This is a genomic window from Limimaricola sp. G21655-S1 (genome assembly GCF_027213785.1).
In the GTDB taxonomy this organism is placed as follows: Bacteria; Pseudomonadota; Alphaproteobacteria; order Rhodobacterales; family Rhodobacteraceae; genus Limimaricola.
Genome location: NZ_JAPWGO010000001.1, coordinates 364,605 through 420,585, shown reverse-complemented (window position 1 = coordinate 420,585; position 55,981 = coordinate 364,605). Strand labels below are relative to the sequence as shown.

The window sequence follows — 55,981 nt, the reverse complement described above, 5'->3', positions numbered from 1 at the left end:
CGCGACCATCCCCAGCACCGGGCTCGCGGCCAGAAGCCCCGCCACCCAGTTCCAGGCCGCGACCGAGAGCATGAAGCCCAGAAGCGTGGCCAGCGCCGCGAAGAACCAGCGCGCGAGCGCCGAGCGCGGCCGCGCCGCGATCACCGCCGCGCGTTGCAGCGCCGCGCCCTGCGGCAGCCCCGGTTCGGGTACGGGGGGCGCGGTGGCGGGCGTCACCTCGGGCGCCGCCTCCTCTTCGAGATCGATCATCACCGGGCCGCGGCGTTTCTGGTCGCTCATGCCTGCCTCCTCACAGCCGGTCGCCCAAGAGGAACTCCGCCGCGCGGTCGAGCCGGATATGCGGCGGGCCCTCGCCGGGCTTCAGCACCATCCGCGCCGGCCCGAAATTCATCACCGAGTAGTCCCCGTCGAGCCAGCGCTCCGCCCCGGCGCGCGCGGGCGCCAGAAGCAGGGACGGGTCGTCCGGCAGCGCGCCCGCATGCAGGGCCGCCTGCCGCCCGGTTTCCAGAAGCTTGCCGCGCACCACGTCGATCATCTCGCCGCCATGGCTGATCCGGTCCTCGACCGTGGTCCTCAGCGCGGCGATCGCCATCGCCTGGGTCCTGGCCCCGGCGAAATCGGCGCGGTCGCGCGCGTCGCGCAACAGCGCCTCGGTGATCGCGGCGAGCTTGGCATGCTCGGAATGATGCAGGTGATCGGCCTTGGTCGCGGCGAACAGGATGCGGTCGATGCGCCGGCCCTGAAAAATGCGGCTCAGGAACGCGTTCCGGCCCGGGCGGAAGGCGCGCAGGATGTCGGCCATCGCGGCGCGCAGATCCTCGACCGCCTGCGGTCCGGCATGGATCGCGGACAGCACGTCGACCAGCACCACCTGCCTGTCGATCCGGGCGAAGTGATCGCGGAAGAACGGCTTCACCACCTCGCGCTTGTAGGCCTCGTATCGCCGCTCCATCTCGCGCTTCAGGCTGCCCTTGCCGCCCGGCGCGCCGGGTAGCGGCGCGAAGGTCAGCACCGGCGAACCTTCGAGATCGCCGGGCAGCAGGAACCGCCCCGGCGTGCAGTCCGAATAGCCCGCCTCGCGCGCGGCGTTGAGATATTCGGTGAAGGCCCGAGCCAGCGTCTTGGCGCGCGGCTCCTCGAACGGCGCCTCGGCCTCCGCTGCGGCCACCGCCGCGAGCAGCGCCGCCGCCTGCGGCATCGCCGCCGCCCGCCGCTCGGCCCGGCCCAGCGCCTCGCGCGCCCATTGCGCGTAGTCCTTTTCGAGAAGCCCGAGATCGAGCAGCCATTCGCCCGGGTAATCGACGATGTCGAGATGCACGGTTCGTGGTCCCTGCACCCCCGCCAGCAGCCCGCCCTGCTGGACCCGCAGGCTGAGCCGCAGCTCGCTCACCCGTCGCGTGCCCTCGGGCCAGCTGGGCTCGGGCCCCATGAGCTGCGCCATGTGCCCCTCATAGTCGAACCGCGCCACCGTGTCGTCGGGCTGCGGGCGCAGCACCGCGCCCTGGATGCGCGGTCCGGCGGCGAATTGCGGCATCCGGCCACGATCCATCAGGTTCGCGACCAGCGAGGTTATGAACACCGTCTTGCCGGCCCGCGACAGCCCGGTCACGCCGAGCCGGATCACCGGATCGGTGAATGGCGAGACCAGCCGGTCCGCCACCCCCTCGACGCCGCGCGTGAATCCTTGCGTGATCGCCCCGATGACCAATGTGCCGCTCCCTGCCCGCCATTCGCCGCGAAGATAGGCATGCCCACCCGGAATGCACAGGGGCGCACCCCGCACCACCCACGGATTTGCGTATTTGGAGAAAGATGAAAGGGACCTGCGCGCGCTTGCCAAGCGGTGGCACCGGGGCTACCCGCAGCGCCATGCCACGCTATGCACTCAAGGTCGAATATCACGGCGCGCCCTTTTCCGGCTGGCAGCGCCAGTCGGACCACCCCTCGGTGCAGGGTGCGATCGAGGCCGCGCTCGGAAAGCTGGAGCGGCGCCCGCACACCATCGCCGCCGCCGGGCGCACCGATGCCGGGGTGCATGGGCTGGGCCAGGTTGCGCATTGCGATCTCGAGAAGGACTGGGACCCGTTCCGCCTCTCGGAGGCGCTGAACTATCATCTCAAGCCCGATCCGGTGGCGATCACCGCCTGTGCCGTGGTGCCGGAGGATTTCCATGCGCGGTTCTCGGCCACGTGGCGGCAATACCTGTTTCGTCTCGTGACGCGCCGCGCGCCGCTGACACATGACAAGGGTCTCGCCTGGCAGGTGCCGCACCCGCTGGACGCGGAAGCCATGCAGGCGGGCGCGGACCGGCTCGTCGGGCGGCACGATTTCACCACCTTCCGCTCTTCGATCTGCCAGGCCAACTCGGCGCTACGCACGCTGGACCGGCTCGATATCGAGGCGATCGAGGGCCCCTCGGGCCCCGAGATCCGGTTTCACGTGAAAGCCCGCTCCTTCCTGCACAACCAGGTACGCAGCTTCGTCGGCACGCTGGAGCGGGTCGGCGCCGGCGCGTGGAGCCCGGATGACGTGACGGCAGCGCTCGAGGCGCGCGACCGCGCCGCCTGCGGCCCGGTCTGTCCGCCGCACGGGCTCTACCTCGCCGCCGTGGGATACGAGCCGGATCCCTTCGATCACAATTGATCATGGGCCCGGAACGGGCTGTTGCCTCCCGGTCTCGATAGGATAGCAATAGGGCCAAGGCCCGGCCCAGACCGCGCCACGAATAAAGAGCGGTTCGCCGGGAGGACATCGAAGTTGCGCCATATCGCCGTGTTGACCGGCCTGTCGGTTCTCGCCCTGTCGACATCCGCCGCGCTGGGCCAGGATGTCCGTTTCGAGATCGACGTCGCCGATGACGAACTCGAAAGCGTGCTGGAGAATTCCTCGCTGCTGGTGGCGCTCAAGGATGACGAGAACCCGACCCCGCAGGATTACGTCGCCGCCGCCCGGGCCGATTACCGGCGGCTGCTGACCGGGCTTTATTCCCAAGGTTATTTCGGCGGCACGATCTCGATTCTCGTCAATGGCGAGGAAGCGGCGGCCCTCGCGCCGCTCGACGCGCCGGCGCGGATCGACGACATCGCGATCCGGGTGAGCCAGGGGCCGCGCTTCACCTTCGGTCGTACCGAGATCGCGCCGCTGGCCCCCGACACCCAACTGCCCGAAAGCTTTGCCACCGGCGAGACCGCGCGCGCCGAATCGGTGCGGGCCGCCGCGCGCGCCGGGGTCGAGGCATGGGAGGCGGTGGGCTTCGCCAAGGCCGAGGTCGCGGATCAGGAGATCGTCGCCGACCACGCGACCGAGCGGCTCGACGCCGCCGTGCGCCTTGCCCCGGGACCGCGGCTGCGTTTCGGTGCGCTCACCGTGACCGGCAACGAGGATGTTCGCGAGGAGCGGATCCGCGCCATCGCCGACCTGCCGACGGGCCGCACCTACGATCCCGAGGATCTCGATTTCGCCGCGACCCGGCTGCGCCGCACCGGCGCCTTCGATTCGGTGGCCTTCATCGAGAGCGAGGAGATCGGCCCGGACAATACCCTGCCCTTCGAGCTGACCGTGACCGAAGCGCTGCCGCGACGGATCGGCTTCGGCGCCGAGATCTCCACCGTCGAGGGCTTGGGCCTTTCTGCCTTCTGGCTGCATCGCAACCTTCTGGGCGGGGCCGAGCGGCTGCGCATCGAGGGCGAGATCTCGGGCATCGAGGGCGAGGTGCCCGGCGTCACCGGTTCGGGCGGCGCCGATTACCGGCTTGGCGCCAGTTTCAACCGCCCTGCCACGTTCCGCGCCGATGTCGATCTCTTTGCCGAGGCCGAGCTCAAGCGCGAGGACGAGATCGACTACCTGCTCGACCAGTTCAGCGCCGAGATCGGCCTGTCGCGCTACGTCAACGAGACGCTGAGCTACTCCGGCGCCATCGGCATCCTGACCGCGCGCGAGGAAACCGATGCGCGGGTTCGCGACTATACGCTGCTGACCCTGCCGCTCGACGCGACGCTCGATCGGCGCGACGCCGCGCTCGATGCCCAGAACGGCTATTTCGTCGATGTCGAGGTCACCCCCTTTCTCGGCGTGACCGGCAGCGATGACGGGCTCCGGCTCTATGTCGACACGCGCGCCTATCGCAGCTTCGGCGAGACCGAGCGGCTGACGCTGGCCGCGCGCGGCCAGCTCGGCTCGGTGCTGCTCTCGAGCCTCGAGGACAGCCCCGCCGATTTCCTGTTCTACTCCGGCGGCGGCGGCACCGTGCGCGGCCATGACTACCAGTCGCTCGGCGTCACCTACACGCGTGATTTCGGCGACGGCCCGGTCGAGGTCAGCTCGGGGGGCAAGAGCTTTGCCGGCGCCCAGCTCGAGGCGCGGTTCGACGTGACCGAGAAGATCGGCGCTGTGGGATTCTACGACATCGGCTATGTCGAGGCCGATGCCCTGCCGGATGGCGAGGGCGACTTCCAGGCCGGTGCCGGGGCGGGGATTCGCTATGCCACGCCGATCGGGCCGGTACGGCTCGACCTCGCGACGCCGGTCACCGGCGACGACGCCTATGAGAGCGTCCATGTCTATATCGGAATAGGACAGTCGTTTTGAAACAGCTCTCCCGCGCCGCCGCCATCACCATCGCCACCGTCGCGCCGACCATGCTCCCCGCGCAGGAGGAGCAGGCCGAGCGCGATCGCGGCTTTCTCACCGGGCTGATCGAGGACAACCTCTCGGGCGCCGGTCGCGAAGTGATCATCACCGGCTTTCAGGGCGCGCTGAGCTCCGCCGCCTCGATCGAGGTGATGACCATCGCCGACGAGGAAGGCGTCTGGCTCAGGGCCGAGAACCTCGTGCTCGACTGGAATCGCTCGGCGCTGCTGCGCGGCAGGCTCGAGGTCGAGGAGCTTTCGGCCGAGTTGATCGAACTGACCCGGCCGCCGGTGGCCGGTGCCGAAGAAGCGCCCGCGGCCGAGGCCACGCCCTTCTCCCTGCCCGAACTGCCGGTCTCGATCCGGCTCGACGAGCTCTCGATCGACCGGCTGGTGCTGGGCGAGGCGTTTCTCGACGAGGAAGTCGCGCTCACCGTGCAGGGCTCGGCGCAGCTCGCGGGCGGCGAAGGCGAGGCGCAGCTCACCGCCGAGCGGCTGGGCGAGAAGACCGGCCGCTTCGAACTCTCGGGCAGCTATTCCAACGACAGCCGCCTCCTAGACCTGACGCTGGCGCTGGAAGAGGCCGAGAACGGCATCGCCGCGCGGGCGCTCGACCTGCCCGGCCGCCCCTCTGTGGCGCTCAGGGTCGAGGGCGCGGGGCCGATCGACGATTTCGACGCGGCGATCTCGCTGGCCACCGACGGGCAGCCACGGATCAGCGGCGATTTCGCGCTCGACCGGGGCGAAGCGCCCGAGGGTGGCACCGCGCCGCTGGCCTTTTCGCTCGACGTGGATGGCGACGTGACGCCGCTGATCGCGCCCGACTATGCCGAGTTCTTCGGCCCCGATGTCGGGCTCGCCGTCACCGGATCGCGCGGCGCCGACGGCGCGCTGGCGCTGTCGCGGCTTTCGATCGAGGCGCAGGCGCTCACGCTCGACGGCTCGGCCCGGATCGGCGCCGATGGCTGGCCCGAGAGCTTCGATCTCAACGGCAGCATCGGCGGCGAGGATGGCGGCCCGGTCGTCCTGCCCGTGGCCGGTGGCGAAACCCGGATCGGCGGCGCCGATCTGGCGCTGCAATTCGACGCCAGCATCGGCGATCAATGGGTGATCGACCTGACCGCCCGCGATTTCGCGCGTCCCGGGCTGACGATCCCGCAATTCACCGTGCAGGGCGGCGGCGTGATCGTGCGCGAAAGCGACGTCGCGCCGAGCCTGTTCACCGCCGATATCGACTACACCGCGCGCGGGCTGCAATTCGACGACGAGGACCTCGCGGAGGCGCTGGGTGAGCAGATCGCGGGCGAAATCGTGCTCGAACGCGACGGCGAAGGCCCGGTCACCATCGACCGCGTCACGCTGGACGGGCCGGGCATCGCGCTCGACGCCACCGGCACCGTCGCCGGTTCCGAAAACGGCTTCGAAACCAGCTCGACCGTGGAGCTTGCCGCCGATCGGCTGGAGCGGTTCTCGGGCCTCACCGGCCTCGATCTCGCAGGGGCCGCCGATCTCGACATCGACAGCACGATCCGCCCGCTCGACGGGATCTTCGACGTGACCCTGTCGGGGACCACGCAGGATCTGGCGCTCGGGATCGAACCGCTCGACCCCTATATCGGCGGCGCGGGCGAGATCGCGCTCCGGGCCGCGCGGGACGAGACCGGCACCCGGGTCGAGAATCTGGCGATCACCACGCCCGGGCTGACCGCCACCGCCGAGGCCGACATCACCTCCGGGGCCTCCGAGGCCCGCTTCGACATCTCGGTCGAGGATGCGGGCCTCGCGCTCGACGGGGTCGAGGGCCCCGCGACCCTCACCGGCACCGCCTCGCGCGATGCGGCCGGCGTGACCCGCGCCGACGTGGTGGCAGAGCTGCCCAATGGCCGTGCCGTGATCGACGCCACCCAAGCCCCAGAGGAGGAAGGCGGGCAGGTCACGCTCGACATGACCGCCGATCTGCGTGACATCGCGCCCTTCTCCTCGATCGCGGGCCGCGATCTCTCCGGTGCGGCGGTCTTCTCGGCCGAGGGCACGCTCGCGCCCGACGCCTCGACCTTCGACCTCGTGATCGACGCCGAGACCACCGATCTCGTCACCGGCGTCGCCCAGGCCGACCCGCTGCTGTGGGGACAGGCGACTCTGTCGGGTCGCGCCCTGCGCTCGGGCCCCGAGAGCTTCCGCGTCGAGAATCTCGACATGACCTCGCAGAGCCTCCGGGCCACGGGGCGCGCCGAGCTGGACGGCGGCACCGCGACCTTCGACATCGACGCGGCCGCATCCGATCTCGGCCCGGTGGGCGAGGCGGTCGCGATGCCGCTCTCGGGCGCGATCGACATCTCGGCGGCGGGCTCGATGCAGACCGATCTCTCCGAGGCCGACATCACGCTCGACGCCAGCGCCACCGATCTCGTCACCGGCATCGCGCAGGCCGACCCGCTGCTGCGAGGCCGGGTCGAGATCGCCGGCCATGCGGTCCGCAGCGGCGAGATGGCCTTCACGGTCGAGGATCTCGTGCTTTCGGCCCCCTGGGTTCGCGCCAGTGGCGACGCGGCCCTCGACGGGACCACCGCGACATTCGACATCGAGGCCGAGGCCTCTGACCTTTCGCCGCTTGGCGAAGCGCTCGACCGGCCGATCTCCGGCGCCGCGCGGCTCTATGCGGCCGGCACGGCCGAGACCGACGGCTCCGCCGCCGACCTCACGCTCGACGCCGTGACCACCGATCTCGTCACCGGCATCGCCCAGGCCGACCTGCTGCTGCGGGGCCGGGTCGCGCTTTCGGGCCAGGCCACCCGCACCGGGCCGGACAGCTTCTCGGTCGAGGATCTGAAGCTCGACGGCCCCGCCGTTGCCGCGACGGGCCGCGCCGAGGTGGTCGAGGGACTGGCCGAGTTCGACCTCGACCTCGACGCGCGCGACCTCTCTGCCGTGGGCGAGGCCGTGGACCGCCCGCTCGCGGGCGAGGCGCAGCTCAGCGCGCAGGGCTCCGCCGCGCTCGACGCCTCGACCTTCGACGTGACCCTCGATGGTCGCGCCACCAATCTCTCGACCGGCACGGCAGAGGCGGACGAGCTGTTCGGCGGCGAGCTGACGCTCTCGGGCCACGCGGTGCGTACCGGCCCCGAGGACCTGCTGGTCGAGAACCTGCGCGTCGCCTCCGAGGGCCTCAACGTCACGGGCTCTGCCACGATCGAGGACGGCGCGGGCGATTTCGACATCGACATCGACATCGACGACCTCGCGCCCATCGGCACGCTGGCGGGCCGCCCCCTCTCGGGCGCGGTCGATTTGAGGGCCAACGGCACCGCGAGCGCCGACCTGTCACGCTTCGACGTGACGCTCGACGGCACGACCTCGAACGTGACCACCGGCATCGGCCAGCTCGACCCGCTGCTCGCGGGCGAGACGGTGCTCGACGCGCAGGTGATCCGCTCCGGCCCGCAGGACTTCGCCCTGCCCCGCTTCACGCTTGTGAACCCGCAGATCCGCGCCATGGGCGAGGCCACCGTGACCGATGGGCTGCCCACCGGCGATGTCGATATCGAGCTGACCGAGATCGCGCCCTTCGCGCCGGGGCTGTCGGGTCCCGCCACCCTCTCGGCCAATGCTTCGGGCGACGCCGCGGGCGGCATCGATTTCGACGTGACCGGCCGCGCCCAAGGCACCGACATTGCCGCCACGGGCCGCGTCGCCCCGGAGGCGCAGGGCCGCCGGATCACCTTCAGCGCCGCGACCGAGATCGCGTCACTCGCGCCCTTCTCACAGCTCGCGGGACGCCCCCTGGGCGGCAGCGTCGATCTCGACGCCGCGGGCAGCGTGATGCCGGATCTCTCCGCCTTCGACGTCACCATCGACGGTCAGGCCGCCAATCTCGACATCGGCGTCGAGGCGGCCTCTCGCCTGCTCGACGGCACCGGTTCGATCGATGCCCGGCTGAGCCGCGACGCCCCGGGCGAGATCGCGGTGCAGGATCTCGACATCCGCTTCCCGGCCTTTTCGGTGCAGGCCGATGCCACCGGATCGGGCAGCAATCAGAGCGCCAGCTTCGAGGCGCGGCTGAACGATATCGGCCTGTTCACCCCCGATTTCTCGGGGCCCGTCACGGCCTCGGGCACCGCCGCGCGCAACGCGGCAGGCGATCTCGATCTGGACGTCTCGGCCACCGGGCCGGGCGGCACCTCGGCGGATGTCTCGGGGCGCTACCTCTCCAACGGCACACTCGATCTCGACGTGACCGGCGAGGCGCAGCTCGGCCTCGTCAACGATCTGATCGAGCCGCGCCGTCTCGACGGCACCGCCCGCTTCGATCTCTCGGTCGAGGGGCCCCCTGCCCTTTCATCGGTGACCGGCACCATCTCCACCGCCGGTGCCGAGCTCGCGGTGCCGACCGTCGGCCTCACGGTGCAGGACATCGACACCACCATCCGCCTCTCGGGCGATCGGGCGGAGCTGTCGCTCGCCGCGGCGCTGGAAAAGGGCGGCCGAATCGGCGTCTCCGGTCCCGTGGCGCTGACCGGCGGCTTCGACGCCGATCTGGTCATCACGCTCGACGATCTGGAGCTGCGCGACCCCGAGCTCTACCAGACCACTGCCGACGGGCGGTTGAGCGTCACCGGCCCCTTGGCCGGCGGGGCGCTGATCTCCGGGCTGGTCGCCTTGGGCCAGACCGAGATCCAGGTGCCGTCTTCCGGCATCGGCGCTCTGGGCGACCTGCCGGAGGTGCGTCACGTCAACGCGCCGCAGGAGGTGCAGCGCACGCTGGCGCGGGCCGGGCTGAGCATCGCCGGGGTCGACATCGGCGAAAGCGCGGCCGAGGCCGATGGACCCTCCGGCCCGGGCTACGGGCTCGACGTGACCATCAGCGCGCCGTCGCGCATCTTCATCCGCGGCCGTGGCCTCGACGCCGAGCTGGGTGGCGAGCTGGAGATCAGCGGCACCACCAACCAGGTGATCCCCGTGGGCGAGTTCGAACTGATCCGCGGCCGGCTCGACATCCTGCAGCAGCGCTTCGAGCTCGACGAGGGCGGTGCCTATCTGCAAGGCGATTTCAGCCCCTTCATCCGGCTGGTGGCCACCACCCAGGCCGCGACCGGCACGCAGGTGCGGATCATCATCGAAGGCCCGGCGAGCGAGCCCGAGGTGCGGTTCGAATCGACGCCGGACCTGCCGCAGGACGAGGTGCTGGCCCAGCTCATCTTCGGGCGCGACATCACCTCGCTCTCGCCGCTGCAGGCGGTGCAGCTCGCGGCGGCGGTGGGTACGCTGGCGGGCACCGGCGGCGGCGGGCTGATCGATGATTTCCGGGCCGATACCGGCCTCGACGATCTCGACATCACAACCGACGACGAGGGCAACGCCGCCGTACGCGCCGGCAAGTACCTCTCTGAGAACGTCTATACCGACGTCACCGTCGGCACCGACCAGACCTCGATCAACCTCAACCTCGACGTGACCGACGACATCACGGCGCAGGGCCGCGTCAGCAGCGATGGAGAGACCTCGCTCGGGATCTTCTTCGAGCGCGACTACTGAGGCGGATTCCCGCCGCGCGTGCGCGGCGGGGCTCACGCCCGGAGCGGCGCCTGCCTATATGATCGGCAGATACCGAGAAGGATTCGCCCGTGCCCTTCGACCCGCTTCGTGCCGCCATCCGCTTCGGCACCGGCCTGTCGCCGGTGCAGCCGCCCCCCGAAAGCGTCGCGGCGATGCTGCGACCGCTGAGCGGGCGTGACGAGATCGCCCGAGAGTTTCCGATCCCCCCCTTCGGCGAGGCGCGACCGACCCTGGTCGAATGGTACGAGGCCGGCCGTGCCAAGCGCGCGGCCCGCGGTAGCGCGCAGGAGAAGGCCGCGCGTGATGCGCAGAACAAGCTGAGCGCCGCGGCGCGCGCGCTTGGCTGGCGCAATTTCGCGACCAGTCTTGCCCGCGGCGTCGCGGCGCCGGAAGGCGGGCTGCACGAGCGTCTGGTGCGGTTTTGGGCCGATCACTTCACCACACGGGCACCAGTGCAGGCCTGGCGTCACCTGATCACCCCCTATGTCGAGGAGGCGATCCGGCCGCGCGTCGCCGCCCCCTTCGAGGAGCTGTTGATCGCCGTCGTCACCCATCCGGCGATGCTCGCCTACCTGGATCAGGCGCGATCGACCGGGCCGAACAGCCGCGCCGGGCGCCGCGGCGGCGGGCTGAACGAGAATCTCGCGCGCGAGCTTCTGGAACTGCACACGGTGGGTGTGGACGGTCCCTATGACCAGACCGACGTGCGCGAGCTGGCCGAGCTGCTCACCGGGCTGAGCTGGAGCCCCGCGCGCGGCCTGGAATACCGTCCGGACCGGGCCGAGCCGGGCGCCGAGACCGTGCTTGGCATGACCTTTTCCGACCGCGCCAGCTTCGACACGATCCGCGAGGCGCTCAGGATGCTGGCGCGTCACCCCGCCACCGCCCGTCACATGGCGCGCAAGATCGCGGTGCATTTCGTGGCTGATGATCCCGACGAGGCGCTTGTGGCCACGCTCGAAACGGTCTGGCGCGACAGTCGTGGCGACCTTCTCGCGGTCACCGCGACGCTTCTGGAACACCCCGCCGCCTGGTCGCCGGAGCCGCGCAAGATCAAGCAGCCTTACGGTTTCGTGCAGAGCGCGCTGCGGGCGCTCGGCGTGGCCCCGCAGGCCATCGCGGGGCTTGGCACGCCCGATCTCAGGCGGCAGCTGTACCAGCCCTTGATGCGGATGGGGCAGCCTTGGGAACGGCCACCCGGCCCCGATGGCTGGCCCGAGGCCGCCGAGGCCTGGATCACCCCGCATGGCATGGCCGCGCGGATCGACTGGGCGATGAACACGCCATCGGTGCTGCTCGACGACCTGCCCGACCCGCGCGCCTTCGTGCGGGTCGCCGTGGGTACCGACGCGCCGGAGGCGCTGGTCTTCGCGGCCCGGGCCGCCGAAAGCCGCGCCGAGGCGATCGGGGTGGTGCTGTCCAGCCCCGCCTTCCAGAGGAGATGACGGCATGACCGGGATCGACAGACGCTCCGTGCTGGGCGGCGGCCTCGCGCTGGGATGCTCCGCCGCGGCGAGCCCGCTGCTGACGCCGATGGCCTTCGCCAGCGCGCCGTGGGAGAACCGGCTCGTCGTGATCGTGCTGCGCGGGGCGATGGACGGGCTCGACGTGGTGCGCCCCGTGGGCGATCCCGCCCTCGCGGCGCTGCGCCCGACGCTGGCGGTCCAAGCCGATCCCGGCGCCATCGATGCGGGGTTCTACGCACTGCATCCGGCGCTCGACCGGCTGGCCCCGATGTGGAAACGCGGCGAGTTCGGCGCCGTCCATGCCGTCTCGACACCCTATCGCGACAAGCGCAGCCATTTCGACGGGCAGGACCTGCTCGAAGCCGGGACGCCGGGACAGGCGGGGGCCGATGGCTGGCTCAACCGGATGCTGCAGACCATTCCGGGCCTTTCCGCCGAAACCGCCTATGCGATCGGCCGCGAGGAGATGCTGATCCTGTCGGGCCGCGCCGCGACGACCCGCTGGTCGCCCGAGGCGCGGCTGGAGCTGACCCCGCAGGGGCGCCGGCTGCTGGAACTTGTGACCCATGACGATCCGCTGTTCCGCGACGCCGTGGCCGAGGCGATGGACATCGTAGACAGCCTCGCCGCCGAAGAGACCGGTCAGGCCGCTGAGATGGGTGACAACGGCGACGAGGCGCTGCGCGGCGACCATGTGCGGCTGGCCGAGTTCGCGGCCTCGCGGCTTCGGGGCGACAGCCGGATCGCCAGCTTCTCGCTCACCGGGTGGGACACCCATGAACGGCAGTCGGTCGGGCTAAGCCGGGCGCTGGGGCGGCTCGCCGACACGCTGTTGACGCTGGAGGCGGGGCTGGGCCCCGCATGGGAAAAGACCGCGGTGCTCTGCGTGACCGAGTTCGGCCGCACCGCGCGCGAGAACGGCACGAAGGGCACCGATCACGGCACCGGCGGCGCGATGCTCTATGCCGGCGGCGCGCTGCGCGGCGGGCGGGTGCTGGGCGACTGGCCCGGCCTGTCCGAGGCCGCGCTCTACGACCGGCGCGACCTGATGCCCACGCGCGATCTGCGCGCCCATGCGGGCTGGGTGATGCGCGGCCTGTTCGGCCTCGACCGATCGGTGATCGAGGGATCGGTGTTCCCGGGGCTCGAACTCGGCGCCGATCCCGGACTGTTCGCCTGAGCGGCGGCACGGCTCAAAGCGCCGCCGGCGCCGCGAGCCGATCCTCGACCAGCGCCGCCAGCCGGTCGAAGGCGGGGCCCGCCGCGCCCCCATGCCGCGCGACGGACAGCGCCTCGGCCGCCGCGCAGAGCTTCGCATCGCCGGCGGCCTTCGCCACCCCGGCGAGGAACTGCGCCAGATAGGCCATGACCCGCTCGTCCGCGCGACCGTGCCGCATCAGCTGGGCCGCCAGCGCCAGATCGTCGCGGAACGCCACCGGATCGGGACGGATCTCCTCGCCGACCGGAAGGCACCCAAGCCCCCCGGGGCGGCGATCGGGCGGCACATGCGCGAGCAGCGCCTGCTGGAACTCCCCCAGTCGGCCGATCGGTTTGGCGAGAAAGCCGTCCGCCCCGGCCGCGCGCGCCGGCGCTTCGCCATCCGGATCGCCGGAGGTGGCCAGCAGCATGTCGATCCGCGGGGTGGCCTGCGCCAGTTCGAGGATCAATTCGACCCCCGAGCCGTCCGGCAGGCCGAGATCGACGATCACCGCGTCGGGGCGGTAGCCCCGCAGGTGGCGGCGGGCATTGTGCAGGCTGTCGGCGCGGCGGATCCGGGCACCGGAGCGCAGGCACAAAAGGCGCATCGCCTCGCAGGCGAAGCGGCTGTCCTCGACCAGCAGCACGGTCAGCCCGAGCAGCGGCCTGTCCGCGGTGGGCGCGCGCGCGCCGGGAAAGGGGATGTTGACCGGCATGCTGGGCTCCCTTTGGGGTCGGGCCCGAAGGGCCCTTGCTTCGGGCAGTCTCGCCGGACAGGGTGAATCCCGTCTTAAGCCGCGACGATCCGCGCGGTTGCGCCACCGGGTCCGAGCCGCCATATCGCCCCCATGTCAGCAGGAGCTTTCCGATGATCGGTCGCCTCAACCATGTCGCCATCGCCGTGCCCGACCTCGCCGCCGCGCGCGACCGCTATGCCCGGTCGCTTGGTGCGCAGGTCAGCGCCCCGCAGGCGCTGCCGGAGCATGGCGTCCGCGTAGTCTTCGTGGAACTGCCCAACAGCAAGATCGAGCTGATGGAGCCGCTGGGCGAGGCCTCGCCCATCACGGGGTTTCTCGAAAAGAGCCCCTCGGGCGGCATGCACCATGTCTGCTACGAGGTGGAGGACATTTACGCGGCCCGCGACCGGCTCGTGGCCGAAGGCGCGCGAGTGCTGGGCGACGGCAATCCCAAGACCGGTGCCCATGGCAAGCCGGTGCTGTTCCTGCACCCCAAGGATTTCGACGGCTGCCTGATCGAGATCGAACAGGTCTGACCGAGAGGCGGGGCCCACGGCCCGCATGACCCGAGATGAAATACAACAGGGGGGCTGCCCCCGTGGAGATGCCATGACCATCACCGCCGCCTTCGTGCTCTTCGCCGTGACATGGTTCATGGTGTTCTTCATCGTGCTGCCGCTGCGGCTCGTCACCCAGGGCGATGCGGGCGAGACGGTGCCCGGCACCCATGCCTCGGCCCCGGCCAATTTCCGGCTGGGCCGCAAGGCAAAGATCACCACGCTCTGGGCGGTGCCGATCTGGGCCGCGCTCTCGGCCTTCATCCTGTGGGGCGGCGTCACGGTGCGCGACATCGACGTGTTCGGCCGCATGGCCCCGGCCAACGGCCCGCTGGTCAGCGAGTAGCGGGCCGCCGCCGCGCCAGCCGGTGATAGAGATGCGTGAAGGTGGCCGCGCCCAGCACCGGCACCAGCAGGTTCACCACCGGCACCGTCAGCGGCACCGCCATCAGACAGCCCGCGCCCCAGATCCGCAGCGGATGGCGTCGGCGCATGGCATGCGCCCCCGCCCGGCCCTCGCGCCGCATCGCCGCGACCTGGAAATACTCGCGCCCCAGCAGCCAGCCATTGACCCCGTAGAACAGGAATGGCGCGGCGGGCGGAAAGGCGAGGCTCACCGCGAACGCCGCGACGTTCACGAGCACCAGCACCGCGAGGAAGGCAAAGGTGTCGCGGATCTGGTCCGCCAGCGGGATCGTGCGGGCGGGCGGCAGGCCGGGATAGTGCCGGGCCTCGACCGCACCGGCCACTTCTTCGAGGAAGAAGCCGCTCATCATCGAGGCCACGGGTAGCATCAGGAACACCGAAAGGCCGAGCATCAGCAACAGCGAGCCCCAGCCCAGCGCGTCGTCGATCCACGCCACCTCGCCGATCAGAGGCAGCGTCACGCTGTCGGGCGCGAACAGCCCGACCAGCGCCAGAAGCCCGGCATAGAGCGCGACTAGAAGCCCCGCCGACAGGCCGATGCCGAGCCAGAGCACCCGGCGGAAGCGCGGGTCGAACATCTGCGCCAAGGCGCGCATGAAATCCGTCAGGATCATGCCGAGCGCCACTCCGTCAGCGCCATCACGTCGGGGCGCGGCCGCTCCGGCACCGCCACGGTCTCGGTGCCGATATGGATCAGACCCGCGACGCTCTCGCCCTCTTCCAGCCCCAGCCCCTCGCGGCAGAATTCCGGGTCATGGCTGGGCCAGCCGGTGAGCCAGTTCGCCCCCCAGCCCGCCGCCAGCGCCGCGTTCAGGAGCGACAGGCAGACGCAGGCGGCCGATTGGACCTGTTCGATCCGGGGCACCTTGTGGCTTTCCTTCGGGGCGGAGATCACCGCGACCGCGAGATCGGCGTCGCGAAACTGCGCCACCGCCTTGTCGCGCTTGCCCTCATCGATGCCCAGCGCCTCGGCGCGGGCGGGCACGCGCGCCGCCAGCCCTGCCAGCGCCGGCTTTTCCAGCACGACGAGCCGCCATGGTTCGAGCTTGCCGTGATCCGGAACCCGCAGCGCGGCGGTGAGCAACGGCAGCAGCTCCTCGCGCGAGGGCACGGGCGCGGTCAGCGTCTTGGCGGGGCGGGAGCGGCGCGTCAGCAGGAAATCGAGCGCCTGCGGGTTGGGATCGGGCATGTCGTCTCCGGAAGGCTTGGTCGCGCCCTTCCTGACGCAGATCGCCGCCGGAGAAAAGGTGCCGCCCGGGATGCCAAGCGAAGCCGCGACCCGCTCAGGCGGGACTGCGTGCCCCGGTCAGATCGCCAGCGGCAGGATCATCGCCGCCGTGGCGATCGAGAGGCCGAGCGGATAGCGGCCCGTGGCGCGCAGGCTGACCCATGCGGATTCCGGCCCGCCCGCGACGCGGCGCGCCCCGGTCAGCAGCAGCACTCCGGCCAGCATCGTGGCGGAGAGAAGCACCGCGAAGCTGGGCAACGCCTCGGGCGGGATCAGGGGGACCAGCACCGCCAGCATCTTTACGTCGCCGCCGCCCATGGTGCCGATGGCAAAGAGCCCGAGCCCCGCGACGAAGACCGCGCCCCCGGCGATCAGCCGCATCCCGAGATCCGGCATCAGCCCGAGGATCGCGCAGCAGATCCCGAGCAGCGCCACTGCACCTACCAGCATGTTGGGGATCCGCATGTGTCGCAGGTCGGTCCAGATCATCGCGGCCATCAGCGGCGCGGCAAGTATCAGCGGCAGGTCCTGCATCGGCTCGTCTCCGGCTCGGTCCGCGCCCGATGCGCGGCTCCGAAAGCCACCCTGCCCGGCCGGAGAGGGGATTCGTGGGCCAAAGCGGGGCGCGTTCGTGGCAACGCGCCCCGCCGGTCTCGCCTCAGCCTTCGATCTCGGCGGAGCGGGCCCAGAGGTTGATCTGCTCCTCGTCGGCATATTCGTCGATCTTCGCCAGCTCGTCGGCGGTGAAGTCGAGATTGCCGACTGCGCCGGCGCAGTCGATCACCTGGCTCGGCTTAGAGGCGCCGATCAACGCCGTGGTGATACCGCCCTCGCGCAGCACCCATGCGATCGCCATCTGCGCCAGCGTCTGGCCACGCGCCTCGGCGATCTCGTTGAGCTTGCGGATGTTGCCGATCGCCTTCTCGGTGAGCATCGACGGGAACAGCGACTTGTCCTGCGCGGCGCGGCTGTCCTCGGGGATGCCGCCGAGATACTTCTTGGTCAGCATGCCCTGCGCCAGCGGCGTGAAGGCGATCGAGCCGATGCCGAGTTCCTTGAGCGTGTCCTTGAGCCCGTCATGCTCGACCCAGCGATTGAGCATGTTGTAGCTCGGCTGGTGGATCACGCAGGGCGTGCCGAGATCCTTCAGGATCGCCGCCGCTTCGCGGGTGCGCTCGGAGTTGTAGCTCGAGATCCCGATATAGAGCGCGCGGCCCGACCGCACGATGTGATCGAGCGCGCCCATGGTCTCTTCGAGCGGCGTCTCCGGATCGAAGCGGTGCGAATAGAAGATGTCGACGTAATCGAGCCCCATCCGCTTGAGCGACTGGTCGCAGGACGCGATCAGGTACTTGCGGCTGCCCCACTCGCCATAGGGGCCGTCCCACATGTGGTAACCGGCTTTCGACGAAATGATCATCTCGTCGCGATAACCGGCGAAATCGGTCTTCAGGATCTCTCCGAAGGCGCTCTCGGCGGCGCCCGGCTCGGGGCCGTAATTGTTGGCGAGGTCGAAATGCGTGATGCCGTTGTCGAAGGCCGTGCGGCAGATCTCGCGCTTGGTCTGGTGCGGAGTGTCGTCGCCGAAATTGTGCCACAGCCCGAGGCTGACGGCGGGCAGCTTCAGGCCGGACCGGCCGCAGCGGCGATAGACCATCCGCTCGTAGCGGTCGGGGCTCGGGGTATAGCTCATCTCGTGGATCTCCTCTTGGCCGGGGCCCTGTCCGGGTCCGGGCGTCGCGGCGGACCCTAGGCCGGGGGTCCGAGCGCTGTCAAACCGGGCTCAGGCCGGGCGCGCCGCGCGCTTCTCCTCCTTGTCCTGCCGGTCGGCCTCGCGGTCCTCGGCCTTGACCGCCGGGTCGCCCGACAGGAAGGAGCCGAAGGCCTTGAGCGAGGGCACGTGGTCGCAGACCGCCTTGACCACCACGAGGAACGGCACCGCCAGAACCGCCCCGGGCACGCCCCATAGCCAGATCCAGAAGGCCACGGTGACGAAGACCGAAACGATGTTGAGCTCCAACCTGCGGCCCACCAGCATCGGCGTGACGAAGTTGCCCTCGATGGTGGTCAGCGCGAAGTAGGACAGCGGCGCCAGCAGCGCGTAGGGGACGCTGTCGAACGACACCAGCGCGAAGGCCCCCACCGCGGCGGTACCGATGATCGCGCCGATGAAGGGCATGAAGTTCAGGAGGAAGGCCAGCGTGCCCCAGACATGCGGCATCGGCAGGCCGATGATCCAGAGCGCGATGCCGATGGCGAGGCCCAGCCCCGCGTTGATCATGGTGATCGCGCCGAGATAGCGCGAGATCTGCTTTTCCACGTCGCGCACGATGGTCAGCGCGCGCTTCTTGTCGTGCAGCTTGGGCGAGGCCTCGACGATGCGACGATGGTAGAAGTCGCCCGAGGCCAGAAGGAACAGCGTGAGGATCATCGCCGCCACCAGCGAGGAGGTGATCGAGGCGACGGAGCCCACGGCGGCCGGGATCGGCCCGGACTGGTCGACCACCACCTCGACCTTCTCGCCCTCGCCCGTGGCGCCGGCGGCGTCGGTCATCTCGGTGACCTGCTCGCCGACCTCTTGGATCGAGGCGAGCCGGTCCATCAGCCCGGCGAGCTTGCGCTGCACCTCCGAACCGATCTGCGGCGCCCGCGCCGCCATGTCGCCGATCGGGCCCGAGAGGAAATAGCCCGCGACGGCGAACCCGAGCCCGATCGCCAGCATCACCAGAACCGCGCTGAAGCCCGGCGCGATGCCGATCCGCTGCATGCCCCGCACCACCGGCCGAAGCGTCAGCGTCAGCAGGATCGCCAGCACGATCGGCAAAAGCACGTCGCGGGCGAAATAGGTCGCGGTGAACAGGGCCAGAAGGAAGGAGCCGAGCATCAGCCGCCGGATGATCCGCAGTTCCCTGAGCCGTCGCTCGGCGAGGTCGATATGCGGATCGACGGGGTCCGCCTCCGCGGTGTCCCCGGCCTTCGACCTCTGCTCCGCCATCTTTCCCACCTCCGGCCGCACGATGCCGCCCAACGTGACCGAAGGGCGCCGGTTCCGCGCGGGCCCGATTGCTACGCCGGGCGCGCGGGCGTATGAGGGGGGCCGATCGCAGACAGGAGTTCCCCGATGGCCAGCTACCAGTACGTCTATCACATGGACGGCGTCTCCAAGACCTATCCCGGCGGCAAGAAGACCTTCGAGAACATCCGGCTGAACTTCCTGCCCGGCGTGAAGATCGGCGTGGTCGGCGTCAACGGCGCGGGTAAGTCCACCCTGCTCAAGATCATGGCCGGGATCGACAAAGATTTTCAGGGCGAAGCCTGGGCCGCCGAGGGTGCCAAGGTCGGCTACCTTCCGCAGGAGCCGCAGCTCGACGAGACCAAGAACGTTCGTGAGAACGTGATGGAGGGCGTCGCCGCCAAGAAGGCCGTGCTCGACCGTTACAACGAACTCGCCATGAACTACTCGGACGAGACCGCCGAGGAGATGGCCAAGCTCCAAGACGACATCGACGCGCAGAACCTGTGGGATCTCGACGCGCAGATCGACGTCGCCATGGAGGCGCTGCGCTGCCCGCCGGACGACGCCGATGTCAGCACCCTCTCGGGCGGCGAGAAGCGCCGCGTGGCGCTGTGCAAGCTGCTGCTCGAAGCGCCCGACATGCTGCTCCTCGACGAACCGACTAACCACCTCGACGCCGAGACCATCGCCTGGCTGCAGAACCACCTGATCGAGTACAAGGGCACGATCCTCGTCGTCACCCACGACCGCTACTTCCTCGACGACATCACCGGCTGGATCCTCGAACTCGATCGCGGCCGGGGCATCCCCTACGAGGGCAACTACTCCTCCTGGCTGGAGCAGAAGGCCAAGCGGCTCGAGCAGGAGGCGCGCGAGGACAAGTCCAAGCAGAACACGCTGCAGCGCGAGCTGGAATGGATGCGGCAGGGCCAGAAGGCGCGCCAGGCCAAGTCCAAGGCCCGGATCGCGGCCTATGAGGAACTGGCGAGCCAGTCCGAGCGCGAGCGTGTCGGCAAGGCGCAGATCGTCATTCCCAACGGCCCGCGTCTCGGCGGCAAGGTGATCGAGGTCGAGGGGCTGAAGAAGGCGATGGGCGACAAGCTCCTGATCGAGGATCTCGACTTCTCGCTGCCGCCGGGCGGCATCGTCGGCGTGATCGGCCCGAACGGCGCCGGCAAATCGACCCTGTTCAAGATGCTCACCGGCCAGGAGCAGCCTGACGAGGGCAAGATCGAGTTCGGCGACACGGTGAAGCTGTCCTACGTGGATCAGAGCCGCGACGATCTGAGGCCCGACGAGACGGTCTGGGAGGCGATCTCCGGCGGCGCCGAGGTGATCGAGCTGGGCGATGCCTCGATGAACTCCCGCGCCTATTGCGGTGCCTTCAACTTCAAGGGCGGCGACCAGCAGAAGAAGGTGAGCCTGCTCTCGGGTGGCGAGCGCAACCGAGTCCACATGGCACGGCTGCTGAAGGATGGCGGCAACGTGCTGCTGCTCGACGAGCCGACCAACGACCTCGACGTGGAGACGCTGCGCGCGCTCGAAGACGCGCTGGTGGATTTCGCGGGCTGCGCCGTGGTCATCTCGCATGACCGCTTCTTCCTCGACCGGATCTGCACCCATATCCTCGCCTTCGAAGGCGAGGCGCATGTCGAGTGGTTCCAGGGCAACTTCGAGGATTACGAGGAGGACAAGAAGCGCCGCCTCGGGGCCGACGCCCTCGAGCCGAAGCGGGTGAAGTTCAAGAAGTTCACCCGCTGAGGCGATGCGGCGGGCCACGACCGCCGCGATCTTCGGAATTTCGAAAGGGCGGGGTCTGACCCCGCCCTTTTTCGTTCGTGCCGGAAATGATTCTCCAGCAATACGCCGTTTGGATTAGGCGCTTTCCCTGGATCGGGAGTGCGCATCGCCGGTCCGCGCTCCGCTCCGACCGATAGGCGGGTTTTGGCCATCCCATAAAGAAAACCGGATCAATCGGTTGGATCGCAAACGCCTTAGGCAGTCGTCGCAGGCAATGGAGCCAACGTGACGGTTTGAAGACAGTTTCTTCCCCGAGTGTTATCTTGATCTCAATTCACCGATTGGTGAAGATTTCCACATGCCTTCTCGGGGCATTTCCGACAGCAGCAGGGCTTCGCCCCGAACCAGACACACTCTCGCCGGATTCGCCTGAAAAGGTCGGGTCATATCGCAGGAGACGTTTTAATGGGCACGATCTTTATTCTCGCCGGAAGCCTCTTGGGTTTCGTCATCGCGATCCTCTCGGTGGGCTTTGGTCAGGTTTCCCTTCTTGCCGGGCTGGCGATCTGGATCATGTCCGGCCCGTTCTCGGCGCTCCTCTATCTCGGGCTGGTCCTGCCTGCCGGTCGCGCCCTGCACCGCAGCGCCCCCGGACGCCACCTCGCCTGAGCCTTCCGCGGCCGAAGCCGTTCCGCTTCGGCGCCTTGGAGCGGGGACAGGCCCTGCAGGGGCTATGGCGGCTGTTCCCGTCCTAACCGATCTCCCAGAGATCCTCGTCGGGGCATGACCCGAAGGCGATCCACGCGACCCGGACGCGCGCGATCCGGCTGTCCGCCCAGGTGCCCACCCGCAGCACGAAACCCGTCCGGTCGATATCCTCTGCCGTGACATCGATGCGGGCCCCGGCCGCGTTCGAGATATCCAGCATCGAGAACCCCACCTGCACCACCGGTGGCGTGGCGAAAGGCGTCCCGAAGGCGACGGCGCGGCGGATCTCGCGCGGTCCCTCCCCTGTCCACATCGGCCCGTCATTCTCGAAATCCGAAAAGGGGATCAGCTCCCCTTGGTCGATCGCGATCGTACCCTTGATGAAATGCGTCATGGCAGGCCCCGGCAGAATGTGAAAAGGCCCCGCCGAAGCGGGGCCCTATGGCGGAACGGTGGTTCCGATCAGAAGTTCGGCTGCTTCGGGTCGAGCCCGATATGCGTGCCGACGGCGACCATGTCGGCGAGAAGCTTCGCCGTGTCGTCCACCGGGCCGGGCTCGTTCTCGAACCTCGCCCGCGCGTCGCGATGCGCCGCGGCGAACTCCTCGACCATGCCTTCATAGACCTCCTGCGTGACCTCGCCGCGCGGCAGAGCGCGTTCGGCCAGCACGGAGACGCCATCGAAGCCGATCTCGGCGAAGCCGCCCGAGACCACGTAGTCGTCGGTCCCGCCCTGATGCACGACCTGCAGCAGGCCGGGACGCAGGGTGGTGATGGTGGGCGTGTGGCCCGCCATCGCCGTCAGGTCACCATCGGTGCCCGGAATGCGCACCTCGGTCGCCTGAACGGAAGCGAGCTTCCGTTCGGGGCTGACCAGGTCGAATTGCAGCGTGTCGGCCATGAAGCCCTCCTATCAGGCCGCCGCGGCGGCCATTTTCTCGGCCTTGGCCTTCACCTCGTCGATGCCGCCGACCATGTAGAAGGCCGATTCCGGCAGGTGGTCGTACTCGCCCGCGACGACCGCCTTGAACGAGGCGATGGTCTCCTCGAGCGGCACCTGAACGCCGTCGGAGCCGGTGAACACCTTCGCCACGTCGAAGGGCTGCGACAGGAAGCGCTGGATCTTGCGGGCGCGGGCCACGGTCAGCTTGTCCTCTTCCGACAGCTCGTCCATGCCGAGGATGGCGATGATGTCCTGGAGCGACTTGTAGCGCTGCAGGATGCCCTGCACGTCGCGCGCCACCTGGTAGTGCTCCTCGCCGACGACGGCGGGGTCCATCAGGCGCGAGGTCGAGTCGAGCGGGTCCACGGCCGGGTAGATGCCGAGCTCCGAGATCGCGCGGTTGAGAACCGTGGTCGCGTCGAGGTGCGCGAACGAGGTCGCCGGCGCCGGGTCGGTCAGGTCGTCGGCGGGCACGTAGATTGCCTGCACGGAGGTGATCGAGCCGTTCTTGGTCGAGGTGATCCGCTCCTGCAGCGCGCCCATGTCGGTCGCCAGCGTCGGCTGGTAGCCCACGGCCGAGGGGATGCGGCCCAGAAGCGCCGACACCTCGGAGCCCGCCTGGGTGAAGCGGAAGATGTTGTCGACGAAGAACAGCACGTCGGTGCCGGACTGGTCGCGGAACTGCTCGGCCAGCGTCAGGCCGGTCAGCGCGACGCGGGCACGGGCACCCGGCGGCTCGTTCATCTGGCCGTAGACCAGCGCCACCTGCGATTCACCCAGAGCGTCCGGCTTGATGACGTTGGATTCGATCATCTCGTGGTAGAGGTCGTTGCCCTCGCGGGTCCGCTCGCCCACGCCGGCGAACACGGAGTAGCCCGAGTGCACCTTCGCGATGTTGTTGATCAGCTCCATGATGAGCACGGTCTTGCCCACCCCGGCGCCGCCGAACAGGCCGATCTTGCCGCCCTTGGCGTAGGGGGCGAGCAGGTCGATCACCTTGATGCCGGTGACGAGGATCTCCGAGGAGGTCGACTGCTCGGCGAAGCTCGGCGCGTCGGCGTGGATCGGACGGGTCTCGGTCGCCTCGACCGGGCCCTTCTCGTCGATCGGCTCGCCGATGACGTTGAGGATGCGCCCCAGCGTCGCGTTGCCCACGGGCACCGAGATCGGCTTGCCGGTGTCGGTGACGGCCGCGCCGCGGACGAGGCCTTCGGTGGCGTCCATCGCGATGGTGCGGACCGTGTTCTCGCCGAGGTGCTGGGCCACTTCGAGAACCAGCTTCTTGCCGTTGTTTTCGGTGGTCAGGGCGTTGAGGATCTCCGGCAGGTGATCCCCGAACTGCACGTCCACGACGGCGCCGATGACCTGGGTCACTTTGCCTTGTGCTGCTGCCATGTGTTGTACTCCGGTTCTCTTTAGAGCGCCTCAGCGCCCGAAATGATTTCGATCAGCTCGTTGGTGATGACCGCCTGACGCGAGCGGTTGTACTCGATCGTCAGCTTGTCGATCATCTCGCCCGCGTTGCGGGTCGCGTTGTCCATCGCGCTCATCCGGGCGCCCTGTTCGGAGGCCGCGTTCTCGAGCAGCGCCGCGAAGATCTGCGTCGCCACGCCGCGCGGCAGCAGATCCGCGAGGATCTCCTCCTCGCCGGGCTCGTAATCGTAAAGCGCCGTGTCGGCCTCTTCCCCACCCTCGAAATGGGCCGGGATGATCTGCTGCTCGGTCGGGATCTGGGTGATCACGTTCTGGAACCGCGCATAGTAGATCGTCGCCACGTCGAACTCGTCCGCGTCGAAGCGGCCGAGCACGTCGCGGGCGATGTCCTGCGCGTTGGCATAGCCCACGCGCTTGACGTCGGTGAGGTCGACATGGCCGACGAAGTGCTGGCCATAGTCGCGGCGCAGCATCTCGCGGCCCTTCTTGCCGACGGTGAGGATCTTCACCGTCTTGCCCTGCGCCAGCAGCTCGCTGGCCCGGATCCGCGCCTTGCGCACGATCGAGCCGTTGAAGCCGCCGCAGAGCCCGCGCTCGGCGGTCATGACGACGAGCAGATGCACGTCCTCCTTGCCGGTGCCAGCAAGCAGGCGCGGCGCGCCGTCGGAGCCGCCCACGGAGGAGGCGAGCCCCGCCATCACGGCGTTGAACCGCTCGGCATAGGGGCGCGCCGCTTCGGCGGCGTCCTGGGCGCGACGGAGCTTCGCCGCCGCGACCATCTGCATCGCCTTGGTGATCTTGCGGGTCGATTTGACCGACGCGATCCGGTTCTTGAGGTCCTTCAGACTAGGCATCGGCCAGCCTCCCTAGTTCCGTGGCTGGTTTCAGGCGAAGTCCTTGGCGAAGGCGTCGAGCGCCTTGCGGATGCGGGCTTCCGCATCGCCCTTGATCTTCGGGTCCTCGTTGGTGATCCAGTCCAGCAGCTCCCGCTCGTTGCTACGCAGGTGCTTGAGCAGGCCCTGCTCGAAGCGGCCGACATCCTTGACCGCGATCTTGTCGAGGTAGCCCTGGGTGCCGGCGAAGATCACGCAGACGATCTCGGCGTTGGTCAGCGGCGAGTATTGCGGCTGCTTCATCAGCTCGGTCAGACGGGCGCCACGGTTCAGCAGCTGCTGGGTCGAGGCGTCGAGGTCGGAGCCGAACTGCGCGAAGGCGGCCATCTCGCGGTACTGCGCGAGCTCGAGCTTCACCGGGCCGGCGACCGACTTCATCGCGTTGGTCTGGGCCGAGGAGCCCACGCGCGACACCGAGAGGCCGGTGTTCACCGCCGGGCGGATGCCCTGGTAGAACAGTTCGGTCTCGAGGAAGATCTGGCCGTCGGTGATCGAGATCACGTTGGTCGGGATGAAGGCCGAGACGTCGCCGCCCTGGGTCTCGATGATCGGCAGCGCGGTCAGCGAACCGGCGCCGTGCTCTTCGTTGAGCTTGGCCGAACGCTCCAGCAGGCGCGAGTGGAGGTAGAACACGTCGCCCGGGTAGGCTTCGCGGCCCGGCGGGCGACGCAGCAGCAGCGACATCTGGCGATAAGACACGGCCTGCTTCGACAGGTCATCATAGATGATCAGCGCGTGCTTGCCGTTGTCGCGGAAATACTCGGCCATGGCGGTCGCGGCGTAGGGCGCTAGGAACTGCATCGGAGCCGGGTCGGAGGCGGTGGCGGCGACGACGATCGAGTACTCGATCGCACCGGTTTCCTCGAGCTTCTTCACCAGCTGCGCCACGGTCGAGCGCTTCTGGCCCACCGCGACGTAGATGCAGTAGAGCTTCTTGCTCTCGTCGGAGCCGGCAGCCTCGTTGTAGGTCTTCTGGTTCAGAACCGTGTCGAGCGCCACGGCGGTCTTGCCGGTCTGGCGGTCGCCGATGATCAGCTCGCGCTGGCCACGGCCGATCGGGATCATCGCGTCGACCGATTTCAGGCCGGTCGCCATCGGCTCGTGCACCGATTTGCGCGGGATGATGCCCGGCGCCTTGACGTCGGCGACGCGGCGCTCGGTCGAGTCGATCGGGCCCTTGCCGTCGAGCGGGTTGCCGAGGCCGTCCACGACGCGGCCCAGCAGGCCCATGCCGGCGGGAACGTCCACGATCGAGTTGGTGCGCTTGACGACGTCGCCTTCGCGGATGTCGCGGTCCGAGCCGAAGATCACGCAGCCGACATTGTCGCTCTCGAGGTTGAGCGCCATGCCCTGGATGCCGCCCGGGAACTCGACCATCTCGCCGGCCTGGACGTTGTCGAGGCCGTGGACGCGGGCGATGCCGTCACCGACGGAGAGCACGCGACCGACCTCGGCGACCTCGGCCTCCTGGCCGAAATTCTTGATCTGGTCCTTCAGGATCGCGGAGATTTCCGCAGCTTGGATCGCCATTATCCGACCTCTTTCATGGTGTTCTGGAGTGCCTGGAGCTTCGAGCGGATCGAGGTGTCGATCATCTTCGAGCCCAGCTTGACGACGAGACCGCCGATGAGGCTTTCATCCACGGTCTGATTGATCTTCACCTCGCGGCCCGCGCTCTCCTTGAGCGCGGCGGCCAGCGCGGTCTTCTGCTTATCGGACAGCGCCTTGGCGGTGGTGACGTCGGCGGTCACCTCGCCGCGCGCCTCCGCGAGCTTCTCGTCGAGCGCGCGCAGCATCTGCGGCAGCACGAAGAGCCGGCGCTTGGAGGCCATCAGCCCCAGCACGTTGGTGGTGGTCTGGGTCAGCCCCATCTTCGCGGCGATCGCGGCGATGGCCCGGCCCTGGTCGTCGCGCGAATAGATCGGCGAGGAGATCAGGTCGCGGAACTCCGCGCTTTCGGACAGCGCGGCCCGCAGCGCGTCGACATCCGACGTCAGGGCGGTGAGGTCGTCGCCCTCCCGCGCCAGGTCGAACACGGCCGTGGCATAGCGTTGCGCGATGCCGGTTGAGATCGATGCTGGTTCGGACACGTCCACCCTTCCGCAGTCTTGGGCCCGGCGATCCCGCGCCGAAAAAAATGGCGACGGTCGGGCAGCTTGCATGGCCCCCGCGCGGGCGAAGGCCGTCAAAATCAGGGGCGATGTAGCAGAGCGCCCGGGGTGTCGCAACCGCCTTGAAGCCCCCTCGGACGCCGCCGTGCCCCATGGTCACAGGAGGTCCGGGGGTGCGACCATTTGCCCGTCCGGCGAATGCCCCCCGGTCGGTCCGGTTGTCGGGCTAGTTGCGACGCGACGGCTCGGGCACCGGGGCGCCGATCCCTTCGAGCACCCGCAGCGGCCGCTTGACCGCCGAGGTCAGCCCCGGCCGCGTCGGCGCCGCGACCTGCTTGGAGGCCTCGACCATCAGCACGCCGCCGGTGTTGAACACCGGCATGTAGCGCCCCGCCTTTTCGAGGAGGGCCGCCGAGCGGCGCCAGCCGCGGCGCAGGCTCGGCGGCCGGTAGAGCGCCGAGATCGCCTTCTCGGTCTCGAAGCGGTGCGCCTTGAGCTGCGCCTCGAGCTGACCCAGCGAATAGGGCCGGCCATAGCCGAAGGGGGTGGCGTCGGAGCGCGACCAGAGCCCGGCGCGGTTCGGCACGATGAACACCGCCCTGCCCCCCGGCCCGAGGGTGCGCCAGCATTCCTCCAGCAGCGCGCTGGCATGCTCGGAGGTCTCGAGCCCGTGCATCAGCACCAGCCGATCCACCTGTCCGGTGCGCAGCGGCCAGAGCGTCTCCTCGCACAGCACCGAGACGTTGGGCTGGCCCGCCGGCCACGGCATCACGCCCTGCGGCCCCGGCATCAGCCCGATCACCCGCCGCGCATCCGGCAGGTAGGGGCGCAGCAGGGGCACCGCGAAGCCGTAGCCCACCACGGTCTGGCCCTGCACGTGGGAGGCGGGCCACCACTCGACAAGCTGGTCGCGGATCACCTTCTGCGCCGCGCGGCCAAGCGCGCTGCGATAGTAGAAGTTGCGCAGGTCGAGAACGTCCAGATGCATTGCGGGCCGGCGGTCCTTGGTCCAGAATTTGCGAGCCGGTGGCGGAGGCCGGTCTAGGTCCGGGACCACCATAGCAAGCAAATCACGGGTGCCGCCATGCCTCTCGAACTTCTCACCGTTCCGTGCCTCTCCGACAACTATGCCTTCCTGCTGCACGATGCCGGGACCGGCCGCACCGCGCTGGTCGACGCACCGGAGGCCGCGCCGATCCGACGCGCGCTCGACGCGCATGGCTGGAAGCTCTCGGACATCCTGCTCACGCATCACCATGACGATCACGTGGCCGGGGTGGCCGAGCTGCGCGACGGCGCGCGGGTGATCGGGGCCCGGGCCGATGCGCACCGCCTGCCGCCGCTCGATCTCGAGGTCGCGCCGGGCGATCCGCTCGAGGTGCTGGGCGTGAAGGTCGAGGTGATCGACGTGCCGGGCCACACGCTGGGCCACGTCGCCTTCCACTTCCCGCAGGACCACATGGCCTTCACCGCCGACAGCCTGATGGCGCTGGGCTGCGGCCGGCTGTTCGAGGGCACGGCCGATCAGATGTGGGATTCCCTGCGCAAGCTGCGCGACCTGCCGGGACAGACGCTGATCTGCTCGGGCCATGAATACACCGAGACCAACGCACGCTTCGCCCTGACGATCGAGCCCGACAACCAGGCCCTGCGCGACCGCGCCGCGGCGATCGCCCGCGCCCGCGCCGAGGGCCGCCCCACCGTGCCCTCGCATCTTTCCGAGGAACGCGCGACCAACCCGTTCCTGCGCGCCGATATGCCCGAGCTGCAGCGCGCCGCCGGGCTTGAAGGCCACAGCGCAGCGCAGGTGTTTGCGGAGATCAGAAGCAGAAAGGACCGCTTCTGAATCCTTCCGAGGCGGTTGTGCAACGGAACGCGGGCCTTTGGCATGCAAAGAACACAGCTGCGTTACGTCGTACGGTCAGGACGGGGGTTTTTGCGAGTTTTAACTTGAAGCGCGGCCGATAAACCCGATCTTTAACTACAGAGGCCACGGTCAGGGCGGGGCTATCTCCGCCCGGACCCCCGATCAGAGGAGCACATCACCGTGCCGTCTTTTTCGACCACTCTCGAGCAGTCCATCCACGCGGCGCTGGCTCTGGCCAATGCCCGCCGCCATGAACTCGCGACCCTCGAGCACCTCCTGCTGGCCCTGATCGAGGAACCCGACGCCGCCCGTGTGATGCGGGCCTGCGCCGTCGATCTGGACGAGCTGCGCAAGTCGCTCGAGGATTTCATCGAGGATGATCTGTCCACCCTCGTCACCGATGTCGACGGCTCCGAGGCCGTGCCGACCGCCGCGTTCCAGCGCGTGATCCAGCGTGCCGCGATCCATGTCCAGTCCTCGGGCCGCACCGAGGTCACCGGTGCCAACGTGCTCGTCGCGATCTTCGCCGAGCGCGAGAGCAACGCCGCATACTTCCTGCAGGAGCAGGACATGACCCGCTACGACGCGGTCAACTTCATCGCGCATGGCCAGGCAAAGGACCCCGCCTTCGGCGAGAGCCGGCCGGTGACCGGCGCCGCCGAGAAGGACGAGGAGACCGCCTCTTCCTCGACCGGCGCCGCGGGCGAGGAGAAGGATTCGGCGCTCGCCAAGTACTGCGTCGATCTCAACGCCAAGTCGCGCAAGGGCGATGTCGATCCGCTGATCGGTCGCGAACACGAGGTCGAGCGCTGCATCCAGGTGCTCTGCCGCCGCCGCAAGAACAACCCGCTGCTGGTGGGCGATCCGGGCGTCGGCAAGACCGCCATCGCCGAGGGTCTCGCCTGGAAGATCGTCGAGGGCGCGGTGCCCGAGGTGCTCAGCCACGCCACGATCTACTCGCTCGACATGGGCGCGCTGCTCGCCGGCACCCGCTACCGCGGCGATTTCGAGGAGCGGCTGAAGGCGGTGATGACCGAGATGGAGAACCACCCCGACGCGGTGCTGTTCATCGACGAGATCCACACCGTGATCGGCGCCGGCGCCACCTCTGGCGGCGCGATGGACGCCTCCAACCTGCTCAAGCCCGCGCTGCAGGGCGGCAAGCTGCGCTGCATGGGCTCGACCACCTACAAGGAGTTCCGCCAGCACTTCGAGAAGGACCGCGCGCTGTCGCGCCGGTTCCAGAAGATCGACGTGAACGAGCCCTCGGTCGAGGATGCGGTGAAGATCCTCAAGGGGCTGAAGCCCTATTTCGAGGATCACCACCAGATCAAGTACACCGCCGAGGCGATCAAGACCGCGGTGGAGCTGTCGGCGCGCTACATCAACGACCGCAAGCTGCCCGACAAGGCGATCGACGTGATCGACGAGGCCGGCGCGGCGCAGCATCTCGTGACCGAGAGCAAGCGGCGCAAGACCATCGGTGCCAAGGAGATCGAGGCGGTGATCGCGAAGATCGCCCGCATTCCGCCCAAGAACGTCTCCAAGGACGACGCCGAGGTGCTCAAGGATCTGGAGCCGACGCTCAAGCGGGTGGTGTTCGGTCAGGACGACGCGATCACCGCGCTCAGCTCGGCGATCAAGCTGGCCCGGGCCGGTCTGCGCGAGCCCGAGAAGCCGATCGGCAACTACCTCTTCGCCGGTCCCACCGGCGTCGGCAAGACCGAGGTGGCCAAGCAGCTCGCCTCGACGTTGGGCGTTGAGATGCTGCGCTTCGACATGTCCGAGTACATGGAGAAGCACGCGGTGAGCCGTCTGATCGGCGCGCCTCCAGGCTATGTCGGCTTCGACCAGGGCGGCCTGCTGACCGACGGTGTCGACCAGCACCCGCATTGCGTGCTGCTGCTCGACGAGATCGAGAAGGCGCATCCGGACGTGTTCAACATCCTGTTGCAGGTGATGGACCACGGCAAGCTGACCGACCACAACGGCCGGGCGGTGGATTTCCGGAACGTGATCCTGATCATGACCTCGAACGCCGGCGCGGCCGAACAGGCCAAGGAAGCGATCGGCTTCGGGCGGGCGCGGCGCGAGGGCGAGGACACGGCCGCGATCGAGCGGACCTTCACACCCGAGTTCCGCAACCGTCTCGACGCGGTCATCTCCTTCGCGCCGCTGGCGCCGGAGACGATCCTGTCGGTGGTCGAGAAGTTCGTGCTGCAGCTCGAGGCGCAGCTGATGGACCGCAACGTCCATATCGAGCTGACCCGCGAGGCCGGCGAATGGCTGGCCGAGAAGGGCTACGACTCCAAGATGGGTGCCCGCCCGCTGGGCCGGGTGATCCAGGAGCACATCAAGAAGCCGCTCGCCGAAGAGTTGCTGTTCGGCCAGCTGACCAAGGGCGGCATCGTCCGGGTCGGCGTCAAGGACGACAAGATTGAACTGCTGTTCGAGCAGCCCGGCACCAAGCGGCTCTCCGGCAACCGCCCGCCGCTGCTCACCGCCGACTGAGCCGGCCCATGACATGACACCACGCCGCGCGGCCCCTCGGGGCCGCGCGTTGCGTATTCGCCCTCCCCCACTCCGCTCTGGATTCGCCGCGCGACCTGCCGCACTCTCGGGCCGGTTGCAGCCCGCCGCCGCAGGAGTGTTCCATGTTCCGTCTCGTTTTTGTCCCGGCCATCTCTTTCCTATTGGCCATTCCGCCTCTCGTCGTCGCGGCGCAGGAGGAGGACTTCCGCCTTGCCCTGCCGATCGACTGCACCCCCGGCGAAGACTGCGTGGTGCAGAACTACGTCGATTCCGATCCGGGGCCGGGCGTGGCGGATTTCAGCTGCGGCCCGTTGAGCTATGACGGCCACAAGGGCACGGATTTCCGCCTCGCCACCATCGCCCGGCAGGGCGAGGGCGTCGACGTACTGGCCGCGGCACCCGGCGTGGTGCAGGGAACCCGCAACAACATGCCCGACATCCTGCAGGGCTGGGACGGCGCACCCGATCTCGGCGGGCGCGACTGCGGCAACGGTCTCGTCATCGATCACGGCGATGGCTGGGAGACGCAATATTGCCACATGGCACGAGGGTCTGTCGCGGTCTCTCCGGGAGACCGGGTCGAGACGGGCGACCGGCTGGGGCTGGTGGGCCTGTCGGGCCAGAGCCAGTTTCCACATCTGCACATCTCGGTCCGCCGCAACGGCGAGGTGGTCGATCCCTTCGACCCCGAGGGCCGCGCCGAATGCGGTGCCGCGCCGACGCAGACCCTCTGGGCCGAACCGCTGGGCTACGTGCCGGGTGGGCTGCTCGATGCCGGCACGGCGCCGGGCGTTCCGGAATGGGAGGCGGTACAGTCGGGCACCGCGAACGGTGAGATCGGTTCCGACACGCCGCTGGTGCTCTGGGGTTTCGTCTTCGGCGCGCGCGAGGGCGACCGGCTGCGGCTTGCGATCGAGGGACCGCAGGGCGAGGTGATCGACGAGGAGATGCCGCTCGACCGGACCCAAGCGCAACTGTTCCGGGCCGCCGGACTGCGCGCACCCGAGGGCGGCTGGCCCGATGGCCGCTATGAGGGCCGGGTCACCCTGCTGCGCGGCGACCGGGTTCTGGGCGAGCAGGTGGTGCCGATCGAGATCGGCAGCTGAGCCTCAGCGTTCGGTCAGCTTCAGCTCGATCCGCCGGTTGCGGGCCCGGGCCTCGGGCGTGTCGCGCGGATCGAGCGGCTGGTATTCGCCGAAGCCGTTGGCGGCGAGGCGTTGCGGCGGAATGCCCTCCTCCTCGCTCATATAGCGCACGACCGACAGCGCGCGGGCCTGGCTCAGCTCCCAGTTGTCGGCGTAGCGGCCGCCCCTGATCGGGATGTCGTCGGTATGACCGTCGACGCGGATCACCCAGTCGATACCTTCGGGAATCTCGGCGGCGATCCGGCGCAGCAGGGCCGCGACCTTGGCGATCTCCTGTTCGCCCTCGTCCGACAGGGTCGCCTCGCCCCGCCCGAACAGCACCTCGGAGGAGAAGACGAAGCGGTCGCCTTCGATCCGCACGCCTTCCTCGCCCTCGAGCATGCCGCGCAGCTCGCCGAAGAAATCCGAGCGGTAGCGTTCGAGGTCCTCGGCCTCGGCGGCGAGGCGCGCCGCCTCCTCCTCGAGCCGCTGGCGCTCTTCCTCCTCCAACTCTCGGCGGCGGCGCTCCTCGGCGGCGGCGCGGGCCAGCGCGGTGTTGAGCTGTCGGCCCAGATCCTCGATCTCGGCCTCGGCCACGGCGCTGGTCGTCTCGGCCTGCCCCAGCAGCGACCGCAGCTCGGCCACGTCGTCGCGCAGCGCCGCGACCTGCGCATTCAGCGCCGCCATGCGCCGCTGCGCCTCGGCGGTGGCGCTTTCCTCGTCGGCCAGCGCCGCGCGGGCCGTGGCCAGAAGGGCGGCGCGACGCTCCGCCTCGCTGGCCTCGGCCTCGGCCCGTTCCTGCGTGGTCTCCAGATCGGCCAGCGCGCGCGCGAGCCGGGATTCGAGCTCGGCCCGCTCCTGCTCGGTTTCGCTGCGGTCCTGCGACAGGGTCTCGGCCCGGGCCTCGGCGGCTTCTCGTGCCGCCAGCGCCTCGGCCAGACGGTCGGCCAGATCGGCGCGGCCGCGTTCGGCCTCGGCCCCTGCCGCGCGCGCCGCCTCGGCCTCGGCCCGCGCGGCGTCGCGGTCGAGGACCGCCGCCGCCAGCCGCGCCGAGAGTTCGGCCTCGGTGGTCTCGCCCGCCTCGAGCGCCGCCGCAAGCTCGGCGCGCACCGCTTCGAGATCGGCCTCTCCGGCCTCTCGCGCGGCCAGCGCCGCGGCGAGGCGGCTCGACAGATCCTCGCTCTCGGTCTGCGCCTGCGCCAGCGCCGCGCGGGCCGCCTCCAGATCGGCCTCGGTTTCCTCGGCGATATCCAGCGCGGCAGCCAGGCGCGCGTCGAGCCCCTCGCCCTCGCGCAGCGCCCGGGTCAGGGCGTTCTGGCTTTCCTGCCGCGCCAGCACCGCCTCGGCCAGGGCCCGGTCGAGATCGTCGCGCGCGGCCTCGGCGGCGGCGAGAAGCGTCAACGTCTCTTCGGCCTCGCGCCGCTTCTCCTCCAGCGCCAGCGTCATCACCGACAGCTCGGCATCCGCGTCCTGCAGCCGCGCCCGCAGCCGTTCGGCGGCGGCGGCGTCGGCAAGGCGCTCGGCCTCCAGTTCCGAGATCCGCTCCGCATCCGCGGCCCGTTCGTTCTCGAGCCCGGCGATGGTTTCCGCGTCCTGCGCCGCCTCCGTCTCCAGATCGGCGACGAGCGCCTCGAGCGCCTCGCGCCGGGCCGCGGACAGCCGTGCCGCCTCGGCCTGCGCGTCGATCTCCTCGCGCGCGGTGGCAAGCGCCGTCTCGGCCTCGCCCGACCGGTCGCGCTCGGCCGCGAGATCCTGCTCCAGCCCGGCGATGCGGTCGCGCGCCTCGGCCCGTTCGGTGGTCAGGCGCGCGATCCGGTCGGATTGCGCCTCGGCCCGGGCGCGCGCCTGCGCCAGCTGCTCGCCGAGGCTGCCGATCTCGCTTTCGAGTTCGGCGCCACGGCTCCGTTCCAGTCCCAGCGCGCTGCTCAGCCGTTCGACCTCGGCGCCCAGCGTGTCGAGCTCGCTCGCCTGCCCGGTGATCGTGTCGCGCAGTACGAACTGCACCACCGTGAAGATCGTCAGCACGAACATCAGCACCAGCAGCAGGCCGGTCATCGCATCGACGAAGCCGGGCCAGATCGAGGCCTGGAAGCGGTTGGCGTGGCGGCGCTTGAGCCCCATGGATCAGTGGTCCGGGTGGCCGCGCGTGGCGCGGAGCCCGCCCGGATGCCCGGTCTCGCGCAGCACCCGGCTCAGCCCGGCGAGATCGGTGCGCAGCTCGGCCAGCATCTCCTGCCGCCCCGCCGCGATCTCTTCGAGGATGCGCAGCAGCTGCACGTCCATGTTGCGCAGCCGCATCCGGGTTTCGCTGTCATTGCCGCCCTCGGCGGCGCGCTCGAGCGCCGCATGGACCCGCTCCTGCCCCTCGGCGACCCGCTCCAGCGCCGCGCGCTCGGCGGCGGGGTCCATCCGCTCGGCGATCCGGGCCAGCGTCTCGGTCAGCGCCGCGATCCGCGCCTCGCTCTCGCGCCGCGCTTCGCCCGCGGCACCGACGGCGTGGCTCAGCCCCTCCATCCGCTCGCCCAGATGCTCGACCATCTGCGCCAGCAGGCCGCCATCGCCGTTCGAGGCCGGCTGCTGCTCCTCGCCCGAGGCGTAGCCGAGCCGGGTGATGGTCGAGAGCCATTCCTCGAGCTCGCGGTAGAAGCGGTTCTGCCCATGGGTGGCGAACAGCTCCAGCAGCCCGACCACCAGCGAACCGGCAAGACCCAGAAGCGACGATGAGAAGGCCGTACCCATGCCGCCGAGCTGCGCCTCGAGCCCCTGTTGCAGCCGCTCGAAGATCGCGGTGCCGCTTTCGCCCTCGGACGGATCGAGCGAGCGGATCGTGTCGACCAGCGCCGGCACGGTGGTGGCGAGCCCGTAGAAGGTGCCGAGCAGGCCGAGAAAGATCAGCGTGTTCGAGAGGTAGCGGGTGATCTCGCGTTCCTCGTCGATGCGCTGTCCGACCGATTCGAGGATCGAGCGGGCGCTGTCGGGCGAGATGTGCATCCGCGCCCCGCGCGACCGCAGCAGCGTCGCCAGAGGCAACAGCAACCCCGGCGCCGGGCCGGTGGTCTTGGGGGTGCGCACGAAGGATTCGATCCAGCCCACCGAGCGGATCAGCGCGATCACCTGCCAGAAGCAGGTCAGCACGCCGAGCACGAAGAAGGCACTGATGGCGCTGTTGAGCCAGGGGTTGGTCAGGAAGATGCCGCGCAGCACCTCGCGCCCCAGCACCAGCCCGGCCGCGACCAGCCCCAACGCCACCAGCATCGACAGGATCTGCCGGACCGGCTGCGAGAAATGCGGTTTCGCCTGTGGCTGCCTCATGCGGGCCTTATCCTCTAGATTGCGCTTTTCAAACCATAGGGATCGCAAGGCGGGGACGCCAATGGCCTTTCGTGGCGCCGGCCGGGATGTGGCGGCGGTGCCTCTCACCCCCCGCTGCGCAGCGTCTTGACCCGCTCGACCAGCCAGTCGAGATCGGGATCGTGCACGCCCATCTCGGTCAGATGCGCGGCGGTGTTGAACAGGTATTCGTCATTGGGGCCGCGCCCGCCCACCGCACCGGCGATGCGCCGCGCCTGGGTTTCGAGATCGAGCGCCACGTATTGCGCGTGGCCCGGATCGATCACGTAGGTCAGCGCATCGACCACCCGCCCGTCGGTGAGCGCCAGCGGCTGATGTGTCTCGAGATAGGCCGAGGAGACCAGCTCGCGCTCGCGCAGCATCGCGATCACCATCTCGCGCTCGGCCTCGGGCGCGCGCAGCGCCAGCCCGGTGCAGACCGCCCCCGGCGCGCGGTCGAGCGCCAGCACCAGCCCCGGCATCTCCGTGGTGCCGCGATGGTGGATCGACGACATGCAGAAGCTGCGGTGCCAGCCGTCGAGCCGCGCCACCACCACCTCCTCGGGGGTGAAGCCCGGATTCCACAGAAGCGATCCGTAGCCGAATACCCAAAGCGCGGTCTGGTCGGTCATGCTGGCCCTCCTAGCTGCCCCCCTGTAAATACCCGATCCTGAGCGGGCGAAAGGGCCTCGATACATGCGACTTCTTCTCATTCTGGTGGCGCTTCTGGCGCTGGCCTTCGGCGGCTGGTGGGTCTGGGGCAGCCGCGCCGTCGATGCAAGGCTGGCCGAGCTGACCGAAGAGCTGCGGGCGGCGGGCTGGCAGGTGGACTACACCACCGACGGCACGGCGGGCTTTCCCTACCGCTTCGATCTGGACCTGCGCGACATCTCACTGGTCTCGCCCAACGGCATCTTCGGCTGGCAGAGCCCGCGGCTGCGGGTGGTGGCGCAGAGCTACGAGCCGAACCGGCTGATCGTCGCGGCCGACGAAACGCACCGCGTCTCGGTGCCGGGCCAGGATCTCGACATCGAGGTTACCGGCCCGCGCGCCTCGGGCGCGGTGGAGATCGGCGAGACGCTGCCGGTGACCGAGCTCACCGTGGAGGCGGCCGATCTCGCGGTGGCCTCCTCGCTGGGCTGGGAGACCCAGGTGGGTACGCTGCTCGCCGCGCTGCGCGGCAACGGTGCCGCGAATGGCTACGACGCCTATGCCGAGGCGACGCGGATCGCGGTGCCGGAGGCGTGGCGCGCGGCCTGGGATCCCACGGGCGCGCTTCCCGCCGAGATCGCGGCGCTGCGCCTCGATGCGGATCTGGGCCTCGATGCACCGCTGGCGCTTGCGGGAGAGGCGGCGGCGATCGAGCAGATCGATCTCGGCGAGCTGGCGCTCGACTGGGGCCCGGTGCAGGCGCGCGGCAGCGGCACGCTCGATGTCGACCCCGCCGGTGTCCCCGAGGGCGAGGTGGTGCTCGAGATCGACGGCTGGGAAGTGCTTCTGGACCTCGCCGCCCGGGCCGGGGTGCCGATCGCCGAATCCTCACTGCTGCGCGGTGCGCTGGGCTCGATGGCGCAGGACGGCGTGCTGCGCGCGCCGATCAGCTTCGCCGACGGCGCGATGCGGCTCGGCTTCATCCCGTTGGGGCCCGCGCCGCTGCTGCGCTAGCGGCAGTAGGGGCTGCGATTCGAGGCGGTGTCGAAGTGGAAATGGTCCCGGTGCGCCGCGTTGGCGTCGGGGCCGAGCACCGTCCCGAAGGGGCCGCAGGCGGCCTTGTGCAACTCGCGCAGCGCCCCGCCCGCACCGCGGCTGCTCCAACCCGAGGTCAGGCTGATCTCGCGCCCGTCGCGCAGCCCGAACGCGGTGATGTCGATGGCGCGGCCGAAGGCATGCTCGGAAAGCTGCGCCCCCTCCTCGTTGTTGCGCGAGCGGCAGACATAGCTGCCGGCGGTGCGCAGCATCGCGAGACCGCCACCGGTGGCCGAGAGCATCGGCTTGGCCGCCTGACCGACCCAGGCGCCCAGCGCCCGCGCGGTGTCGCAATCGACCACCGCCGCCGGGGCGATCCGCACGCCATGGACGGCGGTGATCTTCACCGGAGCCTCGATGCCGCAGGCCCCGGCCCCGTTCACCGGAGCGACGGGCGCGCCCTCGAGCCCGGGCATGCCGCAAAGCGCGCCGGCGCTCCCGACGGGCGGCGCGGCACGGGTCACGGGAGCCGAGACCACCTGCGCTTCGGACAGCGAGGCCGAGAGCGAGGCGCGCGCGCCGGGTCGCTGCTCGGGCCGGGCGGCCGTGGCCACGGCTTCGGGCGAGGCGCTGGCGACGGCGGCGTCAGGCGCTGGCACGGCCGCCGGGGGCGCCGTCGTGGCGAGCCGCGCGCGCGGCCGCGACACGGTGCTGGGCTGTCCCGGCGTGGCGGCGGGCGGCGCCGTGGCGACGGGCGTATCAAGCACAGGTGCGTCCGGCGCGGACGTGGCCGCGCGGCCCAAGGGACGTGCGGCGGTCTCCGGCGCCAGCGGCTGTGCCGCGAGCGCGAGCGGGGCGAGCGCGAGGCAGGCCGCCAGCCATGTGGTCCGGCTCATCTCCGGGGCTCCGTCTTGTCGCCGCGCGCCGCGCCCCGGCCGAAATCCGGGGCGGCCGTGTCCTGCCCCGCCTCGATGATGCCGCGGCGGATCGCGCGGGTGCGGGTGAAGTAGTCGTGCAGATGATCGCCGTCGCCGGTGCGGATCGCGCGTTGCAGCGCGAACAGCTCCTCGGTGAAGCGGCCGAGGATCTCCAGCGTCGCCTCCTTGTTGGTCAGGAACACGTCGCGCCACATGGTCGGGTCGGAGGCCGCGATGCGGGTGAAGTCGCGGAAACCGGCGGCGGAATACTTGATCACCTCGCTGTCGGTCACCCGGCGCAGGTCGTCGGCGACGCCCACCATGGTGTAGGCGATCAAATGCGGGGTGTGGCTGGTCACCGCCAGCACGAGGTCGTGGTGGTCGGCATCCATCACGTCGACATGCGCGCCCATCCCCTCCCACAGCGCCGAGAGCCGCGCCACGGCGTCCGGGTCGATGTCGCCATTCGCCGGCACGATCAGGCACCAGCGATTGTCGAAAAGCTCGGCAAAGCCCGAACGCGGGCCCGAATGCTCGGTCCCGGCGAGCGGATGGGCCGGGATGAAATGCACGCCCTCGGGGATATGCGGGGCGACCGCCTCGATCACCGCCTTCTTGACCGAGCCGACATCCGAAACGACGGTCCCGGGCCTGAGCACCGGCGCGATCTCTTCGGCAACCGCGCCCATCGCGCCCACCGGCACGCAGAGCACCACGAGATCGGCACCCTCCGCTGCCTCGGCCGCCGTTTCGCAGACCCGGTCGACGAGACCGATCTCGCGCGCGATCTCGCGCGTTTCGGCCGATCGCGCATGGCCGGTGATTTCGCCCGCGAGACCGGCGCGCCGCATCGCATGCGCCATCGACGAGGCGATCAGGCCGAGGCCGATCAGCGCGACGCGCTCGAACACCGGCACGCTCATGCCGCGCCCTTGAAACGGGCGATGGCGTCGATCACCCGGGCGCAGCCGGCCTCGTCGCCCACGGTGATGCGCAACGCCTCGGGAAAGCCGTAGCCGCCGACGCGCCGCACCAGGATGCCCTCGGCCCGCAGCGCCGCGTCGCAGCCCGCCGCCTCTGCCTCGTCCGCGAACCGCGCCAGAACGTAGTTGGCGTGGCTCTCGTCGCAGGCGATGCCGAGATCGAGGAGCTTGTCGCGCAGCCAGACGCGCAGCCGCGCGTTCTCGCTTCGGCAATGCTCGGTGAAGCCGGTATCGCGGATCGCCGCCTCGGCGGCGGCGAGCTGGCTGTTCGACAGGTTGAAGGGCTGCCGCACCCGGTTCAGCACGTCGATGATCTCGCGCGGGCCATAGCCCCAGCCGATCCTGAGCCCGCCGAGGCCGTGGATCTTCGAGAAGGTGCGGGTCATCACCACGTTGTGGCGGCTCTCCACCAGCTTCGCGCCGCCATCATAGCCTTCGGCGAATTCCACATAGGCGCCGTCGAGCACGAGGATGACGTGATCGGGGATCGCGTCGGCGAGGCGCGCGACCGTCTCGACCGGGATCATCGTGCCGGTCGGGTTGCCGGGGTTGGTGAGGTAGATCAACCGGGTACGCTCGGTGCAGGCGGCGAGGATCGCGTCGGTATCGACCACCCGGTCACGCTCGCGCACCTCGACCGGCGTCGCGCCGGCGGCCCGGGCGAGGATCGGGTACATGGCGAAGCCGTGCTCGGTGTGGATCACCTCGTCGCCGGGGCCGGCATAGCACTGCGCCAGGAACTGCAGCACCTCGTCCGACCCGGCGCCGCAGATGATGCGCTCCGCGTCGAGCCCGTGGATCTCGGCGATCGCGGCGCGCAGCGCCGCGTGATCGGTCGGGGGATAGAGATGCAGCGTCGCGGCCGAGCCCTCCAGCGCCGCCACGGCGTGGCGGCTGGGACCATAGGGGTTCTCGTTGGACGACAGCTTGAGCGGGCTGGAATGCCCCTCGAGCTTGCTCTGCCCGCCCACATAGAGGGCGATGTCCATGATGCCGGGCTGCGGGGTGATGCTCATCTCTGCGCTCCTTCGAACCGGGCCTCCATAGCCGGGGCGGCGGATGGTTTCCAGCGTCATGCAAGCCGCCTCCCCTCGCCACCCGGCGGTATGCCGCTATGTGACAAGCCATGGAACAGCCCCTGCACCTCGCCGCCGGGATCGCGATCCTCACGCTGGTCTCGATCGATTTCCTCCTTGCCACCATCGGCGCGGCGCCGCGGGTGATCCTGTCGGAGCGCCTGGCCCGGGGGATCTTCGCGCTGCTGCGCCGGATCACCCGCCACCGCCCGGCCCGGGTGCTGGCGCGGATGAGCGGCGTGATCGTCATGGTTCTCGTCGCGGGATTCTGGGTCGTCGGTACGGCGCTTGGCTGGACCCATATCTTTCTTTCGGCACCGCGCCACGCGGTGGTGCTGACGCAATCGGCCGAAGAGGCCGGGTTCTGGGACGCCGCCGCCCATGCCGGGCACCTGCTCTCGACACTGGGCGGCGCGATCACCCGGCCCGGCGACACCTTCTGGAACGCGGTGCAGGTGCTTGCCGGGGTCAACGGCATGGTGGTGCTGACGCTGGCGGTGAGCTTCATCCTGTCGACGGTGCAGACGGTGCAGCTGGGCCGGGCCTTCGCGGCGCTGCTGCACAGCCAGCCCGAGGGCGCCGAGGTCGCACCGCTCTTCGGGCGGCTGGCCGATATCGTGGCGGGGCTGAACTCGGCCCCCTTCGCGCTCTATTACAGCCATGGCTGGGCCGAGCGGCGCCTGCCGGAAGCGCTGGTGCGGATGGCGCGGGGCGCGGCGGCGCAGGGCCCGGAGGTCGAGAACCGGTTCTACGAGTTGATCGCGGACCTGCCGCATCTGGATCTTCCCGAGGACAACGCCGCGCGGTTCGAGGCGCTGCGGGTCTGGGCCGGGCGGCAGCGGCTGGGACCGCTGGAGAGCTGAGCGACGGCGCCCCTGCATTGGAAAAGGGCCGCGCGGTCTCCCGCGCGGCCCCCTGTCCCTCGATCCGTTGTCCGGATCAGTTCTTGGCGTAGAATTCGACGACGAGGTTGGGCTCCATCACCACCGGGTAGGGCACGTCGCCCAGCGCCGGCACGCGCACGAAGGTCGCGGTCATCTTGGAGTGGTCCACCTCGAGGTAGTCCGGGGTATCGCGCTCGGGCAGCTGAACGGCTTCCAGCACCACGGCGAGCTGCTTGGACTTGTCACGGACGGCGATGACGTCGCCTTCCTTGACGCGGTAGGAGGGGATGTTCACGCGCTTGCCGTTCACGGTCACGTGGCCGTGGTTCACGAACTGGCGGGCGGCGAAGACGGTCGGCACGAACTTGGCGCGGTACACGACGGCGTCGAGACGGCGCTCGAGCAGGCCGATCAGGTTCTCGCCGGTGTCGCCCTTGACGCGCTCGGCCTCACCGAAGATGCGGCGGAACTGCTTCTCGGTCAGGTCGCCATAGTAGCCCTTGAGCTTCTGCTTGGCGCGCAGCTGGATGCCGAAATCCGACAGCTTCTGCTTGCGGCGCTGGCCGTGCTGGCCGGGGCCGTATTCGCGGCGGTTCACCGGGGACTTCGGACGGCCCCAGATGTTCTCGCCCATGCGGCGGTCGATCTTGTACTTGGCAGAGGTGCGTTTGGTCACTCTCTGATCTCCTTCTGTCGGCCCGGATGGGCCATGTCTCGAAGGGCGTTGTCCTCTGGGACGGCTTGCGCCGCCTCCCGACAGGGATCCCCTCGCGGGGTCCGCCAACACCAATGAAAGACCCGGGACACGAGGACCCGGGACGGGCGGCTTATACAGTCGGAACGCGGGGAGTCAACCGCCCCGCCCTAGTAGCCGAATTCGAGTTTCAGCGAGCCCAGCACCTGGTCTTCATGCTGCCCCTCGAACTCCTCGGACAGCCAGCTCAACCCGTAGAAGAGCCGCACCTCCGGCCCCGGCTGCCAATGCAGCCCGATCCGGGCGCGGCGGCGGTCGAGTGGCTCACGGCCGGGCAGAAACACGCTGTCGCCGACCCGCGCGGCATCCGCCCCCGCGACCAGCGCGAGGCCGGCCGTCTCGGCCTCGATGCCGCGATAGGGCTGGCCGGTGACCGGGTCGCGCAGCCACAGGTCGCCATGGCCGATGCCGCCCCAGATCGCGTCGATCCCGGCGCGCAGCATCTCCTCGGCGCCCGCCTCGGCGGCGAGGAAGGGGCGCAGGCTCAGCCGCGCCGCGGGCCGCAGCGGCAGCACCGCCTCGCTGCGCGCCTGCAGGTGCAGCGCATCCTCCATCTGCCGGTCGGTGCCGCGCGGCGGATCGAAGCCGAGGATCTCATGCGCCCGTTCCTGGAAACCGGAGAGGCCGGTCGATGGGCCGATGGCGAGGATCTCGCCGCCGAAGGCCGCTTCGACGGGGCCGATGGACTGGTGCAGAAAGCCGCCGAGAGCGATCACGCCGGCATAGGGTCGGTCGTCGCGACCGGCGCGGGTTCGCGCGGGCGCGAGGATCTCGGTGCGAAACCGCAGCTCGACCAGCGCGTCCGGCATGGCGGGCGGCGCGCCGTCCCAGCCTGCCCCCGATACATGGCTCAGCGCGAAAGCGCCCGAGCGCCAGCGGTCGTGGCCGTCGCCGATATGATCGTTGGAAAAGATCCGCCCCCAACCGAGGGTCTCGGCGGAAACGGGCGCGGCGATGAGGGCGAACAGGGCGAGGATCAGGGGGCGCATGGGGTCTCCGGGGGCTCGCTCCAGTCCTACCCCCCGGCCCCGCCGCGCCGCCAGTCCACGCCCGGCTTGCGATCAGCCTGCGGCGCCGGGCGTGTCCTGCGGGTCATGCTCGCCCAGGCGCGGCGCGCGGCGGTCGAGCGAGAGCGGGCTTTCGGAAAACCGGATCGGGCTGCGCAGGCCGGGCACACCCTCGGGGTCGATCCGCAGGCCGCGTGCGATCACCTGCGGATCGTCGAAGACCTGATCCACCCGGTTGATCGGTCCTGCCGGCACCGTCGCCGCCTCGAGCGCGGCCAGCACCGCGTCGCGGCCCCAGGATGCGAAGGCCGCGCCCATCGCCTCGGTCAGGGCCGCCCGGTTGGCCACCCGCGCGCCATTGGTGGCGAAGCGCGGATCATCGGCCAGACCGTCGAGGCCCAGCACCCCGCAGGCGCGGGCGAACTGCCCGTCATTGCCGACCGCGAGGATCAGGTCGCCATCCTCGGCCGAGAACACCTGGTAGGGCGCGATGTTGGGATGGGCGTTGCCGAGGCGGCGCGGCGGCTTGCCGGTGGCGAAGAAGTTCATCGCCTGGTTGGCCAGCACGCCGGTGGCGCAATCCATCAAAGCCATGTCGATATGCTGGCCCCTGCCCGTCTTCTCGCGCGCCGCCAGCGCCGCCTGAATCGCGATGACCGAGTAGAGCCCGGTGAAGATGTCGGTGAAGGCGACGCCGATCTTCTGCGGCTCGCCATCCGGGGCGCCGGTCAGGTCCATGATCCCCGACATGCCCTGGATCAGGAAGTCGTAGCCCGCGCGATTCGCATAGGGGCCGTCCTGTCCGAAGCCGGTGATCGAGCAATAGACCAGCGCCGGGTTCTCGGCCTTGAGGCTGTCATAGTCGAGCCCGTACCGCGCCAGCCCGCCGACCTTGAAGTTCTCGATCACCACGTCGGCGCCCGCGATCAGCGCGCGGGTGAGCGCCAGCCCTTCGGGCGTGCGGAAATCGGCGGTGACGCTTTTCTTGCCGCGGTTGCAGGCGTGGAAATAGGCGGCCGAGCGGTCGCCCTCGGTCTCGATCCAGGGCGGGCCCCAGCGGCGGGTGTCGTCGCCCTCGGGCGCCTCGACCTTGATCACCTCGGCGCCCAGATCGGCCAGCACCTGCCCGGCCCATGGCCCGGCGAGGATGCGCGCCAGCTCCACCACCTTCAGCCCCGCCAGCGGCGGTGTCCCCTCGCTCATCGCGCCCTCCCCGCGCCGTGTCCGGGCGGACGCTAGCCGCCCCGCCGCCGGGCTTCAACGGCGGCGGGAAAGGTTTCACGTGGATCGTCTCAGCGCGCGGGCTGGTCGACGATGCGGTAGGGGTAGCGGCTCGCCGGGCGCGACACCTCTTCCAGCCTGGCCATCTCGTCGTCGGAAAGACGCAACTCCGCCGCGCCGAGATTGTCCTCGAGCTGCTCAGGCGTCCGCGCGCCGAGGATCACCGAAGCAAGGGTGGGACGCACCATGAGCCACGCCAGAGCCACCTGGCTCATGCTGGCGCCATGCGCCCGCGCGACCTTCTCGACCTCGGCCAGCGTGGCCCAGTTGCGCTCCGTCGCGCGGCGGTCCCAGCTTTCCTCGTAGCCGTCCGGCGTCTCGGCGATGCGCCCGCCGCCTTCGGGCCGGTCGCCGGCCTTGTATTTCCCGCTCAGGAAGCCCCCGCCCAGCGGCCCCCAGGGCACCAGCCCGATACCCTCGCTGTCGAACAGGGCCGGAAACTCGTCCTCGATGTCGCGCTCGACGAGGCTGTATTGATACTGCGCCGCGATCAGCGGCGTGAAGCCCCGATGCTGCGCGATACCCTGCGCCTTCATCACCTGCCACGCGGCGAAGTTCGACACGCCGAGGTAACGGACCTTGCCCGCTGCCACGAGGTCGTCGAAGGCGCGCAGCGTCTCGTCGAGCGGCGTGTAGGGATCGAAGCCGTGCATGTAGAGCAGGTCGATCCGGTCGGTGCCCATGCGCGACAGCGACGCCTCGACCGCGTTCATCACGTGATGCCGCGAGAGTCCCACCTGGTTGGGCCCCTGCCCCATCGGCCAGCGCAGCTTAGTCGCGAGTACCAGCTCCTCGCGGCGGCCCCGCACGGCCTCGCCCACGATCTCCTCCGCGCGCCCGCCGGCATAGACATTGGCCAGGTCGATATGGTTGCCGCCCGCGTCGAGATAGCGGTCAATCATCCGGCCCGCGGTGGGCGCGTCGGTGCCGCGCCCGCCCTCCTCGCCGAAGATCATCGTGCCCAGCGCCAGTTCCGACACCAGAAGGCCGGTCCGGCCCAACCTGCGATACTGCATGCGGTCTCTCCCTCTTCGCCCTGCGCGCGGCTTGCGCGGACCGTTTCGCGCAAAGGGGTAAGCGCCCCCCGCCGCGAGGTCCAGCGGCTTTCCGAAGCGGTTCGGAAAGGGGTTGCGCGCCCGCCCTGCCGCGGCGAGGCTGGGCGCGCATCGCGACAGGAGAGCCGGATGACCGAGGACCGTCACTGGTGGCAGAGCGCCACCGCCTACCAGATCTATCCGCGCAGCTTCTGCGACAGCGACGGCGACGGCATCGGCGACATTCCCGGCATCATCTCGCGGCTCGACCACCTCGCCGATCTCGGGATCGGCTTCGTCTGGCTCTCGCCGGTCTATCGCAGCCCGATGGCCGATAACGGCTACGACATCTCGGATTACCGCGACATCGCGCCGGAATTCGGCACGCTGGCCGATATGGACCGGCTCATCGCCGAGGCGAAATCGCGCGGCATCGGCATCGTCATGGATCTCGTGGTGAACCATTCCTCGGACGAGCATCACTGGTTCCAGGAGGCGCGCCGGAGCCGCGACAATCCCTACCGCGACTACTATGTCTGGCGCGATCCGGCCCCGAATGGCGGCGCGCCCAACGATCTGCAGTCGCATTTCGGCGGCCCGGCCTGGAGCTATGACGAGCGCACGGGGCAGTATTACCTGCACCTGTTCGACCGCAAGCAGCCCGATCTGAACTGGCAGAACCCCGAGCTGCGCCGCGCGATCCACGAGATGATGAACTGGTGGCTGGACCGGGGTGTCGCGGGCTTCCGCATGGATGTGATCGACCTGATCGGCAAGGACCCCGATGCCGGCATCACCGCCGACGGACCGGACCTGCACCCGTTCCTGCGCGAGATGCACGACGCCACGCTCAAGGGCCGCGACGTCGTCACCGTGGGCGAAGCCTGGAGCGCCACCACCGAGGGCGCGCTGCTCTATTCGGGCCGCGAGGCGGGCGAATTGTCGATGGTGTTCCAGTTCGCGCATATCGTGCAGGGCTGGGACGAGGTGCATGGCAAGTGGAAGCCCATGCCCTTCGACCTCGTGGGGCTCAAGCGGGTGCTGGCCGAGTGGCAGATCGCGCTCGCCGAGGATGGCTGGAACTCGCTGTTCTGGAGCAATCACGACCTGCCGAGGGCGGTGTCGAAATACGGCGATGACGGACGCTTTCGCGTGGTCTCGGCCAAGATGCTCGCCACGGTGCTGCACATGATGAAGGGCACGCCCTACATCTATCAGGGCGAAGAGATCGGCATGACCAACATCGCCTTCACCGACATCTCCCAGTTCCGCGACATCGAGACGCTGAACTTCCACGAGATCCAGACCGCCGCCGGGGTGACGCCGGGCGATTTCCTCGCCGGAGCCAATTCGAACGGCCGCGACAACGCGCGCACGCCGATGCAGTGGACCGCCGGGCCGCAGGCGGGCTTCACCAGCGGCGAGCCGTGGATCGAGGTGAACCCGAACCACCGCGAGATCAACGTGACCGCCGACCGGGCGAGGCCCGACGGCATCTTCGCGCATTACCGCGAACTGGCCCGGCTGCGCCGCGAGCTGGCGGTGATGCGCGAGGGCGACTTCACCCCCTATCTGCAGGACCATCCCAAGGTCATGGCCTATGTCCGGCAGCACAAGGGCACGCGGATCTCGGTGCTGGCCAATTTCACCGGCGAGGTGGTGACGGTGGACGTGCCCCGGGGCCTCGCCATTTCAGGACGCGCGATCAGCGCCAACTATCCCGACCGCGACGCGCTGGACGGCACGGCCGAACTGCGCCCCTTCGAGGCGGTGGCGATCCTCGAAGAATGAGAGGCAGGCGCGGGCGATCGGCCCGCGCGCCGCTTCAGGCGGGCTCGACCGCGCGCCGGTAGAGATGCCAGGTGGCATGGCCGAGGATCGGCAGCACGAAGACCAGCCCGACCATCAGCGTCGCCATGCCGGCGCCGAGCCCGACCACGACGATCGCGCCCCACAGCGCCACGGTGCGCGGGTTCTCGGCCGCCAGACGGGCCGAGGCCTTCACCGCGCGGCGCACCCCGACATGCCGGTCGAGCAGCAGCGGGAAGGAGATCACCCCGATCACCAGCACCGTCGCGGCAAGCACGAAGCCGATGCCGGTGCCGACCACGATCATCGCCCAGCCGGCCCCGGTGGTCAGCGTGTCGCTGATGAAGGCCATCGCGGAAACCGGCGGCTCGGGTCCCAGCGTCAACGCGTAGACGCTCCAGGCCAGCAGCATCCAGGCGGCGAAGATCGCCACGAACAGCACGCCGAGCGTCAGGATCGCGATCGCCGAGGGCGATTCGATCACCTTGAAGGCGGCGCCCCAGGTCGGATGCCCACCCGCCTCGCGCCTGCGGCTCATCTCGTAGAGCCCGACCGCGGCCACCGGCCCCAGAAGCGCGAAGCCGGTGATCAGCGGCACCAGCAGCGGCAAGAGGTTCTCGTTCATCGCGAAGCGGATCAGCACCAGCCCCGCCAGCGGGTAGACCACGCAGAGGAAGATCACGTCCGATCGGAACGCCTTGAAATCCTCGTATCCCGCGCGCAGCGCCGCCTTGAGATCCTCGGTCTCGATGCGGCGCAGCTTGATCGGCGCGGTGTCGCGCCCGATGGTTTCGCGCGCGCCCTCGCCGAGATGGTGCGTGCCCGCGTTCAGAACATGCCCCGCCCAACTCAGCGGGTTGCCGATGGTCTTGTCGACATGGCCGTCGGTCTTCGCCATGATGCCGTCCTCCCTGATCGCCAAGGGACGGCCCCGCCGGGACCGGATGCGCCGCGGCGGGGTCATCCGGATGGGGCGATCCTAGCACGGTTTCGCGGCGATGGCTCTCAACGGCACGTGTCCGAAAGTTACAGAGCGTCGCGCAGTCGTGAGTCGTCGTGACCCCGCAACTTCCCTGCGGGGGCGTAGGCTTACCCCACGTGACATTCAGGGAGGGTACGATGGCGATGAAGTTTATCACCGGGGCGGCGCTGGGGCTGGGACTGGCCGGCGTGGCGCTGGCGCAGGACGCGCCGATGTTCGGCGGCGAGGAGGACCAGGCCTATGCGCAGCAGGTCTGGCAGGCGATGACGGATCAGCACCTCGCGGGGGATGGCGCGATCATGTCGTTTCCCTATCCGGGCACCGATCCGCACGGGATGATGCTGGAGACCTTCTACACCACCGCCACGATCGACGGCCATGAGGGGGCGCTGGTGGTCAAGCGCAACTACGGCCCCGAGGGCGTCTCGGTCGACGAGGTCCTCGGCGCTCCGGCCGAGCATCTGGGCGCGCTGACGATCATGTTCCAGCGCGAGGCGGGCTATGACGACGAGACCGGCAACTGGTTCTACGCCAAGTACCTGCCCGACGGCACGCTCGACCAGAGCCCGGACGGCATGGCGCTGGCCGGTCTGGTCGGCAAGAACGCCGAAGCCGGCTGCATCGCCTGCCACCAGAACGCGGGCGGCGACGACTACCTGTTCACCACCGATGCCGAGATGGGCATGATGATGGAGTGAACCGGCGCCGCGCCTTGCACCCGAACGGCGCGCGGCGCGGCTCTCAGAGCGTGAAGAAGCCCGGACCGGCGATGCGGCGCAGGGTTTCGCCCAACTCGTGGCCCAGCGCCGCGCCGTCGGCGATCGCCGCCTCGCCCGATTCCAGCAGCACTTCGGAGCCGTCGGGGCGCAGGATCTCGCCCCGGAACCGCAACCGGCCATCGGCGATCTCCGCGAGGCCCGCGATCGGCGTCTGGCAGGAGCCGTCGAGCGCGGCGAGGAAGGCGCGTTCGCAGGCGAGCCGCCGTGCCGTCTCCTCGTGATGGATCGGCTCGAGGAGCGCCGCGACGCGGGTGTCGGCGCCGCGCCGCTCGATGCCGATCGCGCCCTGCGCGATGGCCGGCAGCATCTCGTCCTCGGAGATGGCCCGCGCCGGCACCTCGCCCGACATGCCGAGCCGGTTCAGCCCCGCCATGGCGAGAAAGGTCACCTCTGCCACCTTGTCCTCCAGCTTTTGCAGCCGGGTCTGCACGTTGCCGCGGAACTCCACGACCCGCAGATCGGGCCGCCGCGCGAGGATCTGCGACTTGCGGCGCAGGCTCGAGGTGCCGACCACCGTGCCCTCGGGCAGGTCGGGAATCGCGGCATGGGCAAGGCTGACGAAGGCGTCGCGCGGGTCCTCGCGCTCCAGATAGCCGTCGAGCACCAGCCCCGCCGGCTGCTCGACCGGCATGTCCTTCATCGAATGCACGGCGATGTCGATGCCGCCCGCGGAGAGGCTTTCCTCGATCTCCTTGGTGAACAGCCCCTTGCCGCCGATCTGGCTCAGCGGCCGGTCGATCACCCGGTCGCCCGTGGTGCGGATGATCACCACCTCGAAGGCCTCGAAGGGCAGGTCCCAGGCATGGGCCAGCAATTCGCGCGTCTCGTTGGCCTGCGCCAGCGCCAGCGGCGAGCCGCGGGTGCCGATGCGCAGCGGTTGGGCGGGGGTGGGAAGATCGCGGGTCATGCCCATGTCTCTACGCGCGCCCGCACCGCGCGGCAACCGCGACCGCCTGCCGCGCCCGGCGCCGTGCCGCTTGACTTTGGGCCGTGTCGGCGGGACGAGGTGGCATGAGCATTGCCCACACCCCCCCGTCGAAGCTGCTGCTGCGCGCCCTTGCGGGCGAGACCCTGCCCGTGCCGCCGATCTGGATGATGCGGCAGGCCGGGCGCTATCTGCCCGAATACCGCGCCACCCGCGCCAAGGCGGGCGACTTCTTGTCCTTGTGCTACAACCCCGAGCTTGCCGCCGAGGTGACGCTGCAGCCGATCCGTCGCTACGGCTTCGACGCGGCGATCCTGTTTGCCGACATCCTGCTGGTGCCGCAGGCGCTGGGCCTCGATCTGTGGTTCGTCACCGGCGAGGGGCCGCGGCTGTCGCCGATCACCGAAGCGGGCGGCGTCGCGGCGCTGAAACCGGCGGACGCGATCCACGACCACCTCGCCCCGGTCTACGAGACGGTGAAGATCCTTGCGCGCGAACTGCCCTCCGAGACGGCGCTGATCGGTTTTGCCGGGGCGCCCTGGACCGTGGCCACCTACATGATCGCCGGGCGCGGCACGCCGGATCAGGGCCCGGCGCATGCGCTCAAGGACGAGAACCGGGCCGAGTTCGAGGCGCTGATCGACCGGATCACCGAGGCGACGATCGAGTATCTCTCGGCGCAGGTCGCGGCCGGGGCCGAGGTGGTGAAGATCTTCGACAGCTGGGCCGGATCGCTCAAGGGCGACGATCTCGACCGCTACTCGATCGCGCCGATGGCGCGGATCACCGCCGCGCTCAAGGCGCGCCACCCCGGCCTGCCGGTGATCGCCTTCCCGCGCGGTGCCGGCGAACGTTTTACCGACGCCGCCCGCGCCATCGGCGCCGATTGCATCGCGCTCGATGACGGGGTGAGCCCGGAATGGGCGGCCGAGCACGTGCAGCCGATCGCCTGCGTGCAAGGCAACCTCGCCAGCCGTCACATGGTCAGCGGCGGGCAGGAGCTGATCGACGAGACGCGGCGCATCCGCGACGCGTTCTCGAAGGGGCCGCACGTGTTCAACCTCGGCCATGGCATCACCCCCGACGCCGATCCCGAGAACGTGGCGCTGATGATCGAGACGCTGCGCGAGACGCGCTAGCGCGCGCTCATCCCATGCCGGTCGGGCGCTGGGTCGAGCCCCAGCGCCGCCGGTCATGCAACCAGCTCTGCAAGGCCCAGCTGGCCCAGGCCACGACATAGACCGCGCCCATCGCCAGCACCACGAGCCCCGGCATCGGCCCGATCGCGGCACGGTCCACGAACATCTCGAAATTCTCGACCGGGGTCGGGTGCACGATCAGCTTGCCGATATAGGCGGCGGTCTGGATCAGCAGGATCCACAAGTAGTTGCGCCGGATTCGCCGCCCGACCGAGACCCGGAACGAGACGTGGTAGCGCGGGACCCAGTAATCCTCGGCCAGCTCCTTCTGCCAGCCCTCGCCCAGCCGCAAATTTCCGTCCTGCAGCATCGGCGCGTAGAAATGCGTCTCGAGCCAGCGGCAGCGCGCGCGCCAGACGTTGAAGTAGCGATAGCGCCGCGCCTCGAGCATCAGGAAGAATAGGATCAGGATGCCGACCAGCACCAGCGGCAGCGGCGACGCCTCCCGCGAGGCGAAGGCGATCGACAGCGCGATGCCGAGCGTGACCACCGCCCAGTTGGTGGTGGTGTCGAGCCGGGTGCGCCAGATCGTCGAGCGATAGACCTCGCCGCGCCACAGATGCGCCAGCGCGCCCATCTCGGCGGAGCTGAATTCGCGCCGCCCCTCCGTCACCGGCTTCTCGACAGGCGTCATCGGCTCCTCCCGCTGCTTGCCGGATCATAAGACACCGGCGGCGGGCGCGGGTCAAAGCCCTTGGAAGATCAGAGGAAGTTCAGGTCCATTTCGCGAGCGGCGGCAGGCTCATCAGCACCGCGTCCGGGTCGTGGCCGGTGGCCAGGCCGAACTTGGTGCCGCGGTCGTAGACGAGATTGTATTCCGCGTAGAGACCGCGATGCAGAAGCTGCGTCTCCTTCTCGGCCTCGCCCCATGGCATGCCGCGCCGCTTTTCGGCCAGAGGCAGCCAGGCCGGCAGGAAGGCGCGGCCGATATCCCGGGTCAGGGCGAAATCGGCGCGCCAGTCGCCGGTGCAGCGGTCATCCATGAAGACGCCGCCGACGCCGCGCGCGCGCTTGCGATGCGGGATGTAGAAATACTCGTCGGCCCAAGATTTGAGCGCGGGATAGAGGTCGCTCCCGTGCGGATCGAGATGACGCTTCAGCGTGTCGTGGAAATGCGCGGTATCCTCGGCGTATTCGATGCAGGGGTTGAGATCGGCGCCACCCCCGAACCACCAGGCCCCCGGGGTCCAGAACATGCGCGTGTTCATGTGGACGGCGGGCGCATGCGGGTTCTGCATGTGCGCGACGAGGCTGATGCCCGAGGCCCAGAACCGCGCGTCCTTCTCGATGCCCGGCACGCCGCGCGCCGCCATCGAGGCCTGCGCCGCCTGCCCCAGCGTGCCATGCACGGTCGAGATGTTGACGCCGACCTTCTCGAACACCCGGCCGCCGCGCATCACGCTCATCAGCCCGCCGCCCGCATCCTCGCCGTCATCGCCGCTGCGCTTGGTGGGCGTCACCTCGAACCGGCCCGGCGCGCGCTCGGAGAGCGGGCCATCGGTCTGTGCCTGCTCGAGCGCCTCGAAGGCGGCGACGATCTCGTCGCGAAGCTCGCGAAACCAGCCGGCGGCCTCGGTTTTTTCGCTCATCATGCTGTCCGAGGTCATGCGCGCCCCCTGCTATTGAATATCGGCCCGGTCTAGCATCCTCTCCAGCGGCCCGCCATGCGACCCGCTGGCCCTGACCGATTCGACCGGAGTTCACCGATGCGTCCCGCCCTGCTGCTCGTCCTGCCCCTCGCCCTCGCCGCCTGCGCCACCCCGCGCGAAAGCTGCCTCTCATCGGTCAGCCGCGAGGGCCGGGTGATCGACGCGCTGATCGCCGAGACCCGCGGCAACGTCGCGCGCGGCTATGGCATCGAGGAGCGCGAGGAACTGCGCACCCGCCGCCAGCTCTGCGACTTCCGCCGTGCGGACGGCACGATCGGCCGCCGGTTCTGCGACCGCGTCGTGACCGACGAGGTACGGGTGCCGGTGACGCTCGATATCGAAGCCGAGAAGGTGAAGCTCGACCAGCTTCTGGCGCGGCGCGAGGCGCTGACCCGGGCCGAGGCGTCGGCGCGGGCGCAATGCGTGGCGCGCTACCCGGAGTGACCGCCGGGGCGGCGCCTAATGCGCCGCCACGTGGCTCGGATCGATCAGGCTGCGGCCGCCATCGACGGTGATCACCTGCCCCGTGACGAAGGCCGAGGCGTCGGAGGCGAGATACTGCACCGCATCCGACACCTCGCTGGCGCTGGCGATGCGTCCGAGCGGCGTGCATTGCAGGATCGCCTCGCGGATCTCCTCGTGGTCCGAGAGCGAATGCTTGAGCGAGGCGCTCATCACCGAGCCGAAGGCCACCGCGTTGACGCGGATCCGCTTCGAGGCCAGCGCCACCGCCATCGAGCGGGTCATCTGGTCGAGCGCGGCGCAACTCACCGAGTAGCCCAGCAGCTGCGGGTGCGTCAGCCGCGCCGCGATCGAGCTGAGATTGATGATCGAACCCAGCGGCGCGTCGCTCTCGGGATCGGCCTGCTTGATCATCCGCTTGGCCGCCGCCTGGCTCAGCCGGAGCGCCGACATCAGGTTCTGATCGAGCAGCCGTTCGACCGAATCATCCTCGGCATCGAACGGATCGGTGACCCGCACCTGCCGGGCCGCGTTGACGACGATGTCGATCCGGTCGAAGGCGTCGATGGTGAAGGACAGCAGGTTGGTGATGGTCAGCCGCTCGCGCAGGTCGCCCGCGAAATGCCGCACCGGCCCGTCGGCCTCGCGCAGCACCGAGGTCTCGCGTTCGAGCGCGGCCTCGTCGCGGTCGACGAAGACCACGTTGGCCCCCGCCTCGACCATGGCGCGGGCGATGGCGAGGCCGACGCCATGCGCGGCCCCGGTCACGATCGCGGTCTTGCCGGCGATGGAAAAGCTCATGACGGTCTCCGGTGAAAGGAAGGTGTCAGCGGGGTTTCTTGTCGGTGGGCTTGGTCGGGCGGATCGCGTGGAACAGCTTGAAGGCGCCGTCGCCGCCGATCTCCTCGACGCTGCGGAAGCTCTCGCGCAGGCTCGCCTCGTAGGGCAGGTGCCGGTTCGCGACCATCCACAACTGCCCCGACGGGGCCAGCATCCGCGCCGCCGCCACGATGAAGGCACGGCCCAGTGCCGGATCGGCGGCGCGCCCGGTGTGGAAGGGCGGGTTCGACACGATGCCGTCATAGAGATGATCGGGCCTGAAGCGGGTCGCATCGGCCCAGTGGAAGGCCGCGCGCGGATCGGTGACGTTGCGCCGGGCGCAGTCGAGCGCCAGCTGCTCGGCCTCGATCAGGTCGAGGCTCTTCACCCCGTCGCGCTCGAGGACGTGGCGCGAGAGATAGCCCCAGCCCGCGCCGAGATCCGCCATGCGGGCGGGAAGCTTCTGCGGCAGCGCCTGCGCCAGAAGCTGCGAGCCGCGATCGGGCCCGTCGGCCGAGAAGGCGCCCCATTGGGTGACGAAGCCGCTCTCGACCTCCGCCGGCGCGGGCGCCGCCCAATCCGTGACGTCGACATTGCTCGAATCGAACCAGAACAGCCGGCCATGGGCGCGGGTGATGCAGGGCAGGTCGCCGACGCGGGTACGCATCTCGCGCCACAGGCTGTCGACGCCATCGGTCTTCTGGCCATCGACGATCACCATCGGCGCCAGCCGCGCCGCCTGCGCGATCATCGCGCGGGCCAGCGGCTTGGCCCGCGGCACGAAGACCACGGCGGCGGCGGCGGGCGCGGGCTCGGCCACGGTCCAGCCCTGCGCCTCCCAGGCGTCGATGTCGGGACGGAAGCCATGCGCGATGCGGGTGCGGTCCTTGGGCAGCGCCGAGAGATCGGTGCCGGCGGCGGGGCGCAGCGCGACGATCTCGCCCTCGGGCAGAACGAGGGCGCCGCTCTCGATCGCGGTGGTCAGGCGGGGATCGGCCATGGGCACTCCGGGGACAGGGGGAAGGACTGGGGCATCGGGGCCCCTATTCCCTTTCCATCGTGCATTGCAACGGGTGCTGGTGGCGCTGCGCGAAATCCATCACCTGCGCCACCTTGGTTTCCGCGATCTCGTAGGAGAACACGCCGACCACGGCGAGCCCCTTCTTGTGCACGGTGAGCATGATCTCGAAGGCCTGCGCATGGCTCAGCCCGAAGAACCGCTCGAGCACATGCACGACGAATTCCATCGGCGTGTAGTCGTCGTTGAGAATCAGCACCTTGTAGAGGGGCGGCCGCTTGGTCTTGGGGCGTGTCTCGACCTTCACGCCGGTGAGGCCGTCATCCTCTCCGTCGTCGCGTCCCGCCATCACGATCCTCGCGTCCTGCATCCTCATCCGCTCTCCGGCCATCTCGGCATGGGTCCCGCGTCTCGTTGCCATTCTCGCTCTGGCTCCGTTATATAAGCGCCCCGGCCGTGGTGAAAAGCCCGGCCTCGCCTCGGAGTGTACCGCAAATGCCGGATCGCTGGACCATCGCCTTCGACGCCGATGACACGCTTTGGCACAACGAGCGCTTCTTCCGCTCCACCCAGTCGCGTTTCGTCGAGTTGCTGCGCGATCACGCCGGCGAGGATCACCTGCGCGAGCGGCTGCTTGCGGCGGAAAGGCGCAATCTCGGGCGCTACGGCTTCGGAGTGAAGGGATTCGTGCTCTCGATGATCGAGACCGCGATCGAGGTCAGCGCGGCGCGCGTGCCCGCCAGCGCCATCGGCGAGATCATGGAGATGGGGCGCGAGATGCTGGCGCATCCGATCGAATTGCTGCCCGGCGTCGAGCCGGCGGTGCAGGCGCTTGCCGGCGAGGCGCGGCTGATGCTGGTCACCAAGGGCGACCTGCTCGACCAGGAGCGCAAGCTGGCGCAGTCGGGCCTGGGCGAGATGTTCGAGGCGGTGGAGATCGTCTCGGACAAGACCGCGCCGGTCTATGCCGCGATCTTCGCGCGGCACGGCGTCATCCCGGACCGGGCGGTGATGGTGGGAAATTCGCTCAAATCCGACGTGATCCCGGTGCTCGAGGCCGGGGGCTGGGGCGTGCATGTGCCGTTCGAGACCACCTGGGAGCTGGAGCAGGCCGAGGCGCCGCTGGCGCATCCGCGATTCCGCCAGCTCGACAGCCTCGCGGGATTGCCCGCCATGGTTGCGCAGATCGGTCTCTGAGAAGGTCACCGTCGCGCTTGCCTGCGACTTT

Annotated in this window: 51 protein-coding genes (1 of these 51 running past the window's edge); 19 read left to right on the top strand and 32 right to left on the bottom strand. The window is 69.6% G+C overall.

Going from position 1 to position 55,981, the window contains the following annotated elements; genetic code table 11:
• Nucleotides 1–279, bottom strand: the start of a protein-coding gene (locus O4G76_RS02120) for a YcjF family protein (protein ID WP_269395759.1). The gene continues 732 nt to the left of window position 1, outside the view; 279 of the gene's 1,011 nt are visible here — the first part of the coding sequence; it begins with the start codon at nt 277–279; the stop codon falls past the left edge of the window.
• 10 nt (nt 280–289) lie between these two features.
• The gene (locus tag O4G76_RS02115) at nt 290–1,708 is read right to left on the bottom strand and encodes a YcjX family protein (protein ID WP_269395758.1); all 1,419 of its coding nucleotides are present in this window, start codon (nt 1,706–1,708) and stop codon (nt 290–292) included.
• 161 nt (nt 1,709–1,869) lie between these two features.
• On the opposite strand from O4G76_RS02115, the gene truA reads away from it, so the two are divergent.
• The 5 genes from truA to O4G76_RS02090 all read left to right on the top strand — a co-directional run bounded on the left by truA (nt 1,870) and on the right by O4G76_RS02090 (nt 12,827).
• Entirely contained in the window at nt 1,870–2,643 is a 774-nt protein-coding gene (truA, locus tag O4G76_RS02110; protein WP_269395757.1) for a tRNA pseudouridine(38-40) synthase TruA, read from the top strand.
• Nucleotides 2,644–2,757: 114 nt separating this feature from the next.
• Nucleotides 2,758–4,587: an autotransporter assembly complex family protein gene (locus O4G76_RS02105; RefSeq protein WP_269395756.1), complete on the top strand. Its 1,830-nt coding sequence runs from the start codon at nt 2,758–2,760 to the stop codon at nt 4,585–4,587.
• The gene (locus O4G76_RS02100) at nt 4,584–10,160 is read left to right on the top strand and encodes a translocation/assembly module TamB domain-containing protein (RefSeq protein WP_269395755.1); all 5,577 of its coding nucleotides are present in this window, start codon (nt 4,584–4,586) and stop codon (nt 10,158–10,160) included. Before O4G76_RS02105 ends, O4G76_RS02100 begins: the two co-directional genes overlap by 4 nt.
• A gap of 89 nt (nt 10,161–10,249) precedes the next feature.
• Nucleotides 10,250–11,626, top strand: a complete 1,377-nt coding sequence (locus O4G76_RS02095) for a DUF1800 domain-containing protein (protein ID WP_269395754.1) — start codon at nt 10,250–10,252, stop codon at nt 11,624–11,626.
• Between the two features lie 4 nt (nt 11,627–11,630).
• Nucleotides 11,631–12,827 (top strand): DUF1501 domain-containing protein, encoded by a 1,197-nt coding sequence (locus tag O4G76_RS02090; RefSeq protein WP_269395753.1) that lies wholly within the window; start codon nt 11,631–11,633, stop codon nt 12,825–12,827.
• Between the two features lie 13 nt (nt 12,828–12,840).
• Here O4G76_RS02090 and O4G76_RS02085 read toward each other — a convergent pair whose 3' ends face one another.
• On the bottom strand, nt 12,841–13,560 hold the full coding sequence (locus O4G76_RS02085; RefSeq protein ID WP_269395752.1) for a response regulator: 720 nt from the start codon (nt 13,558–13,560) through the stop codon (nt 12,841–12,843).
• Between the two features lie 152 nt (nt 13,561–13,712).
• Here O4G76_RS02085 and mce point away from each other — a divergent pair, with 152 nt between their 5' ends.
• Nucleotides 13,713–14,117: a methylmalonyl-CoA epimerase gene (mce, locus tag O4G76_RS02080; RefSeq protein ID WP_269395751.1), complete on the top strand. Its 405-nt coding sequence runs from the start codon at nt 13,713–13,715 to the stop codon at nt 14,115–14,117.
• Between the two features lie 73 nt (nt 14,118–14,190).
• Nucleotides 14,191–14,484, top strand: coding sequence for a DUF1467 family protein (locus tag O4G76_RS02075; protein ID WP_269395750.1), 294 nt, complete (start codon nt 14,191–14,193; stop codon nt 14,482–14,484).
• On the opposite strand, the gene O4G76_RS02070 is transcribed toward O4G76_RS02075, so the two are convergent.
• The 5 genes from O4G76_RS02070 to O4G76_RS02050 all read right to left on the bottom strand — a co-directional run bounded on the left by O4G76_RS02070 (nt 14,474) and on the right by O4G76_RS02050 (nt 18,787).
• A complete protein-coding gene (locus O4G76_RS02070) occupies nt 14,474–15,178 on the bottom strand; it encodes an EI24 domain-containing protein (RefSeq protein ID WP_269395749.1) in 705 nt (234 codons plus the stop codon). The genes O4G76_RS02075 and O4G76_RS02070 overlap by 11 nt on opposite strands.
• Entirely contained in the window at nt 15,175–15,753 is a 579-nt protein-coding gene (locus O4G76_RS02065; RefSeq protein WP_269395748.1) for a nitroreductase, read from the bottom strand. Before O4G76_RS02065 ends, O4G76_RS02070 begins: the two co-directional genes overlap by 4 nt.
• Before the next feature lie 117 nt (nt 15,754–15,870).
• Nucleotides 15,871–16,326, bottom strand: a complete 456-nt coding sequence (locus O4G76_RS02060) for a prepilin peptidase (protein WP_269395747.1) — start codon at nt 16,324–16,326, stop codon at nt 15,871–15,873.
• A 124-nt stretch (nt 16,327–16,450) separates the two neighbouring features.
• Nucleotides 16,451–17,485, bottom strand: coding sequence for an L-glyceraldehyde 3-phosphate reductase (gene mgrA, locus O4G76_RS02055; protein WP_269395746.1), 1,035 nt, complete (start codon nt 17,483–17,485; stop codon nt 16,451–16,453).
• A gap of 90 nt (nt 17,486–17,575) precedes the next feature.
• The gene (locus O4G76_RS02050; RefSeq protein WP_269395745.1) at nt 17,576–18,787 is read right to left on the bottom strand and encodes an AI-2E family transporter; all 1,212 of its coding nucleotides are present in this window, start codon (nt 18,785–18,787) and stop codon (nt 17,576–17,578) included.
• A 126-nt stretch (nt 18,788–18,913) separates the two neighbouring features.
• Between O4G76_RS02050 and ettA the strand changes: the two genes are divergently transcribed.
• Both ettA and O4G76_RS02040 read left to right on the top strand, forming a co-directional pair.
• The gene (gene ettA / locus O4G76_RS02045) at nt 18,914–20,569 is read left to right on the top strand and encodes an energy-dependent translational throttle protein EttA (protein ID WP_269395744.1); all 1,656 of its coding nucleotides are present in this window, start codon (nt 18,914–18,916) and stop codon (nt 20,567–20,569) included.
• A gap of 444 nt (nt 20,570–21,013) precedes the next feature.
• Entirely contained in the window at nt 21,014–21,217 is a 204-nt protein-coding gene (locus tag O4G76_RS02040) for a hypothetical protein (protein ID WP_269395743.1), read from the top strand.
• 82 nt (nt 21,218–21,299) lie between these two features.
• Here the strand turns inward: O4G76_RS02040 and O4G76_RS02035 are convergent, their stop codons facing one another.
• The 7 genes from O4G76_RS02035 to O4G76_RS02005 form a co-directional block, all read right to left on the bottom strand.
• Nucleotides 21,300–21,650, bottom strand: a complete 351-nt coding sequence (locus O4G76_RS02035; RefSeq protein WP_269395742.1) for an H-type lectin domain-containing protein — start codon at nt 21,648–21,650, stop codon at nt 21,300–21,302.
• A 68-nt stretch (nt 21,651–21,718) separates the two neighbouring features.
• Nucleotides 21,719–22,156, bottom strand: a complete 438-nt coding sequence (locus O4G76_RS02030) for a F0F1 ATP synthase subunit epsilon (protein ID WP_085896140.1) — start codon at nt 22,154–22,156, stop codon at nt 21,719–21,721.
• 12 nt (nt 22,157–22,168) lie between these two features.
• Complete coding sequence (gene atpD, locus O4G76_RS02025) at nt 22,169–23,593, bottom strand: F0F1 ATP synthase subunit beta (protein WP_269395741.1); 1,425 nt, start codon at nt 23,591–23,593, stop codon at nt 22,169–22,171.
• Nucleotides 23,594–23,613: 20 nt separating this feature from the next.
• On the bottom strand, nt 23,614–24,486 hold the full coding sequence (locus O4G76_RS02020; protein WP_269395740.1) for a F0F1 ATP synthase subunit gamma: 873 nt from the start codon (nt 24,484–24,486) through the stop codon (nt 23,614–23,616).
• A 30-nt stretch (nt 24,487–24,516) separates the two neighbouring features.
• Nucleotides 24,517–26,055, bottom strand: a complete 1,539-nt coding sequence (atpA, locus tag O4G76_RS02015; RefSeq protein WP_269395739.1) for a F0F1 ATP synthase subunit alpha — start codon at nt 26,053–26,055, stop codon at nt 24,517–24,519.
• Entirely contained in the window at nt 26,055–26,621 is a 567-nt protein-coding gene (locus tag O4G76_RS02010; RefSeq protein ID WP_269395738.1) for a F0F1 ATP synthase subunit delta, read from the bottom strand. The genes atpA and O4G76_RS02010 overlap by 1 nt, the downstream gene beginning before the upstream one ends.
• Nucleotides 26,622–26,862: 241 nt before the next feature.
• Nucleotides 26,863–27,624 carry a methyltransferase domain-containing protein gene (locus tag O4G76_RS02005; protein WP_085896145.1) on the bottom strand — a complete coding sequence of 254 codons (762 nt, stop codon included), beginning with the start codon at nt 27,622–27,624 and terminating at the stop codon, nt 26,863–26,865.
• A gap of 96 nt (nt 27,625–27,720) precedes the next feature.
• On the opposite strand from O4G76_RS02005, the gene gloB reads away from it, so the two are divergent.
• The 3 genes from gloB (at nt 27,721) to O4G76_RS01990 (ending at nt 32,141) form a co-directional block, all read left to right on the top strand.
• Entirely contained in the window at nt 27,721–28,482 is a 762-nt protein-coding gene (gene gloB, locus O4G76_RS02000; RefSeq protein ID WP_269395737.1) for a hydroxyacylglutathione hydrolase, read from the top strand.
• A gap of 201 nt (nt 28,483–28,683) precedes the next feature.
• Nucleotides 28,684–31,014: an ATP-dependent Clp protease ATP-binding subunit ClpA gene (gene clpA, locus O4G76_RS01995; protein ID WP_269395736.1), complete on the top strand. Its 2,331-nt coding sequence runs from the start codon at nt 28,684–28,686 to the stop codon at nt 31,012–31,014.
• A gap of 143 nt (nt 31,015–31,157) precedes the next feature.
• Nucleotides 31,158–32,141, top strand: coding sequence for a M23 family metallopeptidase (locus O4G76_RS01990; RefSeq protein ID WP_269395735.1), 984 nt, complete (start codon nt 31,158–31,160; stop codon nt 32,139–32,141).
• 3 nt (nt 32,142–32,144) lie between these two features.
• Here the strand turns inward: O4G76_RS01990 and O4G76_RS01985 are convergent, their stop codons facing one another.
• From O4G76_RS01985 to O4G76_RS01975, 3 genes are all read right to left on the bottom strand, one after another.
• Nucleotides 32,145–34,280 (bottom strand): peptidoglycan -binding protein, encoded by a 2,136-nt coding sequence (locus tag O4G76_RS01985; protein WP_269395734.1) that lies wholly within the window; start codon nt 34,278–34,280, stop codon nt 32,145–32,147.
• 3 nt (nt 34,281–34,283) lie between these two features.
• Nucleotides 34,284–35,471 (bottom strand): biopolymer transporter ExbB, encoded by a 1,188-nt coding sequence (locus tag O4G76_RS01980; RefSeq protein ID WP_269395733.1) that lies wholly within the window; start codon nt 35,469–35,471, stop codon nt 34,284–34,286.
• 104 nt (nt 35,472–35,575) lie between these two features.
• On the bottom strand, nt 35,576–36,121 hold the full coding sequence (locus O4G76_RS01975) for a gamma-glutamylcyclotransferase (protein WP_269395732.1): 546 nt from the start codon (nt 36,119–36,121) through the stop codon (nt 35,576–35,578).
• Between the two features lie 64 nt (nt 36,122–36,185).
• Between O4G76_RS01975 and O4G76_RS01970 the strand changes: the two genes are divergently transcribed.
• Nucleotides 36,186–37,154, top strand: coding sequence for a DUF2125 domain-containing protein (locus O4G76_RS01970; protein ID WP_269395731.1), 969 nt, complete (start codon nt 36,186–36,188; stop codon nt 37,152–37,154).
• Here the strand turns inward: O4G76_RS01970 and O4G76_RS01965 are convergent.
• Genes O4G76_RS01965 through hisC form a run of 3 tightly spaced genes read right to left on the bottom strand, consistent with a single transcriptional unit; the run spans nt 37,151 to nt 40,091 of the window.
• Entirely contained in the window at nt 37,151–38,071 is a 921-nt protein-coding gene (locus tag O4G76_RS01965; RefSeq protein WP_269395730.1) for an extensin family protein, read from the bottom strand. The two genes, O4G76_RS01970 and O4G76_RS01965, sit on opposite strands and share 4 nt — an antisense overlap.
• Nucleotides 38,068–39,015, bottom strand: coding sequence for a prephenate/arogenate dehydrogenase family protein (locus O4G76_RS01960; protein ID WP_269395729.1), 948 nt, complete (start codon nt 39,013–39,015; stop codon nt 38,068–38,070). Before O4G76_RS01960 ends, O4G76_RS01965 begins: the two co-directional genes overlap by 4 nt.
• On the bottom strand, nt 39,012–40,091 hold the full coding sequence (hisC, locus tag O4G76_RS01955) for a histidinol-phosphate transaminase (RefSeq protein WP_269395728.1): 1,080 nt from the start codon (nt 40,089–40,091) through the stop codon (nt 39,012–39,014). Before hisC ends, O4G76_RS01960 begins: the two co-directional genes overlap by 4 nt.
• A gap of 110 nt (nt 40,092–40,201) precedes the next feature.
• Here hisC and O4G76_RS01950 point away from each other — a divergent pair, with 110 nt between their 5' ends.
• Complete coding sequence (locus O4G76_RS01950; protein WP_269395727.1) at nt 40,202–41,014, top strand: hypothetical protein; 813 nt, start codon at nt 40,202–40,204, stop codon at nt 41,012–41,014.
• A gap of 76 nt (nt 41,015–41,090) precedes the next feature.
• Here the strand turns inward: O4G76_RS01950 and rpsD are convergent, their stop codons facing one another.
• The 4 genes from rpsD to O4G76_RS01930 form a co-directional block, all read right to left on the bottom strand.
• On the bottom strand, nt 41,091–41,711 hold the full coding sequence (gene rpsD / locus O4G76_RS01945) for a 30S ribosomal protein S4 (protein ID WP_269395726.1): 621 nt from the start codon (nt 41,709–41,711) through the stop codon (nt 41,091–41,093).
• A gap of 188 nt (nt 41,712–41,899) precedes the next feature.
• Nucleotides 41,900–42,778, bottom strand: a complete 879-nt coding sequence (locus O4G76_RS01940; RefSeq protein WP_269395725.1) for a lipid A-modifier LpxR family protein — start codon at nt 42,776–42,778, stop codon at nt 41,900–41,902.
• 72 nt (nt 42,779–42,850) lie between these two features.
• Nucleotides 42,851–43,999, bottom strand: a complete 1,149-nt coding sequence (locus O4G76_RS01935; RefSeq protein ID WP_269395724.1) for a CaiB/BaiF CoA-transferase family protein — start codon at nt 43,997–43,999, stop codon at nt 42,851–42,853.
• 89 nt (nt 44,000–44,088) lie between these two features.
• A complete protein-coding gene (locus O4G76_RS01930; protein ID WP_269395723.1) occupies nt 44,089–45,093 on the bottom strand; it encodes an aldo/keto reductase in 1,005 nt (334 codons plus the stop codon).
• Nucleotides 45,094–45,261: 168 nt separating this feature from the next.
• On the opposite strand from O4G76_RS01930, the gene O4G76_RS01925 reads away from it, so the two are divergent.
• Nucleotides 45,262–46,902 (top strand): alpha-glucosidase, encoded by a 1,641-nt coding sequence (locus tag O4G76_RS01925; protein WP_269395722.1) that lies wholly within the window; start codon nt 45,262–45,264, stop codon nt 46,900–46,902.
• Between the two features lie 34 nt (nt 46,903–46,936).
• Here O4G76_RS01925 and O4G76_RS01920 read toward each other — a convergent pair whose 3' ends face one another.
• Nucleotides 46,937–47,818: a DUF2189 domain-containing protein gene (locus O4G76_RS01920; protein WP_269395721.1), complete on the bottom strand. Its 882-nt coding sequence runs from the start codon at nt 47,816–47,818 to the stop codon at nt 46,937–46,939.
• Between the two features lie 221 nt (nt 47,819–48,039).
• Between O4G76_RS01920 and O4G76_RS01915 the strand changes: the two genes are divergently transcribed.
• Nucleotides 48,040–48,600: a cytochrome P460 family protein gene (locus O4G76_RS01915; protein WP_269395720.1), complete on the top strand. Its 561-nt coding sequence runs from the start codon at nt 48,040–48,042 to the stop codon at nt 48,598–48,600.
• A gap of 43 nt (nt 48,601–48,643) precedes the next feature.
• Here O4G76_RS01915 and hemC read toward each other — a convergent pair whose 3' ends face one another.
• Complete coding sequence (hemC, locus tag O4G76_RS01910; protein WP_269395719.1) at nt 48,644–49,588, bottom strand: hydroxymethylbilane synthase; 945 nt, start codon at nt 49,586–49,588, stop codon at nt 48,644–48,646.
• A gap of 104 nt (nt 49,589–49,692) precedes the next feature.
• Here hemC and hemE point away from each other — a divergent pair, with 104 nt between their 5' ends.
• Complete coding sequence (gene hemE / locus O4G76_RS01905) at nt 49,693–50,745, top strand: uroporphyrinogen decarboxylase (RefSeq protein ID WP_269395718.1); 1,053 nt, start codon at nt 49,693–49,695, stop codon at nt 50,743–50,745.
• A gap of 7 nt (nt 50,746–50,752) precedes the next feature.
• Here the strand turns inward: hemE and O4G76_RS01900 are convergent, their stop codons facing one another.
• The gene (locus tag O4G76_RS01900) at nt 50,753–51,439 is read right to left on the bottom strand and encodes a DUF2270 domain-containing protein (RefSeq protein WP_269395717.1); all 687 of its coding nucleotides are present in this window, start codon (nt 51,437–51,439) and stop codon (nt 50,753–50,755) included.
• A gap of 79 nt (nt 51,440–51,518) precedes the next feature.
• Nucleotides 51,519–52,412, bottom strand: a complete 894-nt coding sequence (gene hemF, locus O4G76_RS01895) for an oxygen-dependent coproporphyrinogen oxidase (RefSeq protein ID WP_269395716.1) — start codon at nt 52,410–52,412, stop codon at nt 51,519–51,521.
• 99 nt (nt 52,413–52,511) lie between these two features.
• Here hemF and O4G76_RS01890 point away from each other — a divergent pair, with 99 nt between their 5' ends.
• Nucleotides 52,512–52,898 carry a hypothetical protein gene (locus tag O4G76_RS01890; RefSeq protein WP_269395715.1) on the top strand — a complete coding sequence of 129 codons (387 nt, stop codon included), beginning with the start codon at nt 52,512–52,514 and terminating at the stop codon, nt 52,896–52,898.
• Nucleotides 52,899–52,913: 15 nt separating this feature from the next.
• Here O4G76_RS01890 and O4G76_RS01885 read toward each other — a convergent pair whose 3' ends face one another.
• From O4G76_RS01885 to clpS, 3 genes are read right to left on the bottom strand one after another with little or no spacing between them, the layout of a single operon-like run.
• Entirely contained in the window at nt 52,914–53,717 is an 804-nt protein-coding gene (locus tag O4G76_RS01885) for an SDR family NAD(P)-dependent oxidoreductase (RefSeq protein ID WP_085896166.1), read from the bottom strand.
• Between the two features lie 25 nt (nt 53,718–53,742).
• A complete protein-coding gene (locus O4G76_RS01880) occupies nt 53,743–54,735 on the bottom strand; it encodes a class I SAM-dependent methyltransferase (protein ID WP_269395714.1) in 993 nt (330 codons plus the stop codon).
• A 43-nt stretch (nt 54,736–54,778) separates the two neighbouring features.
• On the bottom strand, nt 54,779–55,123 hold the full coding sequence (gene clpS, locus O4G76_RS01875) for an ATP-dependent Clp protease adapter ClpS (protein ID WP_085896168.1): 345 nt from the start codon (nt 55,121–55,123) through the stop codon (nt 54,779–54,781).
• A gap of 125 nt (nt 55,124–55,248) precedes the next feature.
• On the opposite strand from clpS, the gene O4G76_RS01870 reads away from it, so the two are divergent.
• Entirely contained in the window at nt 55,249–55,950 is a 702-nt protein-coding gene (locus tag O4G76_RS01870) for an HAD family hydrolase (RefSeq protein WP_269395713.1), read from the top strand.
• Nucleotides 55,951–55,981 lie beyond the last annotated feature (31 nt).

Bases quoted from the DNA above. Each gene is read 5' to 3' on its own strand.
- truA (WP_269395757.1), top strand. From the start codon at position 1,870: ATGCCACGCTATGCACTCAAGGTCGAATATCACGGCGCGCCCTTTTCC.
- O4G76_RS02090 (WP_269395753.1), top strand. From the start codon at position 11,631: ATGACCGGGATCGACAGACGCTCCGTGCTGGGCGGCGGCCTCGCGCTG.
- O4G76_RS02085 (WP_269395752.1), bottom strand. From the start codon at position 13,560: ATGCCGGTCAACATCCCCTTTCCCGGCGCGCGCGCGCCCACCGCGGAC.
- mce (WP_269395751.1), top strand. From the start codon at position 13,713: ATGATCGGTCGCCTCAACCATGTCGCCATCGCCGTGCCCGACCTCGCC.
- O4G76_RS02075 (WP_269395750.1), top strand. From the start codon at position 14,191: ATGACCATCACCGCCGCCTTCGTGCTCTTCGCCGTGACATGGTTCATG.
- O4G76_RS02070 (WP_269395749.1), bottom strand. From the start codon at position 15,178: ATGATCCTGACGGATTTCATGCGCGCCTTGGCGCAGATGTTCGACCCG.
- O4G76_RS02065 (WP_269395748.1), bottom strand. From the start codon at position 15,753: ATGCCCGATCCCAACCCGCAGGCGCTCGATTTCCTGCTGACGCGCCGC.
- O4G76_RS02060 (WP_269395747.1), bottom strand. From the start codon at position 16,326: ATGCAGGACCTGCCGCTGATACTTGCCGCGCCGCTGATGGCCGCGATG.
- mgrA (WP_269395746.1), bottom strand. From the start codon at position 17,485: ATGAGCTATACCCCGAGCCCCGACCGCTACGAGCGGATGGTCTATCGC.
- O4G76_RS02050 (WP_269395745.1), bottom strand. From the start codon at position 18,787: ATGGCGGAGCAGAGGTCGAAGGCCGGGGACACCGCGGAGGCGGACCCC.
- ettA (WP_269395744.1), top strand. From the start codon at position 18,914: ATGGCCAGCTACCAGTACGTCTATCACATGGACGGCGTCTCCAAGACC.
- O4G76_RS02040 (WP_269395743.1), top strand. From the start codon at position 21,014: ATGGGCACGATCTTTATTCTCGCCGGAAGCCTCTTGGGTTTCGTCATC.
- O4G76_RS02035 (WP_269395742.1), bottom strand. From the start codon at position 21,650: ATGACGCATTTCATCAAGGGTACGATCGCGATCGACCAAGGGGAGCTG.
- O4G76_RS02030 (WP_085896140.1), bottom strand. From the start codon at position 22,156: ATGGCCGACACGCTGCAATTCGACCTGGTCAGCCCCGAACGGAAGCTC.
- atpD (WP_269395741.1), bottom strand. From the start codon at position 23,593: ATGGCAGCAGCACAAGGCAAAGTGACCCAGGTCATCGGCGCCGTCGTG.
- O4G76_RS02020 (WP_269395740.1), bottom strand. From the start codon at position 24,486: ATGCCTAGTCTGAAGGACCTCAAGAACCGGATCGCGTCGGTCAAATCG.
- atpA (WP_269395739.1), bottom strand. From the start codon at position 26,055: ATGGCGATCCAAGCTGCGGAAATCTCCGCGATCCTGAAGGACCAGATC.
- O4G76_RS02005 (WP_085896145.1), bottom strand. From the start codon at position 27,624: ATGCATCTGGACGTTCTCGACCTGCGCAACTTCTACTATCGCAGCGCG.
- gloB (WP_269395737.1), top strand. From the start codon at position 27,721: ATGCCTCTCGAACTTCTCACCGTTCCGTGCCTCTCCGACAACTATGCC.
- O4G76_RS01990 (WP_269395735.1), top strand. From the start codon at position 31,158: ATGTTCCGTCTCGTTTTTGTCCCGGCCATCTCTTTCCTATTGGCCATT.
- O4G76_RS01985 (WP_269395734.1), bottom strand. From the start codon at position 34,280: ATGGGGCTCAAGCGCCGCCACGCCAACCGCTTCCAGGCCTCGATCTGG.
- O4G76_RS01980 (WP_269395733.1), bottom strand. From the start codon at position 35,471: ATGAGGCAGCCACAGGCGAAACCGCATTTCTCGCAGCCGGTCCGGCAG.
- O4G76_RS01975 (WP_269395732.1), bottom strand. From the start codon at position 36,121: ATGACCGACCAGACCGCGCTTTGGGTATTCGGCTACGGATCGCTTCTG.
- O4G76_RS01970 (WP_269395731.1), top strand. From the start codon at position 36,186: ATGCGACTTCTTCTCATTCTGGTGGCGCTTCTGGCGCTGGCCTTCGGC.
- O4G76_RS01965 (WP_269395730.1), bottom strand. From the start codon at position 38,071: ATGAGCCGGACCACATGGCTGGCGGCCTGCCTCGCGCTCGCCCCGCTC.
- O4G76_RS01960 (WP_269395729.1), bottom strand. From the start codon at position 39,015: ATGAGCGTGCCGGTGTTCGAGCGCGTCGCGCTGATCGGCCTCGGCCTG.
- hisC (WP_269395728.1), bottom strand. From the start codon at position 40,091: ATGAGCATCACCCCGCAGCCCGGCATCATGGACATCGCCCTCTATGTG.
- O4G76_RS01950 (WP_269395727.1), top strand. From the start codon at position 40,202: ATGGAACAGCCCCTGCACCTCGCCGCCGGGATCGCGATCCTCACGCTG.
- O4G76_RS01940 (WP_269395725.1), bottom strand. From the start codon at position 42,778: ATGCGCCCCCTGATCCTCGCCCTGTTCGCCCTCATCGCCGCGCCCGTT.
- O4G76_RS01935 (WP_269395724.1), bottom strand. From the start codon at position 43,999: ATGAGCGAGGGGACACCGCCGCTGGCGGGGCTGAAGGTGGTGGAGCTG.
- O4G76_RS01930 (WP_269395723.1), bottom strand. From the start codon at position 45,093: ATGCAGTATCGCAGGTTGGGCCGGACCGGCCTTCTGGTGTCGGAACTG.
- O4G76_RS01925 (WP_269395722.1), top strand. From the start codon at position 45,262: ATGACCGAGGACCGTCACTGGTGGCAGAGCGCCACCGCCTACCAGATC.
- O4G76_RS01920 (WP_269395721.1), bottom strand. From the start codon at position 47,818: ATGGCGAAGACCGACGGCCATGTCGACAAGACCATCGGCAACCCGCTG.
- O4G76_RS01915 (WP_269395720.1), top strand. From the start codon at position 48,040: ATGGCGATGAAGTTTATCACCGGGGCGGCGCTGGGGCTGGGACTGGCC.
- hemC (WP_269395719.1), bottom strand. From the start codon at position 49,588: ATGACCCGCGATCTTCCCACCCCCGCCCAACCGCTGCGCATCGGCACC.
- hemE (WP_269395718.1), top strand. From the start codon at position 49,693: ATGAGCATTGCCCACACCCCCCCGTCGAAGCTGCTGCTGCGCGCCCTT.
- O4G76_RS01900 (WP_269395717.1), bottom strand. From the start codon at position 51,439: ATGACGCCTGTCGAGAAGCCGGTGACGGAGGGGCGGCGCGAATTCAGC.
- hemF (WP_269395716.1), bottom strand. From the start codon at position 52,412: ATGACCTCGGACAGCATGATGAGCGAAAAAACCGAGGCCGCCGGCTGG.
- O4G76_RS01890 (WP_269395715.1), top strand. From the start codon at position 52,512: ATGCGTCCCGCCCTGCTGCTCGTCCTGCCCCTCGCCCTCGCCGCCTGC.
- O4G76_RS01885 (WP_085896166.1), bottom strand. From the start codon at position 53,717: ATGAGCTTTTCCATCGCCGGCAAGACCGCGATCGTGACCGGGGCCGCG.
- O4G76_RS01880 (WP_269395714.1), bottom strand. From the start codon at position 54,735: ATGGCCGATCCCCGCCTGACCACCGCGATCGAGAGCGGCGCCCTCGTT.
- clpS (WP_085896168.1), bottom strand. From the start codon at position 55,123: ATGCAGGACGCGAGGATCGTGATGGCGGGACGCGACGACGGAGAGGAT.
- O4G76_RS01870 (WP_269395713.1), top strand. From the start codon at position 55,249: ATGCCGGATCGCTGGACCATCGCCTTCGACGCCGATGACACGCTTTGG.